The following is a 55337-nucleotide window of genomic DNA, read 5'->3' on the forward strand; positions in this document are numbered from 1 at the left end:
ATAGTATTTGTTATCATATATGATAACAAATACTATTTAGACCGTTAATATATAAGTTAACAAAAACACTACCTGCTCTGTCATAATTGGAATCATGGGAAAAGCAGGTCAAGCACTGAGACAAATATTAGATTCTTACAACATCAGCCAAAGCCAACTGGCTACAGGGTTGGGTGTTGAACGTCCGATTGTCTTCCGTTGGTTTCACGAAAAAACCGACCCCACAGCTGAAACCGTTGCAGAGATAGTCAAAGCCTTACACAACATCAATTCATCTGCTGCCAGAGACTTTGTGCAAGCATACTTGGGCAGTCTCACCCATACCCCACAAACAGCTTCAACTCAAGAACTACCCCAGTCAGAACGGGTTAATATCGGGGTTTTAGCTCAATTTTTTAATAATACTACTAACTCTTACAAATACCTATTTTTTTTATCACTTTTAGATATTCTGAAACGAAGACATTTTGAGACTTTATCGCCGATTAGTTTTGAAGAAATTATTATCGAGATGCTGGCAAATGCTTGGTATCCCCATACTTACTTTAAACTGTCTTTTGGAACGCAAGACCAGATTGCTAATAAATTAGATTCTCTGGAATTAGAAATCACCGAACCAATCTTAAATTTTCGAGATACAGATAAAAAGCTATTAAGGAAAATAATTCAATCTCAAAATCTTGAGGACATTATTACTTTTATCGCTAAATACGTTCCATTTCGCCTGATTCGTCCATTTTTCGCTGGAGAAACTAGAGGTTTACTCGATGCTAAAGTTAATCAAACGATTATTAATCTTGCCAACAATCAATTTGAAAAAACAAAGCCTATCTACTGCTTTAATTCCCAATCTTTAAAAGACTGTAGCGCAATTTTATTACATCAAGACTGGGTAGAATATATTGCGGAAAACTATTCAATTGTCAGAGGCTGGGTATCCTGGGAATGGCTGGGTTATATGCAAAAATGCAACCCCAGTGTACCTGCCGTTGCTAATAAACTATTTCCCCCACAACAACGAGAATCCCTAGCTAATCAAACTAAATTCTGGAAGCTTGTTTTAGAGCATACAGAGGTTCGCTGTATTTACTCTAACCTCGTTTTAACTACAGATAATATATCTCTCGACCATTATTTACCTTGGTCTTTTGTTGCCCATGACCTACTTTGGAATTTAGTTCCTACAACTTCATCTGTTAATTCCAGCAAGTCCAATAATATTCCATCCGTCGATAAATACTTTCATAAGTTTATTGAATTTCAACATGTGGGTTTAGTAATTAATAAAAATAACATGAAAGAAAAAGATTGGAATAAATATATTGAACCTTATTTAGCAGATTTAAAAATCACAGATAAAAATAACTTACTCGATTTAGATATTTTGAGAATTGCTTATCAAAGTACAGTTTTACCTTTAGTCTCTTTAGCTATTAATCAAGGGTTTACTGGAGATTGGTTATATTAATGCGTTAGTTCTCAGAAAAGGACATCGCCTAAATCCCATTTTATTTGGTGGTGGGCATCATATCTGGCGATCGCTCTTAATAATCCTGAGTCGGAGCGCTTGCGTTGGGAACAAACCAGGATGAGAAGATTTTGGCTGTATGTAGAGACTTCGCTCGTAAGGTTGTCAAGACTATCTTCATCACAAAACTTAACCATTTTAGATGTCATTCCACACGTCAAGCACCATACCATACCATACCCTATAAAAAACGCTGATTTTATGAATTCCCCCCCTATAGCACTAATTCACCCACTACCAAAATCCTCAACTCCGTCACCCGCCTCAAAGCCACATCATTGGTCAAAAAGGCATCACAGCCGGACGTTAAAGCCGCCGCAACCTGCAAGGCATCGGGTAACTGAAGGTTATAATGCACCCGAATTCTTGCAGCTTCTCGCGCAATAGCAGCATCAATCTCCACAAAAACCACTTCATCCTGCTGTAACACATCGACAAAAGCCCGCTCTAAATCCACTAATCCCAGACGTATAGCACCCACCAAACACTCTGATAACGTTATTGGCGATGCTACTGCGGTAATATCAACTTCCAACCGCTCAAAAATTGGATCGACGAAATCTACAAACTGTGGATTTCGTTCCACAAAATAAATTACAGGTGCTGTATCGAGAAATAAACGAGAAACTCCTGCTAATGCGTCACTAATTCTCATTACTCTCCTCGCAACAACCCTTCTCGATGCTCGTCACCTTCCCTTCGAGTCCGCGAAACCCATTCCTGAGCATCCTCACCTAATAGCGGATAGGGTGCCATCCCCTTCAAATCGCTCCACTTTCGTTGTGGCTGCAATTGAGTGACGTGCTTCTTCACCCGATCGACTAAATGCCCCATCACCGTCAATTGCTCTTCTGGAGTCAGTTGCTCAATCTCGATTAAAATTTTTTGAAGTGATGGACTCATCAACTTAACCCTCATCAACTGCTGTAGCTCAACCTCCTGTAGATTTTAGCGTCTTCACCCGATTCCAGCGCTTGAGTTGTAAAACTTCACACCAAATCTTCCAACAGCGCCGTAATTTTTCCCTGCGCCTTGGTTCTGTTATCGTCATAAATCATCAAAGTATTCAAACTCGCATGGCGGCTCAACTTTTGCACGCTACGCACATCCCCATCACTCGCATCGAGTGCCGCCGTTACCGACGAATGCCTGATTCTATGGGGACTAATAGTTTTAGAAATCCCAGCATTCTCGGCAATCTCCACCACAATCTTGCGAATACCATCCCCCGTCAACCGATGCCCGTAGCGCGGACGCAACGAAGTAAATAATGGTTGCTTGCTATCCAACTCCTTACGTACTAACAACCAATCTTGGAGAGCATTGCAAGTCTTATGATGTAGGTCGATATTCTCCTTTTGGGTTCCCCTTCCCTTTCCCAAAATACTCAAAGTACCCGCCTCCAAATCCAAATCCTCAATATTGCATTGGGAAATTTCCTCTCTTCTTAAGGCATTAGCCCACAAAAGTCGCAACAGCGCATAATCGCGCTTTCCCTTCAACGTCTCCCTATCCGGTATTGCCAACATCTTCTTAAACGCCTCCGGTCCGATACCCGTTGTATCGCGGTACGGCTTCACCTTCTCACACTTGATATTTGCCAGCGTCCAATCGCACTTACCCACCTGATAGGCATAATTAACCAACGCCTTAATAGCCGCCAAGCGTCTATTGACCGTCGCCTCCTTCAAACCCTTATCAACCAACTGTGACTTATAACGCAACACCAAAGTCACAGCCGAAAACCTATCCATCTGCAAAAACTGCGCCACCAACACCGGAGTCGGCTCCTGAGCGCACACCATCATAAAAAAATTCTTTAAATCCTTGGCATACTCGTGGCGGGTGCTTTTATTGCGCTTGCCCAGCAATAACTCCTGCAACAAATCGCGTTCGAGAGCGATCGCAAAAGGATTAACCCGCGATATAGAACCATCATCATCGCTTGGCGACATATAAGTATCGAAAACTTTTCTTTTCGATAATTAGCCTACCATGTCTTACGTACAATACGGCGAAACTCTCAATTCATCTGGGATACGGGGTACTCCCCATCAATCGAGCAATCCTTCAATTCCTGATATGCTGATATCAATGCTATCTACTTGATAGCGCGATTCATTGCTAGCAATTGCGATATCACTATGACTCACACTCAAGATGAAAGCAAGCCCAGTCAGATGCTGCGTGTACCCACTCCCTTAATTGATGCAGTGAAGGAATTATCTCGGTTGCATCGACAAGGACTTACCCATGAGGTACTTTCTGGGTTGGATAATTTGATCAAAACCTTGGAATTTGGCAATGGTAGTCCCCATGATGGAGCGTATCAAACCATATCGGAAATTTGCTCTCGCTTGGATAATTTAGAATCCCAACTGTCGGGTTCTTCAAATAGCGACGAAATACCATCAACTAAACGTATATATGATTTGGGTGCGGCTCTTTTAGAAGTACGTTATACTTTGGAAGAATAAAGATGAGAAGGCTGTCAGAGTAGTATTTTGAGCAAATAATCAGGTATTGGTGACGGGCTTTCCAAGCAAGCATCTATTGGGAGATAATTGAGACATATGAAAGCATCTACCTCAAAAGAAGACATGTTTTTCTCGGAAGCACGAGAGCTATTTGAAGAAATGGTGAACTGGTTAAGTGAGGATAGTGTTTGCGGTTTAGAGCATGGAGAATTAGAGAACAAACTCCTGGATAACGGAAACGAACTATTAAGAAGACTGTTACAAGGCTATTTAAACAGACGTAGTAATGATGAAATAGAGGGGGAGTGTTTGGGGAGTGACTTAGCTAAAAGAACCCACAAAAAAAGATTTTCCCGGACACTGACAACAATATTTGGCACAGTGACAGTCAAGCGAATTGGCTACGGAGGAAGAAAAACCACTTCTCTGAATCCATTGGATGCGGAATTAAACCTACCAGAATCTAAGTATTCCCACGGAATTAGGCAACGAATAGCAGTGGAGGCGGCACGTTCGGGTTTTGGCGAGACAACAGAAATAATCAAGAAAGCGATGCCAGTTGAGATAGGTAAGCGTCAAGTAGAAGACTTGGCTCGCCATAGTGCTTGCGATTTTGATGATTTCTATAGCGAACAACAAGCACAGTCAAGGGAACTGGAGGAAACCGGAGAAATTGTGGTAATCAGTGCAGACGGAAAGGGTGTTGTTATGCGTACAGAAGATTTACGTGCTGAGACTCAAAAAAGGGCGCTTGCTTCAAACAAAAAGTTAAATAAACGATTGACCAAGGGAGAAAAACGTAACTCAAAGCGAATGGCTACGGTGGCTTCAGTTTATACTATTAACCCATTTGTCCGTACTGCTCAACAAATCGTAAACCCAGAAGAAGAAGATAAAAAAAATCTCAAACGACCTCGACCACAAGGTAAGCGTGTTTGGGCAAGCCTAGTTAAAGAGCCTGAACAAGTCCTAAAAGAGGCATTTGATGAAGCATTACACCGCGACCCCAATCACCAAAAGCACTTTTGTGCCCTAGTAGATGGTAATAAGACACAATTGTCACTGTTGAATAAATTCGCTCGTCAACACAATCTCAAGTTAACCATCGTCCTAGACATTATTCATGTGATTGAGTATTTGTGGAAAGCTGCGTTTGCCTTCTATGAGAATACCAGTAAAGAGGCAGAAGCTTGGGTAAGCAAACGTTTGCTGCTTATCCTAGAAGGCAAGTCGAGCCAGGTTGCTGCTGGTATGCGTCGCAGCGCCACTCTACGCAAACTTACTCCATCAGAACGAAAATCAGTCGATGCCTGTGCCAGATATTTGCTTAATAACAGTGCTTACCTTAAATACGATGATTACTTGAAAGCTGGGCTGCCGATTGCGACTGGAGTCATTGAGGGGGCTTGTCGTCACCTCATTAAAGATCGAATGGATATTACAGGTGCTCGCTGGAGCCTTGAAGGTGCGGAAGCTGTTTTACGACTTCGTTCCCTTTACATTAGTGGTGATTGGGATGAGTATTGGCGCTTCCATTTAAAACAGGAGCATCAACGCAATCACTCTTGCTTCTATAAAGACGGCATTCCTTTAATGAAGCGAGTAATTCAAGCTCGCTGTTCTACTACTGCTCCCACGGTCGCAATGCCTATCTAAATGTCATTCTTTGTCTCTCTAAAAGAGCCGCACCCATATGATTTAGAGCAAAAAATCAATGCGATAAATAATCGGTTGACTCAATTTGCCGAGGCAATTATGCAGCTTCAAAGTAATATTAATAATCAACCAAGACGAGGTAAATCATACAACAGTAATTCCTATTATCAAGGGCAACCTGTTAAGTTTCAGCCCATTACAGAAGAAAGTTTAGCTTCAAGGTTAGGGGTAACTCCAGAAACTATTCGTAAGGAAAGAGAGAGTCAACCCGCACCACTTTTTTTTGCATGGTCTAAGCGCAAAGATACTTCTGGTATTGGATGGGAATTTAACGAGAAAACAGGATTGTATCATCCAATTACTTGAACCCGACATTTAATAAAGCTATGCCATGCGGAGTATCCCAATAGGCAAGATTTCACTCTTTGATTGCTTTACCGTTAAAATAATAGATGTTGGTTTATAGGTGAAAAGCATGACGGAAACCAAGTCTACCCGTGTTGTTCGTAGGGGGAGAATATTTCCTGAAATTCAATGGACGGAAGAACAAAAAGCTCAATGGGAAACCGAAGGAGAGAATTTATACCAGCGCTGCAAGCCTATATTTGATAAAGTTAAATCAGAATTAATTGAAACACACTACAACTGGTATATGACGGTTGAACCGGATAGTGGTGAGTATTTTGTCGATAGAGATTTAGAAGTTGTTTGGCTGCGTTGCCGCGAAAAACACCCTGGTAAAATACACCATACTTTCCGAATTAATGAAACTGGGGCTTGCGGCACAATATGACTGTTTCCGGTTTTTTTGGTGATGAGGATGCACTACTTTTTGAAATTAATTTGATAGCGTTGGATGGATTGGAATTACCAGTTGATGCAATGTTAGATACAGGTTTTTCCGGTTGGCTGACAATTGATAAACAAGATTTAGATGCACTTGGTTGGACTTATATTGACCAACAAATTATGCGAACTGCACGCGGGGATGTAAGATCGGTTCCACGGTGCAGTCGTCAAGTATTCAATATATACTAGTCTCTGTCCCAAGGCTTCGATTGAACCGTGACGTTGCGTTTCTATCTTCATCAATCCCTGCGTGCAACATAGAAGCCTCTAAAGCATAGCCTTGGTATTCTTCATTGCGATCTATAAAATCGCGCTTGAAAGCCCAGTCCCAGAATTTATCATCGGCTTCAACCATACGCAATTGCTCAAGCCATAAATTGGCAAAATCATCAACTAAAATAATGGTAAACCCTAGCCAAAAAGGATAAGGCGCATATGCCAGCAGAAAGCGTTACCCTTCAAATACCAGAAATTATTTACACCAGACTAGTAAACACAGCAAAAGCAACCCATCGCCCTCTAGAAGAAGTAATACTCCGTGTATTACAAATAGGCAGTCCGCCTGCATGGGATGATGTACCATCTGAATTTCAAGCAGAAGTTGCAGCACTCGATAAATTAGACGATGATAGCTTGTGGCAAATAGCCCGTGGGAGCAAAACGACCCAAGACATGGAGCAATACAACCAGTTACTTGAAGGCAATTCTAACAATTCTTTAACCCAAGAAGAGCGCTTAGAATTAATGGCACTACGGCATGAAATGGACGTTTTTATGTTGTGTAAAGCTCAAGCCGCGGTATTACTCCGTTGGCGAGGTCACAATATACAAACTCGGTAATTAATAGTGTCTACATATATTTCTGAAAGCTTAAAAAATCAAATTATTTCAGCAGACTCATCACGCTGTTGTTATTGCTTAACCACAGAAGCCAACAGTGGTATACCGATGACATATGACCATATTCAACCTGTTTCTAAAAATGGAGAAAATAGCTTTAACAATCTTTGTTTAGCTTGTCGTACATGCAATGAATTTAAAGGTGACGCTACAGATGCTGTTGACCCCTTATCTGGAGAAGCAGTAAGCCTTTTTAATCCTCGCACACAAACATGGTCTGAGCATTTTTCTTGGAGTATTGATGGCACAAGGGTAGAGGGTTTAACAGCGATTGGTAGAGCCACAATCGCACGTTTAAGAATGAATAATCCTGTTATAATTGTTGCCCGTGGGCGTTGGGTAATCAGCGGGTGGCACCCACCTGATGATTAATATTTAAACTTATTACCTAATATAATCAAGACCAAATTTTGGCTAAATCCTGTGGGGATAATCCATTGAGTGGTGCGGTTGCCTGCGTCTAATGCCACTACTTGTCGCTTTAAGAAGCGATCGGGATTTGGTTGGGTGGAAACCATGATGATAAAAAATGAGCAACAATATCAAAATGCTAAAGAATGGTTACAGCAATTTGAACAGTCTGTAGCTGATTTTGATAGTAATAAAAATTTGCAAGTAGACCCCAAGCGTTGGCAATTACATCGAGATTCGTATCAGAGTCAAGTTGATGAGCTAAAAGCAGAAATAGTCGAATATGAAAGGTTGATTAATTGTGATAATAATCAATCAATAACAGTAAAAGTTGAAAGTTTAAATAAGCTTCCAGAGGCTTTGATTAAAGCTAGAATAGCTTCAAAAATAAGCCTTTATGAACTTGCTGAAATTTTAGGAATTGACGAGCAAAGAGTTAAGGAATACGAGAATACAGATTATCAATGTACTAGTTTTATAGAGATTTTGGAAGTTGCTACCGCTTTGGGTGTGGACTTTGAAAATGCTGTTTTAAAAGTTGATTTTGAGGAGATAGAAGCGGTTAAAAGAACTGCGAAGAAATGGTATAAATCATTTAGGGATGTTGAAACTAAAGTTTCGTAATTTAGGAACTAGAAACTTTATAAAAATGATTTTGGGAAAGTCAAGAATAATACTGCGTACTAACGTCGATCCAACCAATTAGTTAAATCAGCCATCGAACTAAAATCTAGTAATGCTTCACCCAATGCATCCAACTCTTCAACTGATAACCCGCTTAGACATTCAAGCAGGGTGTCGTCAATATTACCCACACGGCGATTGAGAAGGCGCGTAACTAATGATAATGCGTGTTCTTTTTTACCTATTTCAATACCGCTACGTTCAACAGAAGTAACATATTTCATCGCCCGTCTTTCCTCCAGTTGTTTGACTTCTTGTTTAAACAATGGTGCAAAAGTCATAAATGCTCGATTTGGAAATAATCAGGGAATTCCAGAAACCCTAAAACTTGACCTAATTCGTAGAGGTGCAATCTTTGAAGATACACCAGGCGATCGCGCTGATTAAGGTAAGCTACTTAGTCACTGCTGTAAAAAATACTACAGACTAATGTTGCTCCAACCAATTAGTTAAATCAGTCATCGAACTAAAATCTAGTAATGCTTCACCCAATGCATCCAATTCTTCAACTGATAACCCGCGTAGATGTTCAAGCAGGGTGTCGTCAATATTACCTACGCGGCGATTGAGTTGCCGCGTAACTATTGATAATGCGTGTTCTTTTTTACCTATTTCAATACCGCTACGTTCAACAGAAGTAACGTACTTCATCCTCGTCTTTCCTCCAATTGTCTAACTTCTTGCTTAAACTAATAAAATAAATAGATTACACAATACAAATAATATATAGCAGATTTGATGTTTATGAGTTACAGCACCCAATTCAAATTGTAGAGTTTAAAATCAATCTTGCAATTGGTGTACCTAACGTACCTCAAAAGCACTATATCTTTTGACCAGTGGTTTTCTATTTATCTTGTAGTCTTATTTGTATCAAAATACAATGGTCTTCGCGCCACAGCGCGATGGCTAACTGAAATCCTGTAGTGAAAATAACAAAATATATTCTTATTTATTTCAGTGTATTTATATAATAGTTAATAATAAATCTAAATTTATAGGTATTTAAATTGCGTCACCTACGCCGTCGCCTGCTTACATTAAAAGTCGCCTGTCGCATGGTGTCACTTATACTGTCGCTTCAGCTATGACGTTGCTATGACAGAAGTTTGAAACATATTTGTCACCTATTACTCTCTGGTTCAATAGGGCTATTTTTAGGATATTTTTAGGGTTTTATGTCGCTGGATAAGGTGACAGGCGACGGGGAAATAATATTAGTAAATGGTAAATATACCATCAACTAGCTTTCCTATATTTGCATTTTCAATCTCTTGCATAATTGCTTTCATCTCCGAGGCATTTGGTCTAATTTTATTGAACCTAAAGTTACGATAAGCGTCACGAACTTTGATGCTAATAAGATTTTGTTGTTTCATATATTTGATAAATGCTTGTGCTTGTTCGCTGAGATTAGAGAGATTATTTTTATCTGATGAATGATTAGTATCTGATGATTGATGCTTATCGAATAATTGATTATCGTCTTCTAAATGATTGTTTTTTGAGGATTGATAATTATCTTCTATAGGATTAGGATTCGATGATTGATGGTTATTTTCTAAAGGGTTAATATTTGATGAATTATGGTTATCTTGTGCTGAGTTAGTATTTGGTGATTGATGATTATCTCGTGTCGAGTTGTTATTTGATGATTGATTAGAATCGTTGGGCTGCTTTGGTGCATCTTGAGATAGCAAATCATTTAATCTTTGTACCGCAGCTTTCCACAAATTATTTGGCAATTCTTCGGCAGGTATATCATCATCCTGGTATTTTTCTTGATGTTGCTTTTTCATTTCTATTTCCGCGTTAGCAGTTATTGCTATGGCTCCGTAAAGTTTGGCTGGATTTAACCACTCAGGAATAGTTATTTGAAAGTCGGGTAATACTTTACCCTCTGCGTCTTTGTAACCAATTAATTCCCCTTTATAAAGAGGTGTCATGTCATTAGTCGAGCGCAGTTTAATTTCAATCGTCCCCGTTTTTTTCGCATCGCTAAAACCGCTCGAACCACCCGTGCCCGCGTTAGTGTTGCTGTGGGTGATTAATATCATTGCGTCGTGGGCTTTGCGGGGGTTGCCGATTACTCCCTGCATCAATTTGGGGGCAGTTTTGGCACAGGGTTCTTGTTCGCTATAGGTGGTTAATTCGTCAATAATTATTGACTCCCAAGCGTCTTTTTCTGTACGTGTTTTCCACCGCTCAAAAATAGCTTGTATACCCTCATTAATATTTTCCCAATCCTGTTCCCCACCGTAGATTCGTGCTTGGAGTTTTTCTAGAAATACCCATTTTTCCGCCGTGTTTTGGTGTGCGTGGGGGTCTAACACCATCGCTGGCTTGATTCCCCAGCAAATAAAGCGTAACAGTGCCAAAGCTGCGGTAAAGCTGGTTTTACCACTGCCCATGTCCCCAGAAACGATAACAGGTTTGAATTTCAGGGCTTCGAGCCAGCCATTTTCGTGTTCTTTGATGAGTTTGAGATAGCGATCGCGGAAAATTTGCACCTGGTTTTGTACCTGATTTTGGGTGTTATCCCCATCACCAGCCGATACTTTGTTTTTGGGGTCATTTATCTCGTCGAGCGATTGTCCCGGCAATGCTTTAGTTTGTAGGGATTCGGTGAGCATTTGTGCCTGTCGTTCCGCCGATTCTCGAATTTCGGTATATTCAGCTTCGGTGATATCTCCGGCAAACAGGGCATCTCCAAAAGCTCTACCTGCGTTTACCCGTGCTTGAACTTGCCCGTAATCTAGCCAAGCTTCAAGATTTAAGCGCTGTTGGATAATGCCTTTTGCCCAGAATTCGTTAATTTTGGTGCGGAATAGGGGAATTGCGATCGCTAGTTTACGTACTCTGTCGTTAGCAATAACGGAAACATACCCGAAACACGTCGCAGCACCAAAACCTAGAAGTGCCTTGTAAGGGTTGTAAGGTGCATCGTTGACTGTTTTGAGGTAAGGTTTGCCGTAACCGTCTTTCTCGGCGATTTCTTGGGGTAGTTTTGGTAATTTACCCTTTCTATATTCGGGATTGGTGGGTAAAGTCTCGCCGTTTGCTTCTACTGCCCAGGTAGGGACTAGGTAGTAGTTCGATTTATCGTTTTGAAGCTGGTTTAACGCTTCGGATGGGGTGGGAACATGGTATTTGGGCTTGATGGGTTTGGGGGTCAGCCAACCTATCTTTTTTGCTTGCTGCCAGTCTGTTAGTTGTTTTTTATATTCTTGGTCTAGCCTAAAAGCTTCGTCTCGGTGCTTTTGGATGTGGCTGCGTAATTCAAAGGGTGTGGGTTGATATGAGTATTCATAGTATCTGATGTCAGTACCGTAGAAGGAGGCGGCGAGGAGTAGAGTACCGATGCCCATACAACTAAGGTTGATTAGGTTTTGGCGCGATTGTTGGGGGCTGGGCAGTACCACATCGATTACATCTTGTTCGAGTTGGAATTGTTTGTTTTGTGACATGATTGCTTCCTGCTTGACCAAACAATTTGCAGTTTTAATTGGGAATTAGCATCACGACTTCCTGCGTTTGAGTAAGAAAACCAGGATTGCCGTGATTGCGATCGCAATGCCGTAACCCATGTAATCAGGTGTTTTTTGTTGTATTGGGTTTGTAAATTCTCTCTGGGTGCTGTAGTAACGTTCGGTTCCAGCTTTGGCTCTGTCTTCTGCTTGCCAGTGGGGATGTAGGGCAAAGTAGCCGATGCTGGCAATGGTTGATACACGACTTACTGATTTCCAGAAGTCCGGGTTAAATTCTAGGCTGAAACCTTTTTCTGAGATGGCAATGCTGAATTGTTCAAAGGCTGCGATCGCAGCTGTCATGACTGCGACGCTGTAGCCAATGGTACATACCATCGCGGGGATGGCGATAATCCTGGCTATGGCGAAACTACCCGCCATGATTGAGGCAACAGCAAAGGTACTGGAAGTGACGGCAAGGGTGTTGGCGTTTTTGAAAAGGATATCTAGAAAGCCTTCAACCCGTGCGTTGTCTTTGGGGGTTATTTCGGTGAAAGTTGGCTGTGTATCGCTCCCCGATTCTTGTTGTTGAACCGGGGATGGTTGCTGTTGCTGTTGTTGGAATAATTGCAGCAGGATGTCGTCAAATTGTGGGTTCTGCATAGCGGTAAGCTCCGCGTGAAATTTGCAGCCGTCGAACTCAAAACCTTAGTATTTTCTGGACAGTTTTGGGGTTATTTCTATAAAATTGCCTAATCATAAGGGTTACAGCCTATTTGCAACTAATGTGATTTATTTGCAGTTAATGTGGTTTGTTTGCAAATAATCTGCTTCCATTCGCAGTTAATGTGGTTTCGCCTATTACTTTGTTTGCAGTTTGAACCGTCTATGTTTGCGTCTCGCGGCAAATATAGGGGAAATCTCAATTCAACCAAGGGTTTGTTTTTAAAGCGATCGCATTAGGCGACCAAAGAAGTTACCGACACCTCGGAAGAAACCACCGATTGCACCTGTGATACCGGACAGGTTAAACCTGCCACTACCGTTAACACCACCAATTGAACCAGGTACGGTGCGTTGGGGAATGGCTCCCAGATTGGCTTGGCTGCCGTCGCGTTGGATTGCGGTAAGTCTGGCGGCTTCGTATTCTCGATCCGCTTGGGTTTGCATTGCAGCTAGTTTTTGCTGTGCGCGATCGCCCATTTTGGTGAGTTTATCGCGGTAGGCGATATTCCCCAGCCGCAGGTTTACTTGATGTTGGGCTGTTAACAGGTTGATTTGTTGGGCGTGTTTGACATCAACTTCGGTTAAATCGTTGGCTATTTTCTGCTTTTGCTGTTCGAGAAAGTTCATCCACTGTTTGTTTAAAACCAGTGCCTGTCCTTTCATTTGGACTATTTGACCCCCGTTTTTCGCCGCCGATTTCAGCAGGTACAGCACCGCTTGGTTGATGTCCTTTGTGCCGTCGTAGATTGTTGCGGCTTGTTTGAGGACGGGTTTGATGTTTTTACGGGCTTTGGCAGTGATATTGGCGTAGTCGGCTAGGTAGGTTGTCGCCTCTTCATCGCCCATCATGGCTTTAATAATCACATCGGTGTCTAGCCCAAAGATGGTTTGAGAGGCGCGGGACACGTCGGGTGCAGCTACGTGAATTTTGATGCGCGGTTGTTGGTTGTTGGTCATGGCGGTTTTCTCGTGAGTTGATATGTGGGAGTGTCCGATTAAGAGTGTCCGAGTTGGGGAGTGAGAGGATACCCCATCGGTTTTCCAAAGGGCTGGTATTGTACTTTGGGGGAAATATTGCTCTCCAATTGCTTTAATTCCCTCACTCCCTCTCGGACACTCCCCTGGGGGTCGAATACTGCCTTAAAAATTCAAAAGCACTTCTGAATAAATCAAATAAGCTCGTCCAGATTAAATTCATCTGAGAATTGTTCGTTTATCTCTGCATCGAGGGAGAGGGCATTTATTTCAGTGTCAGGGATATTTTCAGTATCAAAGATGCATTCAATACTAAGGGTGTCGCCAGAAAAATCCGTCAATTTCCACGATGTATTTTCCCCTATTTCCCCGCAGCCTTCATTAGACGAGTTTTCTGGTTCATCCCATGCACCCGATAAAGTTAAACAGTCAAAAATCCGCTCTGCTTTTTCACGGACTGGTTCGTTATCAATCGAACTAAGTGCGTCTTTGTTGCCCTGTGCCAAGCTCCAGATGATTTCTGGCGACACATCCCCTGAGAGATTGGGTAATAGTTGACCGTGGGCTAATGGAAAAGGGGTATCGTCAATTGTGGTGAAAAAGTCGTAAGGGTTGGTTTCTTGTTCTGCCCACTCCCCACCATCGTTGTGGTAGAGAGAAAATTCTGTAATGCCCTCGCACAGCAAACTTTGGGCAAAGCTCTCTACATCAGTTTCGTCATCAAAGTGATATGTACGTAGGTCGGATAGTTCGGGGTGATTGTTGACCTTGATACGCCAGTCAGGATTATTGGTTGTCATGCGATAATTTCCTTGTTGTCTATTCGTTTTATTGCGGCGGTAGATAACCCCGTTTTTGGGTTTTGGAGCGATGTCTTCGGCTGCTTTACGTCTACGCTCAATCTTGGCGGAGGAGGCAAAGGACGTTCAGCTTGCGGAAGATATCGCTTCTGTATTTAAAGTTGTCAGTACAAATTCTTGGAGCATGGGCATATTTACAATCCACAAATCGGTTTATCAAAAGTAAAATCGGTTTCTGGGTCGGTTTCTAAGATAGATGTCGGGACAACCTGCGATACAGGTTTAGAGCGGACACCTGTTGTTTCGTATGGAGATGGCAGTACCTCCCAGGTTTCTTCTAGATGTCTGCCGTAGCGGGAGAACATCACGTTAATTAACTCGGTCAAAGTTGCCAGTCTGGTGACTTTTAGTAACCGCTCCCCCTGCTCCAATGCAGCATCCCTAAGTACAATCCGCGCTTGGCTCATAGCAGCATCCCCTGAATCGAAATGGTCTGGGGACTGGGTGCAACTTTAAATCGTCCGTTGGTGGACTCCTGAATTGGTTTCGCCAGGGGAGCAGAGCCGCCAATAATCAACACTTCCCCTATTTCCGAGAAGTATTGTCCCCATTTTGTCCGCAGTTTGCCCCGAATCTCAGAAAGCCATGCATCTCTGCACTTTTCAAATAAATGGGCAAAGCTGATACCACTGGTGCCAATAACGAAACTGCCTGATGCGATCGCGTCCATAATCAAGCCCAAATTCTGGCTAAATCCAGTAGTTGGTAGCAGGGCAGCGTCAATTTTTTCGGCGAGAGCATAAGTACCGGGAACAATCGCATCGGCTTGACGGTTGAGGGAGCCGTTGGGGGAATACAGCCGTCCGATACCTGTACCCCCACCCAGGTCGAGTATCCCGTTTACAGATTTAGGACTTTTAAACAGCCCACTTCTAACGGCATAGCGGTAAGCAGCGCGGGTTTCGTCCACTGGTTCGACGTGGCGAACGCTGGTATAAAGGCGCTGACCATTACGGATAAACTCGTAAACACCCTCAAGTTCTTTGAGCAATGCGAAGTTTTCGGTGTGGCGGGTATCTGGGAGGGCAATACGCAGACATTCGATTACCACGGTATTTTGACCGGGCATTGCCTCTAAAGCTGCATAGATGAAGTGTTTGGCAAGTTCGACTTTGTTAACTTCAAATGCTGGAGTGCCTTTTTGTACTTGGGCTTCTGTACCGATAGCAAAGCGGGAAGTAGTGTCACCATCTTTTATCACCTCGATTTGAACGGATTCATCATCGATTTCTGGGGTGTCTTCCCAAGGTTCTAGATGCTTGATGACTGAGGGAATGGTCATTACTTGCCCTGTGGGGGTAATCCATTGAGTGGTGCGGTTGCCTGCGTCTAGTGCTGCTACTTGTCGCTTTAAGAGGTGGTCGGGATTTGGCGTGACGTGATACATCGGTGTGACTGTCATATATTTGTTGGGAGTAAAAATTGGCTGAAATATAAGCTGCACAAAGATTTGACATGGTTGCAATCAGTTGCAGCTATGCCGAAGGGAAGACGCGGTGGAGTTGAATGTTTGAATTTTTAAAGATTTTGCAGACTTGGTGCGTCTTGTCTGTTAGTATAGTACCACATGGTACAGGTAGTGCAAGTGGAACTTTAAGCATTGGTTGTCTAGGTGGCACAATCAGTAGAAGTTTATTTATTTGAAATGTCTACTGATAAAGCTAACGACGTATTTATCCGAGTTTTTTTAAGCTCGGAAATGAGAACCCGCTTTAAAGTCGCTTGCGCTAAAAGTGAAGTCGCCATGAGTGAAAAAGCTAGAGAACTAATTGAGGAATGGACTATAAGCCAAGAAGTTCAAAGCCAAAACTCCTCACAAAGTGAAGACAAAGGGGATAAATGAGTCTTGCTGAAATAAATCCGTTAAATTTGCCTTCTCTGCCACTAAACGAGCGATCGCATCTCCCCGACTGCCCAGCTATCTACTTTGTTATGCAAGGCGAAGATATTTTATACATCGGTAAAACTATCAACCTTGTGCAACGATGGGTAGACCATCACAAGTGGAACCAATTAATAGCACTCGGTACTCCTGTCACAATTGCTTGGCTTGAATGTAGTGATAAAAATTTACTCACTCAAGTTGAAACAGCCTTAATAAGACAGTTTGCACCCAAACTAAATGGGTATGTGACCGATAAGAAAAAAGACCCAAACTACGGTTTCTTAAGGGGGTTAGTACCGCAAAACCTACTTAAAAAATTCAAAATTTATTGCGTAGAGAATGGCATTGACAATAGTCAAGGCTTGGAGAACCTATTAAGAGAATACTTTGAGTGGAAAGACCAGCAAACGAAATCCTCTAAAACTCAAAACACCAAGGAGGAGAACTGAAAAATAGCATCGATCCGCTTACTTTGCCATCACTACCATTGAGAGAACGATCGCGCATAACCGGGGAGTACGAAAACTCTGTTTGGCGGGAATTAAATCTCGACATCGCGGTGCGTCACGTCATTGGAGGAAATCTGACCGAGTGGGCGGAAAATTTGGGACTGGTTGATTTTATTAGCCAAGCTTTTACCGAAGCTGGCATTTTGTAGAAGTAGCTTAGTTAAAGATTATGTCAGATCGAGATAGTCCAGCTAATTTCAAACAAACAACTATCGAATTGATAGAAGAGTTTCTCATCAAGAGAATTACTCAAATAGCACCAGATTATCTTAAAAGAGAAATCATTTTAAGTGATGGTCTTTTAAAGGGGGAGCCAAATTTTTTAGAACAGTTTTTTCAAATCCCCGATGGATTTTGGGATATGGGCTACTCATGGTTCCAACATCATAAATCTATGAATTGGACGGGTCAAGAATTGCATGATTTTTTAGTAAATGAAATGCGCCCGTCTATGGATTTATTTCAAGATGTGGAATCGGATAAGCTTTTCATTTTAGCTGCGAGAAAACCTAGAGAAGAAAAGCCTAAATCTGGAAGAAAAAAATCTCCTAGTCGAAACAAATTTGAAAATACCGTTCCGTTCGTCGAGCCTTACGAATATATGCAGAGTCTTATTGACTCTATGCATGAGGTTTGCGCCCTGAGAGTTGCAGCTGAGTTAATCCAAAGTATGAACTTGGATAACCTCAGTTTATCAACTCTACAAAATCTATTAGAAGTTACGTCAAAATTAGCTCCAAATACTGAAGAAGCACTTCCTGAAATTACAGGTTTCCCAACACCAGTCCCTCTAAGGGCAGGGCTAGAATCTCACTATCGACGCGATAAATGGAAAAAAGATACCAACAACTATGCTGTTTTTGAATCTACTAGTAAAAGCAACCCCAGAAACCGAGTCGAAGTCTACATAGGTGGAGAAAAAGATGGCGATATTTTAGCATGGGAAGCTGCCCTACAAGTAATTGATTTAATGGGGATTGATGCAGCAAAGCTTCAGTTAGTTTTTGCATCTTATGCTTTTAATTCCAGCCTCAACAATCAAATCAAATTTACATTAAAAGGTACGGAAGTAATTAAGCAAATAGGATGGGATAAAAAGCATCGTTTAACTGTACCTGAAAAACTAGCAAAACTTGCTAGCATCACCTTTCATTTAGGGCGAATGTTGATGGAATGTACCTGGGTTGAAGGCAAGCCAAAAGGTGACAAAGTTGATGTCAGTGTTAGCATTTCTCCCCTATGGGTCATTGAGGTCGATGCTAGAGGACAGAAGAATATATTCACAGGAAAAGTTGATAATCCTGAAGAGGTTTATATCAATGTAAGTCCTGGTCCTTGGGCAGAAAAATGGCTAAACAGGATGGGCATGAAAGCAGGTATTGCACTGCATCAATTTGGGTGGTTAGCCACAGAAATCCTAAAAATTGACCCCTACCACGATGAATTGGCGCTAAAACTAGCAATCCATCTCACAATGATTAGCCGCATCAAATTACAAAACAAAAATCAATACGAACATAAAGTTGGCAGTTTGTTAGAAGCTGTGGAACTGGAAGCCCGAATTGATAAAGCACATCAAGATTTCCGGGAATCCTACAACCTCAAACAAAGATGGGATAGCGCCTTGGCTTTATTAATGAGCATGAATTGGCAGGTCATCTTTGACGATACCAGCTATCCCAAATGGATCAGACCCAACAGCAAAGCCAAAAAACCTTCTAACTGGAGGAAAGAAAAAATCATCGACCGACTGTGGAAAGCCAGACTCACAATTATGCCACCAGACCCCATTCCCGCGCTTCTATCACGCAGAACTGAACCATTATTAAAACTCAGCCCAGTCTCACGTACTACCACCAAATCATTAGCACCACTGACAGTTTCACAGGTGCGTACTGCCCGTGAAGTCAAAGGATGGAGCCAAAGGGAATTGGCTACGTGCTTGGGAGTATCGCAAAAGTTGGTATCCATGATTGAACGCGGCGATCGCACTATTACTCCCAAATTGGAAGCTAAATTGAGAAAAGTATTGGAAATTCCAGACTAGGCAAGGCTTTTAAGATGAAAGCGCCTCTTGGACGCTTTCGGGGAATGCCCACAATTATGCGATCGCACGCTCCCGCAACGAATGAAAGCAACGATTTTTCTCAACCGCGTAGATAGCTGATTTTCGGTACTCAAAATTGAGAACAAGCAATTGCAATCTTGTACTCAAATAATTTACCTCGAAACTAGCCTCAAAGCCTTACTGCATAAGAATTTAAGCATGAGTACAAAAATCCCCCATCGGGCGATAAAAACATCCCATCAAACGGACACATGAAACTTCATAAAACCTCATGAAAATTCACAAAAACACCGATTTTCTCTCATAATTACCCCCCAAAAAATAGGCTTTTGTACTCAACAAAAAAAACATCAAAATTGGCACTTAAAGCTTTGCCACATAAGGATTTAAGCGTGAGAACAAAAAAACCCCATCGGGCGATAAAACCGCCCCATCGCCGGATAACACATTTTTGAAAGCCTTGTCTTATAAGAATTTCAGCCTCTCATTTTTCTCTAATTATCTTTAATGGGAACGCAAACGCCCCATTACAAAAAATGCTTTACTTTTAGTGACCAAAAATACCTTTCTTAGAGTCCTGAAAATGAATCGATATCTAAAACAAAATCTGAAACAAAAATTTCTTTCTAGCAGCGAAAAGTTTGTAGGGACAGTTCCCGTCTACAAAATCTTTCAAGACAGGCTTCCAGCCAATACAGCCTTATTACAGCCATTACTAGCCGATATTCCCCGACAACAGCCCGTGCAATCAGCCAATACAGCCTTATTACAGCTAATCAAAATTCCCTTATTACAGCCATTACAGCCAGCCAATGTTCCCTTATTAAAAAAAGCTGGTTAGTTGCTCGTCTCTTTCTCTAGAAGTCGCCATCTACAAAGAGGCAAGAAGCGAAAGAAATACAGAACCTTTTACTTAGCTAGTCGCTCGCTGTATGGTTTGTCGCCAAACAAACCTTACTTGACTCTCAAAAAATCTCAAGATATCAAGTCTCAAAAACTTTCAAGCGAAGCCCTAACAAGCAGTTGCTCTAAGAAACTAACCAACAACAAAATCACCATTACGTTAACAAATTTTGAGAGTTATTAAAGGTTCCGTAGTAATTTCTTTTCACTTCTAGAGAAAGTTATGGGTTGCTAATCGGCTCCAATCAACAGGAGACCGACAATGCCAGATATCTGTGCCATCTACCCAGACAAGGGAGAGAGTGTCTCGTTAAACGAACATACCCCTTGCCAACTACCCAACGACCTCACAGAAGCCGAATACCACGAACTAGCGGTACTCAGCGCCATCCACCCCGCCATCATCGCGGCAAGCTTTCTCCACATCTCAGGAGAAGAAGTTTACTCCTACCTGTTCTCCCTAAACGTCCCCCGCAAAAACGCGGGGAGGGTGACGGACGGCTTTTTAAGGCAGTACCAGCACGCCGAACTTGGCGGACTGTGGATTAGTGGGTTAGACCCCCTTAATAACTGGCAGCCGATGGAATGGGGACGCTTTAAACCCAGCGTTCCCCGCATTGACCCATCCAAAGGCAAACCCGTCAAATACGAATCGCCACCCAAAACACCCAACCGTGTCACCTACTTCGATATCCCGGATTGCATTTGGGATTTAGTCGCTTCTAGATACAACATCAAGCGCTACCATTCATCCCTAGCGCTGCGGCTGCAAGACAAATATCCCCTTGAGAGTTGGGGAGAAGGGGAGTGGGAGACAAGGGGCATTGGAGAAAATCTGACTTTTTCCCACAAATCCAATCAAGAAAATTTTTTAGGAAAACCTAACCCTCCCTCTCTCTCCCTCTCTCCCGTCTTCTGGGAATGGGTACAAAAACACCCGGAAATCCCCATAATTCTGTGTGAAGGGGAGAAAAAAGCCGCCTGTTTGTTAAGTTTGGGATTTGTTGCGATCGCACTCCCTGGAATTTGGAACGGACGGGTGGGGAAAAAGGACTTTGACGAACGGTTGCACCCGGATTTGCTGCCTATGGCACAACCGGGACGGGAATTTATCATCCTGTTCGACTACGAAGAAAAACCCAGAACCCGGTGGAATGTCTTCCAAGCCACCCTACGCACGGGAAGGGCAATAGAGGCGGCTGGAAGCGTCTGCAAGGTGGCTCAACTTCCCGGAATGGAGAAAGGGGTCGATGACTTCGTTGTTGCCCGTAATGAGGTTTATAGAGCCGATATTTTCCAAGCTCAGAAATCTCAAGCCCAGAAAAAAGATAGCGATCGCTATTGGCTCGACCAAAACAATTCGCAGTACCCCTTTGGAGAAGCAAGCTACGCAATTCGTGGTTCGCAATTAACTGCGAATTGTACTGACACTCCTGGGAAGGTGGAGGATGGCAACACCCTCCTAACCGCCATCATCGACGATGCTAAAAATTTGGCTGATTACCGCAATTCCTTCTTCCAAAAGCAGCGAGGATTATCGCGTAAATACAACGCAGATATTACGGTAAATGTCAAGTATTTGACCCAAGTTCTTGGTTTTGAAAATCTTGATGGGGAATTCCTAGAATTTGTCGATTTTGAAGAGGCATGGGAAGGCAAGTCGGGACAATTCCCGCAGCGTCCAAGGGATAAAAATGCTCCCGATTTCCCTAACTCCCAGTACCCAAGGGACAAAAATGCTCCCGGTTCCCCTAACTCCCAGTATCCAAGGGACAAAAATGCTCCCGGTTCCCCTAACTCCCAGTATCCAAGGGACAAAAATGCTCCCGATTCTCCCAACCATGAACCCCACAGTCGCAAGCACCAAGACAAACATCGAAGGAGACATAAACCTGGCGAAACTGCCCCAGAGAATCGTCAAGACGGTGCGTTGCGTTCAAAAAACAAGCTACTAATACCCCAATCGGGATTAGTAGCCTTGTGGAGCGATATGGGCACTGCTAAAACCGAATTTATGCGACAGTGGCGACTGCAAAATCCTGATGTCAAATTCCTCAATAACGGGCATAGGGTAAATTTACTCAAAAACCTCGCCAATCGTCTGCAAACCGCTATTTATTCCGAACTCAAGCAGGGAGATTTGACAAAGGTAGCAGCTTTGAGTATTACCATCGACAGTCTCCACAAGCTCAATACCCAATACTTAACCTACGGTTGTGTATTTATTGACGAGGCTTGCCAATACCTAACCCACCTCCTATTCAGTTCAACCTGCAAGGAGTACCGGAGAGACATTTTAGAGGTACTGGAATACGTCGTGTATAACGCCAAACTGGTAGTTATCGCCGATGCCCACATGGATGACATTACCTTGGACTTTTTCCGAGCAATGCGTCCAGAGGGGGAAGTACCTTTTATCGTCAAAAACAATTGGAAAAATGGCGATCGCAATGTTTATTGGTATGAGGGGAATAATCCTTCTGCCATCGTTGCCAAAATCTCGGCTGCAATAATGGCTGGGAAGAAAATTATGGTGGTTTCCGATTCCAAGAATTTTGTTAAAAAATGCGAAAAACTCTTCAATAAACAGGGAATTTCTCTTGGTGAGGTAGTCTCTAATGAAAATTCTGCGACGACAAAAGTACAGGACAGCCAGAAATTAAATTGCGATGAATCGACAGGAGAAATAAACAATAATCTATTACCCAACGAAAACACTGCTAAAACAAGAAATCTCGATACTCATCAAAATAATCATGATAAATTGAGGGAGAGCATAAACAATAATCTATCTGATAATAAATCGATAGGAGAGACGAAAAATAATTCGCCATTAACTTCAGAATTAATTTCAGAAAATAGCGAATTACCAGCCAATCTACGTGTTTGGTCAATACACTCCGACAATTCTGGTAGTAAAGAAAACATTGCATTTATCAAAGACATCACCAACGAAGTCAAAAATGTTGATGTCCTCCTGGCATCCCCCAGCTTGGGAACAGGTGTGGATATTCCCGAATACCACTTCGATGAAGTGTTTGGAGTCTTCCTTGGTGCATCCCAAACCGCAACCGAATGTTGTCAGCAACTATACCGCTATCGTCCCAACGTACCCATCCACGTTTGGGTAGCACCACGACCACCCTTTGGTTACAAAGAAACCAACCCCACCAAAATTCGCGAAGACTTACTCGCAAAAAATTCCCTGTCTGCATTCCTGATGAAAATTGAGCGCGAGACAGGTAAGCGGGGTGTGGAGAAGGAATGGGCATTCGATGCCTACTGTAAGCTACAGGCTGCCCGTAACCAATCCTTAAATAACCTGCGGGCTGATTTGCGAGATTTGCTGACCGATATGGGTAACAAAATTATCCCAGTTTGTGAGGAAGACTCAATTGAGGAAATGAAGAAACTCATCGAAGCTGGTAGGAAATTAGATGAAGCACACTATGCTGCGGTTGCTGGGGCTGAGGATATTACCTTACAGCAATATCGCACCCTCAAAGCCAGGGATTATCTCCAACCCCAACAGGTTTTCCAATGCGAAAAATTCCGCATCAAGGATGCCTACGGAGTTAAGGAAGTTACCCCCGAATTGGTCAAAAAAGATCATAACGGGGTATTGATTAAAGCGATCGCAGCTCTCGAAGGTTTACTTGCCGATTCGGAGGGGACAATTCTAGAACCTTTGACGGGGAAACAGTACCCAGTGCCACCAAGTATCGTCACGGAGAGAGACCACCAGGAGCGATCGCGTTTGCCCCTATGCTTCGATTGGAAAAACCATTCGGTTACTTGGTTGACAAGACACATACTCGGCTTAACCTCCATCCTACGGCGATTGGTGAATGGGGAGGAAATTACCGCTGCTGACCCGGAATTGGTACGAATGTATGAAATTTCCCTCAAATGTGCCAGCCAAATCAAGTCAATTTTAGGGTTTACCATCCACGAAAAATGCGGTGGACCAAAGTGGTTGTTATCGACATTGCTGGAACAACTGGGGCTGAAAGTCAGCAGTAGCAAACAGGGTGCTAGGGGCAAACAGGTTTTACATTTCTCCCTGGCAGAAGAAGAATGGGAATTTGCTAGCCAGGTAATTAAGCATCGGCAAAACAAACGTGCCTTGAAAGAAGAGCGTACCCGTCAAGCTGCCGAGGAAGCTGCCCGAAATCAGGCTGGAAAGTATAACCAGTATGGAATCGACCCACCTCCTGACCTCGTATCGACCCCCCCCCCTAATGCTATAGGGAAACCCCCATTGGGAGGGGTAGATACTACCGAAAATAATGGGGTGGATTCTGCCAAAAATAGTCGGATAGATTCTTCTAAAGGGAATAATTCCTCAAACCCAAGCGGTAATTCCCCATCTATAGATGAAATCGGTGGAGATTTGGAACCTCACGATGGGGACAGCACCCCAATTCAAACCAGCCTGCAAATGTTGAGGGATGCCATTGTCGGGGGTGTGGAAGCGGTGAAAGCAACTATTTCTCGTTGGAGTTGCGATCGACGTTGGTGTGCGGTGCTGTTACTTGAGGAAGTAGCGGCTACCGAGTTACGTAGGTTGGAGCAAATGATACCTGGCTTTTATGCGTGCTTGAGTTGATCCGCCGAGGTTCATCTAATTTTTACGAGAAATATTCATCTCAGCCGGTTGAGCGATCGACGCGGTAATGTTGGGATTGTCAATTAATATTTATTTTCCTTTTGGCTAATTGATTAAACCTCGTCCATCATGAAAAGTGGAGTTTTGTCATTGCGTAGCTTGCGTCTTCGTAAGGTAGACGCGGAGCGGCTTGTCGCAGACTAGCATAAGCCCGTAGGGTTGGCTACGCCTACTCACAATCTGGAGTTCTGGAGTTACAAACTACGGTTCTCAAAATAGACGAGGTTTAATTATTTAATTTGATAGTTATTTGATTTTTGACAAAAGTATAAGACCCGATGATTCAAAATGCTTCAATCTGTTTTTCTTTACTTTTTTCAGACTGTATTATTTAGGGGTTTGAGTGATTAGCATTGCAAACCACATTACGTAAGCATTTAAGTGGTATGAGCATATTAAAATTTTTACTGAATTTTTACTCAGCTTCACATTATTAACATTCATTTAGCATGGTAGAGCGGTTATCACTAAGAAATACAGCATCTTCGTGTATCAGTACATTGACCTACAAAATATTATTCTGCCTACGTTTTTAAATCTATTCTCTCCGTGAGATAGAAAAATTTCAGTAATCTACCGTAGTTAGAATATGCATCTACCAGAAAACTCAAATTTAAATGCAGCCGACTATCAAAGCTGGCTTTGTCCGAATCTGAAAATTCACTGGCAAATACTTCCTATATTTGACTCTGAACAAGTATACTTACAAGCACTTAAGACAGAGCAAAAGCTGATATTTTCTGCAACTGAAGGCTATGCCTTAAAGTATTTTGATGGAACATTGACTGTCAAACAGGTTCAGGAAAAGTGTCAGCAAGAATTTGGGGAAGAAATTCATCCTACGTTCATATTACAGCTATTAGACAAATTGGTAGATTTGAAAGTATTGGCAATTCCCAAGAGGAATGAAATACAAAACTCAACTACCGATTCACAAACCACTCCAACTATCAAATTATATCGACTAAAATCTACTGTGCAGTGGATATGGCACACAGATGGATATTGGTTATTACGGCTGCAAAATATAGACAGTATAGCTTATATGCAAGTCAGTAATTATGATAAAAACCTGATTGTACAGTTAAGCAAGCTGCCAGTAGAAACCATTGTAGATAAATATAAAATCAACCCTCTGTACGTGCAAGAGCTTTTGCAGAATTTAGCAGTTAAGGGAATGCTGGAAGGGTTTGAGGCACAAAAACCGAAGAAGAAATTTAGCATCTTACAATTACTGTTTTTCAAGTTTCGTCTCTTTAATCCTGATGAATGGCTAAATCGCAATATTAATAAAATCAGATTTCTTTTTACCACAGAATTTTGTTTGTTGCTCTGCATGTTTCTAGGCTTTACTACCGTAATTGCTGTTTCTAAACAAGAGAAAATTTATAACTTTGGGCAGGAGTTATGGAGTAGTCAAGCTTCTAGTTTAATACTTCCTTTTGTACTGCTGATGATGTTGGTGGTGTCTATTCATGAACTAGGTCATGCTTTCACATTAAAGCATTACAAAGGTGTGGTTTTAGACATAGGACTAATGTTTATCTGCCTGTTGCCAGGAGCATACACTAATACCACCGATGCTTATGGCTTAGTTAAACGCAGACAACGCACTTTCGTAATGGCAGCAGGGGTAATTTGTCAAGTAGTTATTTGGGGAATTGCGTTGTGTTTATGGAGCATATCAACGCCAGGAAATTGGTTTTATACAGCTACTTATTTATTAATGGTAGCAGCCCAATTTACTTTAGCCCTGAATCTCAACCCCCTGAATAAATTTGATGGCTATTATTTGGTGGAAGCAATGACGGGAATTAACCATTTACGTCAAAGATCATTTGCGTATTATGCTCAACTATGGCGCAGAGAACCTAGTTTAGAACGCACTGAGGATATCGGAATTCTCGCAGTTTATGCTCCTGCTTGTTTACTCTATATCACCTGGCTTTTGGTTAACTTGTTTTTCTGGATTTGGCATTTATATCCGCCATATTTTCCTGGAAAATAGTTGGATTAAATTTTGAAACTCATTATTAATATTCAAGTGAAAATCATGAAAGTTTCTAACCGAAAGACTGCTAGAACTGTTTTGTTGGCAAGTGCATTGGGAATAATATCTCTGAATTCTATATTAGTAGATGCCAAGTCTTCGCTAGCAAGTAGTCATTCTTATAATCCTTGTACTAAACCTGCATCTGTTCCTGAACCTTATCCTTTTGTGGGTATATTAGCTTTTGGTATGTTATGTGGAGGCTATTTACTCAAGCAGCGACTGAGAAAAAAGGGTGATTGCTTGAATAATAATGGTTTGCTACCAATCACTGATTTTTCCATCTCAAATAATCCACAATCTCGACAAACACCATTTATCGGCTCAGTTGAACCAAGTGAAGAAAATTTTCCTCATCGTTCTCCGTATGGTGAGTTGCAATTAATTGACCCTACTGAAATCATTTAATACAATTTTAAATATACCCAACAGTTAGAAAATTTATAAAGAAAATTTATAAATCGCAAGCCACATATTACCCTGCGGAAACCGTAAGGTTCTATTGGCTTGCCTATACAAGCAAAATCCACCTCCGTGGACTAATAAAAAGATACAGGTAAAGGGTGCATTTATGGGTTTTTTGGGATTTGGTAGTCAGAAGGGTCAAAAAGCTAAAAAATCAAAGAAGTCAAAACCGAGAGAAGTATGGCAGGGCAAAAGTTTTCCTCTTGATGAGAATATTAGCCCTAGTGTTTTGATTGGTGGTGTTGAGCATTCGACTGACCCATCTTTAGTTGATTTACATACTCTTTCATCAATGGAAATCGATTCGAGTCATACTAGCTTAATTCATACTCCAGAGACAAATACTTTAGAGTTACTGAATCCCCAAATTTCCTTATCAGATCATCATGCTTCTGTATTAGATAATCAATTTAGTTATGTGCTTGTTGAGCCTAGTTCTCCGGATTTGCCATTATTTCATAATTTACCAGTATCTACCAATTCAGTTATTGAAAATACACCAACGCTGTACAGTCAAGATGCTTGTCCAGCAGAATCTGTAGGAATTTACAATGGTGAGAGTCCTTCAGGCAAGGAATTACCAGGAGTTACCACTTTTCTTGGAGCTAAAGCGCCAATTGTACCGCTAACCAATGTGGATACAGGTGGTAACAACTTGGAAAATGCTACATCAATAGTGCGTTCTAGCATCGTAGATGTAATTGATCAAGTTAGCAAGATTGACCCTACAGATATTTTTAGAGCTAATATTAATGACTTAAAAAATGCCGATATTTCTGTGTTGTCAGGTGAGATATCGGTCAATTATCTCATGCCATCTGGACAATTTTTAGGAAGTCAGGTTTTTTCTAAAGGTAACTATACTTTACAACTACCTGTTGGAGTTACTGGTGATGTAATTGTCAAAATTGATAACAAAGGTGATACGCCAGGAACCTATAGTTTGAATGGGTTTGAGAGTAAAGCTGCTGAACCTTTCAATATTGATTTGGAATTTGAAGGTGGGTTGACTAGTTCGCAACAAGAAATCATTCGGGCTGCTGCTAAAAGCGTTGAAGCAATTATTACTAAAGGCTTACCTACCGCCATTGTTGACGGGAAACTTATCGATGATGTCAACTTTAAAATTTCTGCTACCAATTTAGATGGTGCTGGTGGTACAGCAGCGCAGACGAAAATTGATTTTATGCGCTTTGGGACAATGCTACCTGCTCAGTCTATCACTCAGTTTGATGCGGCTGACATTGCCGACCTAGAACGTTCTGGGGAGTTGTTTAGTGTAGTTGAACACGAACTGTTGCACGGGTTAGGTTTTGGTAATCTTTGGGAAGCTAAGGGTTTAGTTGATTACGCTGGTACACCGTTGGCTCAATATAACGGTAAGGATGCGGTGAAAGCCTTTAACGAATTGGGCGGTTTGACAGATAATATTGCCCTGGAAAATGAGGGGAATGGTTCAGCAGGTTTGCATTGGAATGAAAATGTCTTCCAAGATGAGGTGATGACCGCTGATTATAACAATGGTAAAGGTGGAAATGCGCCGATTAGTGCTGTCACCATTGCATCTTTAGCTGATTTGGGGTACGAAGTAAATTTGAATCGGGCTACTCCTGATTTTGGGTTATTTGGCGGTCAGAAGTTTAATCAAGAAGATTTGAGTCCTGAGCAAATTGAGGCTTTCCGGCAATTGGCTGAAACTTCTTTTGGTAATCCAGATGAGGAGTTTATCTATGCCACTATGCCAGAGGTTGACCCGGATACAGTAGCACCGGAAATTTGGGCGCACGCAGAGCGATTCTGGAAGAATGGTGAGTATTATGATTGGGAGGAAATTGTTATTGGTGATTGGTGGGCAGGTCACACAATTAGTGACTACGCAGACAAGTATATGACACATCCTAGTAAGGATAATCGTTCTGCTGTGGTAAAGGCAAACGATCGGGCGTATTGGGCATTTATTTCAAATAAAAATGGTTTTTCCGATCCTCACTGGATTGTTAAAGGTAATACAGCTAAAGTCCCTATTTGGCATCCTAACTATGAATGGGAGCAGGAACAAGAACGGCTACGTCGGGAAGCGGAGTTAAGGCAACGGCAAGAAGAAGAAGCACGGATTCGGCGAGAACAGGAAGAGGCATTTGCGCGGGAACAGGAGCGAGTTCGCCAAGAAGCGGAAGCACGGCAACGGGAAGCGGAAGCTAAAAAGCAGCAACTTGAAGAACAGGAACGGCGTTTGCGTGAAGAAATGGAGCGCCGTCGGCAAGAAGAAGAACGTCTTAAAGAAGAAGCACGACTGCGCGAACTCGAACGTCAAGCAGAAATTACTCGGCAGCAAGGTAAAGGTGGCTTAGATTGGTTCATTGCCAAGCCGTTACCGGAATTTGGTCCAGTTGATCCATTTGAGACTCGCTTGACAGGAGAGACGGTTGGGAACCTTGTCCCCGATGATTACTACAGGTTTACTTTGTCGCGCAATGGTCGAATCACAGCTGAGTTGAAGCAACTGCTGGCAGATGCTGATTTGGTGCTGTATGACGTTCGGAATCGTCCGATTTCATACTCAATGCGGGATGGCATCACCGATGAGCAGTTGATTGCTGATTTGATTCCGGGAACTTATATGTTGCGGGTTAATAGTCCGAAGGGCGTAACGACGGATTATGAACTAATTGTTAAATTTAAACACTTACTATCTCAGTCAGAGAAAGGACCTCCAGCAGGGTGGCGTGTTGGTGGTGGTAATAGTGGTAATGGTAATAGCGGTAGTAGTGGTGGCGCTGGTGGTAGCCGTGGTGTTACCTTTGCTGACCCCAGAATTAAGCGGATTTATGACACCGCGTTGAACAATTTTGTAATTCCTGAACGAGCCAAAGCTAATACTCGAACTCAGCAGCTTGGACGAGAGAAGCAAAGTTATGAGCAGGAGTTACAGCAACTGCTCAACCAAATGAATGGTGAGCAAAGGGCAAAGGTTCATCGTGCATTAGATGGTATTCGAGATGAGCGACGTGCTTGGGTTGATTCTGTTGCTAACCCCATTAAAAATGGCATAGATAGTACGGCTGATTGGATTATCAATCAAATTGAAAGTAACATTCCCGGTCAAGCTTATAATATTCCCTGGCTTGGAGACCAATTAAGGTCTGCTAAAGATTCTTTTAAAGGAGCAGTTAATGGTGCTAGGAGTTGGTTAAAAGGAAAAGTTGATTGGGTGCAAACTGGAGTTAAAGATGCAATTTGGCAGTTCACTGAAGTTCTCAAGAATGCTTACAGAACTGGTGCTGAAATTAATGGTGCCATTGAAACAGCAGCCCAACAATTGAAGCAAACAATTGATAATTTAGTTGGAAATATCAATAATTGGGTTGGCGAATTTAAAGGAAAAGTTCTTGATTCTGTTCAATGGCTACGGAATGTTGGAGTCAATATTCCAGAAGTTAAGATATTCGGCAACACAATTACCAGTGGGTTCAAATGGAATTTCTACGATAGTGTTGTTGAACCTTTGGCAAATAATCTAGCTAATGGTATTAAGAGTTCAGTCACCTCTGTCGGTGATTTTGCCAAAGGAACTGTTGATTGGATTAAACCCCGCGCTCAAAGTGCTGTTGCAGCGGTTGTTGATGCCATTTTTGGTGATAAGACAGGGACGCTTTACAACAAGATTCATGGTGTTGAGCAGCAGATAGAGGCGACTAAGACAGGTTTGGAGAGAGCGATCGCTAGTGCTGGACAAAGAATTCTTAGCATAGCTCGACAGATTGAAGCATTTTTGACCGATCCAGAAGAAAGAAAGCGCGTTTTAGATGCTCTTTTCCGTCGTGATTATCAAACTGCTGAAGAAGCTTATAATTTTGCTAAGGAAGAACTTATTAAAGTTCGTGAACAAATTGTAGAAGAAGCAAAACAGGCATTTGAAAAAGCGAAGAAAGCTTTTGCTGATTTAGTCCGAAGTACACTAGATTCATTACTTCCTGGTAATACTGAGAAATCTATCAATCTGAATGGTGGTATAGGTATTGAGGCAGATGCAATCATCGCAGGAGGAACTTTAAAGGGAAGCACAGAGTATCAACTTTCACGAGAGTTTGATGAAAACGGTAAACCATTCTATTTCACAAGCATCAAGCCTTCTGTTGGTCTTGAAATTGGTAAAGGATTAGGTTCACCTATTGAAGGTGTTCTTAGCACGAGCATCCAAACTGGTAATATAAAAGCTTCTGGTCAGCTTATTAATGTTAAAGCTGAAGCAGGAGTTAGTGTACAGCCAAACTTGGGTGTTGAGGTTAAGTACAAATTTGATCGTGACAGCGATGAGGATATGGCAAGGCTTGGAGTATTTACCTTTAAAGAGTTACCAACTCCCTTCGATAATGTTGATCTAATACTCCAATCTGTAATTTTGCAAAATATTTACTCTGTTGAACCTTCTTTAAGCGGAACTTTTCTCGCAGAAGCAATAAGTCCCTGGGTAAAGGGAGAAATTAGTTATACTCCATCACTTAAAGGCGGAATTAAGAAAAATGAATTTGGTGGTTTCAATCAAACTGCAACTGTAGAAGCTGGCTTAGATGTTCAAGGTGGATTTAGTAGTGGTGCTGCTCTGAGTCTTGCATTTGGGTTGAACACTGAAGGCAAAGTAAGCTTTTCTTTAGAAAGTTTTCAGGGGACGTTGCAGGAAATATCTATGGTTGCTGAAATTCCTTCATTTGCGGCTAGTCAATTGGAATTTTTGGCTGGTAAATCTTTGCAGAGTAAGGTTAATGAAATCAATTCAACAATTGCTTCCAAAGGTCAAGCCATTAGTACAGTTAAAATTGAAGCGAAGATAGATAATATCTCTCAACTTATTGACTCAGGTTCAAAGATTGTTCAAGACATAGTTCAGCTGACACAAGTTGAGAACCTTGGAGAATTCACAGGTGATTTAGTGAAAAGCTTGGCTACCATTTTCTCGTTTTTCACAAACTTCCGAAATTCTACTGAAGTGGCAACTAAGGCAATTGCAGAGCAAATTATTACCATAGAAGGAGAGGGAAAAGTTTTTCTAGGTGGGCAATTTAATGCTTCTCTCGGAAGCACTGAAAGTTTTAAATTGTAGTAATTTACACATTTTTAAGATTACGTGCGGTGCTATCAGACTTCTCTCAAATCCTATAAGATATTTAATCCCGCCACTTCTTTATCCTGATGGTAGTAGTGCGATCACATCAATAACTCTCATTAACACAGCATTTCAACATGATAGAATCACATCAAACTCACCTCGATTCCCCTAAAATCCCCGCAGATCAACTAAACTCATCAGCCGAAGTGCGGTTTATCTACACCGATACCCTCAAAAACCTCTTCCAAAAAAACAACCACATTCTCATCGCCCCTTCTCAACAAACCCCTAACCCGGAAACTTTCCTTAATACCCTTAAAGCCCACCCCAAAATCTACCAAGCCTCCATGTCGCGCCAAATAGCTGCCGACTTACCCGCCAATATCGAACTCAAAGACGAACCCAAAGACTGGTTTATCAAAACTGCCGACTTTGGCGACGACTACGACAGAGTTCTGCAACACCGCGATGGCGAATATACCCAACTCCTGGAAGACATCGCCCGTTACCATGAAATATTCCAACAAGGCTATGATAAAATCATCCTCTTACGTCCCCCTACTTACACTGGCTACGACATCCAACTAACAGCCGCAATGCAATGTTTAGGCTACACCAAAGAGCAATTTCAATTTATCATCGTCCAGCCCATTAAACTTTATGCTTTCCACAAAGCTAACCAGAAAATACATCCTATTCCCGATCTAGCCACAGAGGAACTAATTTCAGCTATTGGGATGGATGCGCTACGCTGGTATAGCCTCTGCACTCCCCTGACTAGTATCGCCCCTATTAACATCAGCACAGCAGGACAAGCAAACGATAGCCTCCATCGCGTTCAATCTGCCCATTACCGTTGTTGTCAACTGCTACAACAAGCCAAGCAAGAAACAGGAACGGAGGTTCGTCCACCTTTACCAATAGCTGAAAAATTAGATAGCTTGCTCCAAGTCGTTCCCAAAATCCTGGAACAAAGTGCCGATGAAATTGCCCCTCATTTACTTACTCAGCATTTAGAAGCTATTAGTGAAACCTGCCATCAATGGCTAGATTCTCTAAGCCTAACACCACCAGATTCCACTCTGTTATTAACTACCAAGCAAACAATTTTTGATTTGCTAGTTAACATCTTAGATATTACCGCTCCAGAACCAAGTAATTGAGGATATGCTTTTCATCTGTGGTATATCAATACAGGGGTTTAGCATAGCTAAACCCCTGTATTTTTGGCTCAGAATGTTTAAGTGATTGTTTTTCTCCACAATGTGCTAACCTATATCGTCATCAGAATTTTAAATCAAACAATAGCCCCATCCCCAAAATAAACAGCACTAATTTACCCATCTCCAGTTATCTTTAATGGTAACTGGGCAGGCAAACAAACTTATGAGCCGAATTATCGCAGTCTTCAACCAGGCGGGAGGTGTTGCCAAAACCACCATTACCCAGAACCTGGGCTACCAGCTAACACAACTGGGTCATCGCGTTCTGCTCATCGACATCGACCCCCAAGCCAGCTTAACTATATTTATGGGCTTGGTTCCGAGAGAATTAGAGCAAACCGTCCACAATGCCATTGTGGAAGAACAACCCCTGCCAATTCATGAGGGAATTCACGGTATGGATTTAGCCCCAGCCAATATTTCCCTCAGCACGGCAGAAATGCAATTGGTAAGTGCTTCCATGCGGGATTTCCGTCTCAAAGAAGCCATCGAACCAATTGAATCAGATTACGATTTTATCTTGATAGATTGCCCTCCCAGCTTAGGGTTGCTTTCTTACATCTCCCTTGTAGCTGCCACCCACGTTCTCGTGCCATTGGAAACCCATTTCAAAGCCTTTGAGGGCACAGGGGAACTATTAAAAACCGTGGCTACAGTCCGCAACAAACCCAACCGCAAACTGCAAATAGCCGGGTTTGTGCCGACAAAATACGATGCCCGCAACTCCCAGGACACTCGCACCCTCGCAGCCATCACCGAACAACTAGCCAGCGCCGGAACAGTCTTTCCCCCGATTCCCCGCTCCACAGCTTTTGTTGATGCTTCGGAAGAGCGAATGCCCCTAGCGGTGTACGAACCCAAGCATCCATCCGTTGAAATCCTCAAAAAAATAGCCGTTAGCATAGAATCCTTAACATGAGACGCACAAAAGCCAGTCAACCCCTCAAAAGCAAAATTCAAGTTCCTTGGGACACCACAGGCATCAAAAATGCCGATTCTTCCCAGACCATCCCATTAGACCAGATTCATCTGCCACCAACCCAACCTCGTCGTTATTTCGACTCAGAGGCATTAAAGCAGCTAACCGAATCCATCAGACAGCATGGTATCCTCCAACCCCTATTGGTACGCCTCATAGGTGGGGAAAAACACGAATTAGTTGCAGGAGAACGTCGCTATCGTGCCGCCAAGGAAATTGGATTAAAAGAAGTCCCCGTCGTCATCAGAGAATTAGACGACAACGCCGCTTTTCAACTGGCACTGATAGAGAACTTATTGCGAGAAGACCTTAACCCAGTCGATGAAACGGAAGGTATCCTGCAACTACTAGCTCTCAAACTCAATCGCAGCATTAACGAAATCCCGCCATTACTGCGCCGCTTGCAACACGACCGCAAAGCAGCAAGCAAGTCTTCCAATAACGTTATTGGAAAACAGAAATTACCTTCTGAAGACTCTTCCAATAATGTTATTGGAAAGAATAAGGAAGGGGAATTAGACGCGGACAATAATGTTATTGAAAAGGTTAGTGATGGAGAAAAGGAAGCTTCCAATAACGTTATTGGAAAAAACGAAACCGATAACTTTGAGGCTGATAATGGCATTATTTCCGAAGATGAAACCGATAAATTGGATGCCGACAATAACGTTATTGGAAAACAGAAAATAGAAGGAGAAGATTCTGATAATAATGTTATTGCCAAAGAGAGAGATGGGAAATTCAAGGCTTCCAATAACGTTATTGGAAAAGTTGGAAACGTTACGCAGCCAGACTCAAAGCCAGAAAATCCAGAACTAAAAATAGTTGAAGAAGTGTTTGAAGGCTTGGGCTTAATGACCTGGGAATCCTTTGCTAATAACCGCTTGCCCTTGTTAAACCTCCCTGAAGACATCCTTGAGGCACTACGAAAAGGTTCTATTGAATATACCAAGGCTAGAGCGATCGCCACTATTCAAGATACTTCGGAGCGCGTTGCCTTTTTAGAACAAGCCATTAACCAAAACTGGTCTTTAAGCGAAATCAAGCAATATATCAGCGATAATAAAACCCCAAATTCCACCCAAAAAACAGAGTCGAACGACTACAAAGAGCGTTTTACTGTGGCGACTACCAAGCTGAGAAAATCACCGATTTGGTCAGACCCCAAGAAACGCAAACAGGTAGAAAAATTGCTTATCCAATTGGAGGCTCTGACAAACGAAGGGTAAGCGGGACTATAAGCAGATACAGTTTTATTGTCTTATTACTAGAACAAAGAAGCTTTAACTCTGGGTGTCCTGGTCGTTTATTTTTATGTGAAGCTTGGGAATTACTCTTCGTTATCTATGTCAAAGCTTCATAATAAATAGAGGAACGTATTTGATTTTCTTCTCCCTCTCCATAAAAAAACAGGAGTAACAGGATGAATGTTCACAAAGTAGAAGCTGTTTTAGCTGAAGATGGAACTTTAATACTGCGGGACTTACCTTTTCATGCAGGGGATACTGTGGAGGTGATTATTCTCGAAGGAAAAGTTCCACAGCAGACTGTTGCATCACCTAATCAACCAGAAACAGACCTTTATCCCCTGCGTGGTAAAGTAGTTCGTTATGAAGACCCCACTTCCCCAGTCGCTTTGGAAGATTGGGAAGTTTTGCAATGATTGTACTTGACAGCAACATTATTGACAACTATATATAAATGTTAAAAATTTCGTAGAAAACTGTTTATTACTCTGGGATATTGCCGACAAACGAGAAAAAAGATTAAGTTAGGGGAGAGTGCCAGTTAGTACAGTAGTTCCCCTTTTAATCCCATGCTAGAGTTGGAAAAATTTACCCAGATAATACAAGCCTGGTTAGCGTATATCAGGTTAGAAGAACTGACTCAAGCCGAGGTTGAGCGGGGGTCGGATGTTTACCCAAAAGTTGTAGACAAGGGAGTGCAGCTTGTTGGGAACAAGCTAATGTTGGATGGCGAAGTATTTAAACAATTCCAGCAACAGCAACAAGCAGCAGCCAAGAGAGGAAAACCCAATGATTTTCAAATGGCGATCGCATTCCCGCAAATTTATCTAATTCAGGGAAAGGGGAAGGAACAAAAGCTGAAATATCTACCTCTCTTCACGGTTGATATTTCGCCAATTTTCAAAGGCAATTATCGGAAAACTGGCTGGGACTTGACCGAATATGAGTTTCAGCCAGTTGTCGTTAATTTGATGCGGCTGTATGGGCTAGAGGAAGAGCAAGCCGAATCATTGATAGTCGCGTCGGGAATATTGAAATTTTTAGAAGACACTTTTAAAGGACGATTTGCAACCCTGCGGGATTTTATTGACTTGGTAGACTTACCAGACGGGAGATATAAAACTTTTCGCCAACCTTATTTACTGCGCTGCGACTTTACTCCCTATAATGCCCTGCTCAAACTCGACCTGCAAGGAATCCAACAGCAAATTCAAGAAACACCCCATCCTTGCAACTGGCTAACAGAGACTCACCCCGCAATGCAATACCTTTTTGGAAAACCGCGTAGTTTACCACCGCAGGTATCGCCCCAACACGAAATAATGTTTTTGGGAGCTTTTCCTTCCCATACTCCCGATGAATATCAAGCATCTGTCCTCAAACACACACAAGAGAATTTACTGACAGCCGTTTGTGGACCACCGGGAACTGGAAAAACAGAAGTGTTTCTGCACCTGGTAGCACAGCAAGTAGTTAATCGGGCATTACGACTTGTTCGCGGGGAGGAAGATGGGAATAATTTAATCCTCTTTGCTAGCACCAACAATAGTGCTATTCAAAAATTCCTTTCTCGACTGACAGATAAATTTTCTACTGAATCTCCGCACGAAATTCCCATCAAACTTTCTACAGAGCTTTCTACGGAACTTCCAACTGAATTTTCTACCGAACAGTTTTATCTTCCTGGTGGAAACCAAAGCATTATCCGTCGAGAAACCCTACCAAAACTGCAATCAAGGCAAGACTGGCTGCGAAATACCGAATTTAACCCAGATTCTTGGGAACAAGCCAAACTCAAATTTATAAGGGCAGAAAACGAAATTCAACAATTAATAGAGCAAAACCGATTTAATAAAAGCCAAAAAGCTGTCGATGCAGAAAAGCGATCGCAACTCGATATAGAAATCCAATCCCTCAATAACGATATTGCGGCAAATAATTCCGAGTTACAAGCGCTAACAGAGGAGCGATCGCGTTTGGGAGATTACGCAAACTTTCCCATATCCGCTTACCAGCAAATAAAAGAGGGATTATCCCAAGCAGAACGGGAACTACCAAAAGAATCCGACTCCATCGCCAAACGTGCCTATAACTTGATTAATTTTACAACCGACAAGCTAGTTTTCAAGCGTCTAGCAAATCGGACAAATGCTGCTGTTTTAAACACCTTGGCTTCCTCTCATCCCTTTCAAATTCCCCTTGACCGCTTGAGCTTAACCACAGTCCAGATGGAGGTTCAGCAAAAACTGGATTGCTTACAACAATGGCAAAATTTAAATCAGGAAGTCACTAATATTCAAACCAAACTAACAGCATTAAACAAGCAATTAGAATTAAAACTTTTCAGTTATCAACAAATCCAAAAACAAATTCAAAATCAACTTGACAATTACCCCCAAGATCATTGGTACAGTAGTTTTTACCGCGACCACCACCCATTGCAACTATCACTATTCCAACATGCCTGGGCATTTCTTCATCAAGAAGTTCTTCGACGCAAAGATAGCGTTATTCGAGCATTAGAAACCTATGGCAGCATCTTGACGGGGGACGGGGATGCATTGCTCAAACTGGAAACTGACGCGGATGCCATCTACCGCGACTTAAGCTTAATTTTCCCCGTCATTAGCTCCAGTCTGCAATCAATACGTAACATGCTGCCAATCCTCCAACCCAATAGCGTCAAGCTAGCACTGGTGGATGAAGCAGGTACAACACTCGTACATCAATTATTTCCCTTGCTAGTGCGATCGCAACGGGCAGTAGTGGCTGGCGACCCCCAACAAATTGAGCCAATTGTCAACCTTTGCGACGATACCATCAAACAATATTTCAAAACCGCCTTTCTGGATATGGGCATGGCAAACGAAGACTACTATCGTTATGCCCCCACTGCGAAATACACAGCCACCGCTTACCATCGCGCTGCTGGTGCTAGTGGCACAGAATCAGACTTAGGCAACGGCATTATCCTCAGAAATCACTACCGTTGTACCCCACCCATTATCCAGTTTTGCAGTCCCAACTATCCCGGTGGTTTGCAAATCCTTTCCAATTACGATGAAACTACAACAGTTAAACACCTGCTGGCTTACCACGTTGAGGGAAGCCACTTAAACCACACCAATCCCGAAGAAATCGATGCCGTAGAAACTGCGATCGCATCTTTACTTCAACAGGGCTATGACCTTGGCGCTACCGATAAATCGAAGACAATTGGAGTGATGTCCCCATTTTCGCAGCAAGCCAATGCCCTGAGATATCGACTCACGAATCGTTGGCGAAACTTTTCTTGGGATGATATTGGCACAGTTCACACCTTCCAGGGGGGAGAAAAAGCAGTCATTATTTTATCTGCTTACCAGTGCCATAAAGAGCATAGTTTCTGGTTCCTTAACCGCAAGCCTAATCTGCTAAATACCGCCGTTAGTAGGGCAAGGGAATTGTTTGTTTTAGTAGGTAATCTCAGGGAACTAGAATTAGCAGGTGGTGAAACCAAGCGGTTAGTCGAACATATTCGGCAACATGGGGAAATGCAAAGTGCTTCGCGAACGACTTAAGTTTGTAGGACTTACGCACTGTACAAACGAATCATCCTGTGTATCAACGTAAATACTTCGTTCCAGGCTTTTAAAAATCACCTTTTGTTGTGAGCGATCGCTTAGTGGGCAACAGAAAAACAAGCTTTAAGCGCTGAAAGCCATACCTCCTATTTTGATTTTTCTGTCAATGCGTAAGTCCTAGTTTGAATGAATTTGTTTCAATATTTGCGATCGCCTATGACGAAATGAAGCTCATCCCCTACGATGTGCATTTGCATTATCTATCGTGAGGCTTTACTTTCTATGGTGGTTGCTGTTGCTTATGCTACTACCTACGGCTGGACAAAGCCTACCGACAATATAATATTAGCCCTACAGTCAACCTAGCAACTGGGAAAAATCGGGCGGCAAAGCGGAGGGATTGGCGCTGCCATGATTAAATATTTTGCCTTATGAAGAATCTTTGGGGCAGTGCCAATCCCCGCCCGATTTAGCGAAGCGTTTTCCAGTTGCGGAAAACTCGTGTATGTCAACAGTAGAAACCAAAATAGTGAGGCTTGAAAATCTCCTATTATTCCCTTTATACAAATTACCCGTAAGTATCGCTTAGTATTGGGAAGCTTTTAAAGCCAAGATTCTAACAGCAAGGCTTGTACCATCTGTATTCTCTGAAAATCGCTATCACCTGAAACAACAGTGAGATTATAGTACAGAGCAGTCGATGCTATCCACAAATCGTTATCGCTAAAACCTAAATCTTGAACTGTAAAATTTCTGCGCTTTGCTTTATCTTTGGGACCGAAATGTTCGATAATTTCCCCTTTGAGGCTACCGTAAACATCGGCAACCCCTCCATTAATGGGATAAAGGTCTATGGTTTGTAGAAAAGCTCTGACAAAGCGAAGATTTGCCTCTTGTTGAGAGGACTTTTGCACCATGTAAAGGAGTTCGCCTTGCACAATAACACTAGTTGCAACCCCGATGCCGATGTGTTCTTGTAACCGACGAACGACGTTTGTTTCTCCAAAAATAATGCGGCTACAATGATTGGTGTCTATGAGATACATTGCTAAAATTCTGCCTGAGAACGGGTTTCGTAAACAAGCTGCAAGCACTCTTCAAAGTCATTCCCTTGCCAAGTTCCCGCAAATTTTAACAAATCTTCTGCTTTTGAACCTCTAAGAATTGGTGTTGCTTCCTTTATTTCAGTTTTACTTTCTGGTGTTAGAGAGTGACTATCCCCATCAGCAATATCATCTTTTGTTGAAGAATCGCGGGGTGCTTCCTCAGACCTTGTTTTTGTCTTGAGAAAACGTAAAAAGTCTAGCGTTTCAGCTAGGACAATATCTGGAGAGGATTCAATTTCTTGGAGAAGTTGTTTTTTTATATCCATGCCAATTGATGCCGTTATTCGAGTTAGGCTAATAGTAGTCTCATCCATCTTAAATATACTTGAGTTTTATGGACTTTGCTCAGTCAGCAAAACCCGACCGTAGCGATATTACGGTAACATTTTAGAACATTTTTCTCCCCAAGTTATTGATAGGTTCCTCTGGGCGCGTTAAGTACAAATTGACACCGAATAATATACCTCACACTTACTAGAGTCTCGCCTATACAACGCTCTAATCAGTAAATATTTAAAGTCCTTTTCATTACTGGGTATTTTCTTGGGTCAAAATTCAAGAACGCTACCTCAGTCTTAAGAGTTGTTGTGAGGGTTATTTTTCTCTGCTGTTTCCAACCACTTTTTACCCATCTCAATGGGGATGCCTAGTGGTGGACAAAGCATTTTAATTAGTTCGATTCCACCTACTAAAATCGTATCTCTAATGCGCGAATTTGTTTTGACTTCTTCGTTAAATTTATTGACTAGTAGTAATTGCTTTTCGTATTCAGTGGTAGTTGGATTGGTTTGGGCAAGTTGATTCAATAAATCTTGAATTTCTTTTGCTGCGTCTGCAAGGCTTTGTTTTTGTTCTGGTGCGTAATTGTGTTGAATTCCAATTGCGTGACCTTGTATTGTAACAGGCGCTGCGTTAACGCTGCCAACAGGTGCATTAAAATTAAGAGTATTTGGGTTGTTTGAAGTTTCTGACATGCTTTAATTCCTTTTATTGAGTTTGTTCATTATTTTGAATTCCAACTTGATTCCCTTGATTATTTACAACCCCAGTGTTTACATTGCCAACAGGTGCATTAAAAATGTGAGTGATTGATTGAGAGCTTTGTAAATCTGTTTGACTGGACTCCTCAATTCGTGGGGAATGGAAAATTTCATAGTTATAAAATTTACAGCGTTCTTGAATTAAGTTTAGAGCCTCGGCGACTCGCCAAATAACACTATATTGTGGGTCATTGAAAGTATTTTGTAATGGTGAAATAGCCTTTTCATTCCCTACTATTCCTAATGCTTCAACTACTGACTCGCGAATATACCAATCTTCATCTTTTAGTGCTTCTATTAAAATGGGGACTACTGCATCACTTTCAATTTTTAATAGCGCATTAACTGCTCCGTTTCTAACAGCAATATTTTCACCATTTATCAAAGCCTCACGGAGCGTAGGTATTGCTTTTTCACTACCAATCTCTCCTAAAGCTCTTATAATAGCTATACAAACTATAAAAGGAAATTCAAACAACTGTTCAGCCTTATATGCTTGGCTTAATTCATCAATAGCTGACTCACTACCGATTTCACCCAGTGTTCTAGCAGCATCAAACCGAATATACCAGTCTTCATTTTTTAAATCTTGAAGTATTGGAACTAATAATTCTTCGTCATGAGTTCTTTTATATTCGTAAACAATGTTTCCAGGCTTATAATTTTCTTTATTTACGATTTGATTAGATTGACGAAAATCAATTACTGGTATACCATCATCTCCCAAATAAAAACTGGCTCCTGCATAACCACGAATTTCTAATTGATGTCCCTCGTATTCTTGTCTTTCATTGCGGATACCTTGAAGCGATATACTCGATAACCAATCTTTGCATCCTTGAAGATTTTTCAGTTGTTTAATAAAACTTGTTGTCTTCTCTTTAAAGTTACTATTCACCTCTTCGGCTAATCTCGCTACCAACTTCAAATCTACATCCAACGCCAATTGTAATACTCTTCGCGCTTGTGTTTCATCATCCAGTAAAGCTAATGTTAACGCAAGAGGTTCTGTCCATTTGAGAAGATTCAAATAATCCCGTTTTAATTTTTCATTGCTCAATTTTGGCAAAAGTCTTAGTAAATATTCCGCCGCATAATATTCTTGAAATAGTTGATGATGGAACTGTATTTGTTCTCCATCAACCGTTTGAATTAAATAATGTTTTAATAAATCTTGCAGCCAATCTTTGGCTTTTTCCCCAGGAGAGTTTATCCTATTTTTCAGCGACTCTTCCAAAATATCTTCTGCTTGCATTCGAGAAATGACTAACCGTAAGTCTGTTATTTTTTCTCCTTGCATCATAGCGAACGCTAGATGTTGCAATAACTCTGGCTTCCATTGACGCAGTTTGTCTGTAACCGCAACTTGCCCTTTTAATTTATCAAATTCTTTATCAAAATACCGAAATAAACCACCCCGACTGTTGGGAATTTGCTTTTCTTTATCAAAAACATCGCAAAGCATCTTTAAAATAAGCGGTGTTTCTCCTAATTCTCGCAGTTTATCACCCAACTGCTGTAACATCTTCTCCCCTTGTTTGGGTAAATATGCTCTGACAAACTGGCACATTTGTTTTTCTGTTAGGGGTTGCATAGACAACTGCTTTTTAATCCCTAAATCGCCCCCAATTGCCAAATTCCTTGTAGTAAATATCATCGGAGTTTGGGGAAAATCTGAGCGAAATTCTGCTACCATTCGCCGCGACTCATCAGATGGTAGCTCGTTTAAACCATCAAGTAGCAATAACAACTTGCCATCAAATAAGAGGTCTTCAATTTCGCGTTCGTCTAATCGCAGTCTATTTTGCCGAAAAACCTTTTGGATGAGTTTTATAACTGAAGCTGTTTCTGGTAGCCAAGAACGTAATTCGACCAATACGGGAATAATACCAGCGGACCATCCTTCCTCGCTCGCACAATTCTTGCTCGCCTCCTCCCACAACAGACGTTGCAGTGCCGTTGATTTCCCCGAACCAGGCTTACCTACCAATAATATATGCTCACTCGCATATTTACGGATAGCTTCTAGCACTGGTAAGCGTTCGTTTTTCTCTTGTTTGTTCCCAGATGGCGTTTGTTCATCTTGTTTAGACGGTATTAATTGTGCCATCAATGGCATATTAACTTCTGCTTTGCCTAGCGTATCTGTCAGCGTGTACAAATTCGACCAGCGTTCATATGTCTGGAGGATACTTTCAAGATACGTTTTGTAATCAGGAGTTACAGCCATGCGCTTCTGTGAGAACTTGGTAGAAGTTATTGGTAGAAGTTACTATTTCTTATTTTACGTATTTATATTGATGACATCAGGAGAAAATTAATTACACTGTACTTACTTGATTTGTCATTTTGGAAAAACAATATTGCCTCTGTATTTTTTCGTTCGTATAAATATCTTGGAAGCGTTCTCGATCTAGTGTGACTGTGTTCATAGTTCATATTTCTCCCAAGAACTCCGTAATAATTTGGGCTACCCGTTCTCTTATAGTAGCGTTGAGGATTTCCATAGCCGAATGTCGCCGGGTTTCAGGGTACTTTTACCCCACCCGATTTAACGTAGGGGTTCAAGCAAACAATTGATTAACGCTCCAATCCCCGACTTTTTTTCTTTTCCCCCTCCGCAGCCCTTACCAAATTCTGTCGCTGATACTCCAGCAATTCCGTATTCCAATCAGCCGCTTTTGATTGCTTGATAACCGTTTGCGGTAATAATTCCTTAATAGCCTTCGCCCTATTACGTCCCCCATCATCGTTATCGCAGGCAACAGTAATAGCAGGAATATCCTTGAGAAAATCCAACGGCAAACTCTTGAGACTATCCACCGCCAAAAACATCATCCGCGTTTGAGGCACACCCGAACTTACCGCCAAAGATAAGGCACAACAGGAAATAGCATCGATGGGGGATTTACAAATAATAACCTTTTCAACCTCATCCGTTGCTTTCCCCCCAAAGTGGAAATAAAACCATCCCTCGGTTCGCTTCGTACCCGACACATATCCCATAAAGGAATTATCTTCTCCCCGCGTCCCTCGTAAAAATGCTCCGGTGGTAGTTTCGTAATCTCCCGATGTCGCACCCATAGAAAGCGATGATTCTGCACCTGTATTAGCAGTTCGCTTCGCACCGTCATTATTAAACGTAGATGTAGCACAATAGGGAAGCTCGCGCATAGTAAAAACAGCGTTTTGTTGCTCGTCGGCATAAAGCCATCCCTTGGAATGAAGACCATCGACAAAATTCTCCGGTAATCCCCTTGCCTTAATCAAATAATTCTTAACATGCAGCCACTTCGGGCTATCTTCCAAGGGAGGTACAAATTGCGGTACGGGTTCGGTAGCCACAATTTTAGACGCTTGCTCTTCCACCTTTGCCCTGGAAGCACGCAACATTCCCTCGGAACCAAAGCGATCGCACAACCAAGCCAAGGACGAACGAAAATTACACCCCGCAACATGCATTACCAAATCAATCGCCCCACCACCACCTTTTTCTGCTGTAAAGTCGTACCATTTAGAACCATTAATATTGATAACTTGTCCCAACCCCTTCCAACGGTTGTCTCCTTTATCTGCCTTATCTAACCCCAAATGCCAAGCCACATCTTCTAGGGGCAAATCCCTCAATTGGTCAGCTTGCTGTTTCCAGTAAAAGTTCTCAGACTCCAATTCCTCAACATGGTTTTCTAACTGTTGTCGTAATTTTTCAGATGCGATCGCGCTCCTTGATGCTCGTTTTTCTAACCCAATCATCCTGCTTCTATCTGCCAGTTGGTGATTGATGGTTTGAATTGCCGGGTCTTTTTTGATGCGTTCAAATAGTTGCTGTGCCGTCTCCCCCTGTTTTGGAGCCAAGCGCTCTAACTCCAACGTCAAAGGCTCCTTATTTACTGCCTCATAATATTCCTTCACTTTGGTATGCGTGGCTTGTGAACCCTTTACCCCACGTTCGATACCCAAAGGAGCGAGTGCCTTAGCATAAGAATCTTGAAACTTAGATAATTTAATACTGGCTTGTCGTCCATCTCCCCCAAACATCGCTTTGTGGCTCAATTGTTTGGTTTTGTCGTTGAGGGGAACTATATAAGCGTGGATGTGGGGAGTAGATTCATCCAAATGTAATTCAGCGCGAACGCATTTATCACCAAAATTATCTTGCAACCATTTTTTAGAAGCATTCGCAAAATTCCACATTAATGAATCATTCCATTCCCCAGCATGAGATGGGTTATGGGGACGAAAATATTCTGGGGATGCGCTCAAAAATATTTCGCTGCACAGCACCGCATCTTTACGCGGCTTATGTTTAGTATTGTCAGCAATTTTGGCTAAAACAATTTTTTCTAATTCGGGGTCATCGTTATCGCCAATCAGCCGAATATTTTCTTTATAAGGGTCAGCATTTGGTGTATCTTGGAGACGGGCAGTATGTTTTTCGCTGCCGCCCACACTACCCAAACTTTTTAATTTCCCAACGCGCATAATTGCTTTTGCGGTCATTGAAAAACCCCCCACCAATAAATTAGGAATATGCCCCGCAGGGCGAACTTACTTCCATGTCTAGAGCGATAGCGATAGATGCCGCAGGCACCCCGCAGGGGCATGGAAGTGAAGTGAGTTCACTTCGATTATAACGAAGCTGCCCGAAATTGCTTTTGCGGTAGGCGGAGCGCGTGGTCTTACGTGTTCTTAGGGGAAATATTTTGGGGTATGGAAGGAGTATTGCAATCCAAATACGATCAATTAATTTGGCTTTATCGTGACATTTATTTTAATTTGTTTAAACCTGATAAACTTCCCGAATTCAATTATTTTTTTTAAAGTCTATCAACTCTAAATAACGTTAAGGGATAAGAGTCTTCTAAAAAAAAATAAATAATCCAAATTTTAAACTAGACGTATTTCTTTTATTCCCCCTGAACCTTCATAATTGATTATCTTTTTTGTGGAGTTCTCTAATAACTTTTTAATCAAAAGGGTTGTTACTTTTCTCGGAAGATTTTAGTTTTTACATAATGATTGAGTCTCTATTAATCGCTTATTATACAGCTTCATTTGTAAGCGTGGAGCCAAAACTAAAACAATAAAACTTCTTCGTTAGAATATACTGAAATGAGTTGGTATTAAACATATTCTCCTGGTCGTCGGAGAAGCATAAATGGGTTTGCATCCAAAACGGTGTATCCTGGATGCTGTATTTGTGCATCTGAAACAGCTGCAATCCACCCCGGATGGTCATTTTGCCATAGGGGATGGCGTAAAATTAAAATTGCTTGACGTTTTGGATTTTGATGCACGTAACCTGTAAGTGTTTTAAATGGCGTTGGGGAACCGTAACCTAAACGTTGGAGTGTTTTCGGAACTGCACCTTGCACTAAACTCAACCAAGGATTGGAAAAATGGGCACCCCAGGGAGAACTCAAGTCAACCATAGATGTTGTATTAGATACCAAGCGTGCCATATCGAGGGCAAGTCGCCAATCCAGCAAACCGTGGTATGCAAGGTTTTGATAATCGCGCAGACACAAATTGCAGGAAGTATCGCAATTACCAGCATGTCCCTTGGGATTTAGCCAAACGCTGGCAATACTATTGGAAATATTCGGATCTGCCTGTGCTATGAGTTGCTGAAATATATGGGGTTGGGCGAGATAATTGCAGTATCCCGCACCATTTTCTAATTGGTCGCAGAGGAATGCTTGACCAATGTTTATGCCATTTTGCTCCAACGAACGAAAACCTGCTTGTAACTCCAAAGCATCAACATCTAGGAACGAAGCAGCAGCAACACGCAACCAAAATGCAAACGAATACCAAGCTGCACGACCGACGACGGTGGTAGGGTTGGCAAATATACCAGCAGGCCAGTGTTCGAGATTCACCAGTAAGATATCGGTTCTGCGGCGAGATAATAATGCAATTCGGTGCTTGTTTCCGGAAGTAGTTATGTTATTGCTATTTTCTGGAGAAACCGCATAGGCTCCAGGTTTAGACTGTCCAAAAACACTTGCCTGCTGAAAGTCAAAGCCCCCTTTACCACCGTTATCGTTAATAGAGATAATATCGTCGTTAAATACGTATACTGAAGCATTAAGTATGTTTTGAGGTACACCAACGTTAGCATCAACACTTAACGATGGTCGTGTCGAGCGTGGTTGCCATTCAAACCTTCCATCGAAATCTTGCGGTTGCAAGTCTGTAAAAAATCCCTTCGGCTCCCGTGCATCAAGGCAACGTAGTTCTTGTGTATGACATACAGGGCATAATTCTTTTTGTTCTTGGCAGCCAGTTATGCGTTGATTTGGTTGATATGGGTATATGATTGCTTGACAGTTTCCGCAAATGGCAAGTGCATGGTTATCACCAGGAAGTGCGGGTACAAATCCTGACTGTGAGACTACCTGACCACCTTGGGGGTGTAACTCAACTACCCCTATTGCTGTATGAACTGCTTTATCTTTGACTGTTTGCGAATTAGGTGCAAATTGACCGATGGCTACATCAAGGTTGCGATCTACAACTCCAGTTTCTGGGGGCCATTGTTTGCCTTGGAACGGCCACCGGGTATAAAGTAAACGTACTCGCGTTGGGAAGCCAAACATCGGTAATAAACCGGCATTTGCTAACCGTTCGCTGAGTTTATCTTGGGTGTATGTAGGATCATTTACAACATTTTGTATATCTGATATTAGTTGATGGCGTAGGTAATGCAACATAGTCGCATTGGTAGTTTTGGGCAATTGTGTTTGTTGCTGCAAGATGTTTAAAATTGATAAAATCTCCTGCTGATTTCCTTGATTATTCAACCAAGCTGTGATTTCTGCCTTGTAATGCGTCCAATCAGCAACACTGCCAAATTCACCATGTACATTATCAGTCCCCTTATTGTTAAAATTAACACCGTTTGCTAGCAAATTTTGCTTTGCTGTTGGGAATGCCTGCCTTAATATTTCTTTAATTAAAACCCGTTTGAAAATGGGTTCACTTGTCATATCAACGTAGGGCGGTGGTGGTGGGTCGCCAGTTATACTTTCCGTGCGTTGAAAATAGAAATCGTCATGACTGCGACCGCGACAGAAGGTTACAGCCAAGGAAACACCTGCTCCCCGGCGACCAGCACGTCCTACTCTTTGTTGATAGTTAAAGCGACGTGGTGGCATATTTGCCATCATCACCGCCAGTAGCGAGCCAATATCAACCCCTGCTTCCATGGTTGTGGTGACGCTGAGTAAGTCGATTCCTTGAACACGGGGGTTCTCCTTCTCTATGAAAATATCTTGAAACCAGCGCTGACGCTTCATTCGTTCGGCTTTGTCAGTTTGTCCCGTTAATTCCTCGGCGTTCATCCGAAACGGCGAACCTGATTCTTCGGAAAGATAAGTATAGTAATCGAAATCACTAGTTGGTTGTCCTGGAACAAGTTGAATTGAAGGAATTTTGGGGTTATCAAAACGGCGATCGCTATTACATTCGGGGCAGATACCTGCTGCGGGCTGGAGAAAGAAGGCATTACACTGGGGACATCGGTATCCCGAACGCGAACCATTAATTGAGTTTGGTGGTGGAACGAGGTAAAGATTGTCTGGGTCGAGGACAAATCCCTTAGCGCTGGGTATAGCTACTTTTGACTGGATTAACTGTTGCTCTACTTCTTTTATTGCTAAACCAGTCCGAGTAATATAACGTTGTAAATAAGCCTGCAAAGTATCAGTACCAGGGGGCAAATAGCGGGAATAACGATGTAGTTTACGAATACCAAGTTGTCGGATAATTGCTTCAGATGCTTCTATAAGCTTTTGTGACGGGGTACCTTGTGGTTGATAACTTACCCATCCTTTTCCAAGTCCTTCAAGCGTCCGTGCAATATGTTGAAACAATGCATACATCAACTCATCCGTTAGCATATCTTCCAACCGAGAAATATGGTTGGTCTGTTGGGTTGTAGCGTTAACAATTTGGGTGACTAAACTACCTGTCCAGTCATAGCATTTATACCAAGGTTGCCATTGTTGACTTTTGCTTTGTCCAATACTGTAGTTTAAAGCTCGAAAATCACTACCACCAGGACAAATTCCGTATAAAAGTAAGGCATCACGAATTGTTCGCCGCAGATTTAATAGAGGAATACGTTCGGGATACCGTTGAATTAAATCAAGCCATTGGTTGCGGACTTGTTGATTACTTGCAGGTAAATCCATTACCCAGAAAAGCGCTTCGTTAACCAATGTCGGATTTTCATTAACAAATTGGTCGCGTCGTATTTGGTTTAAATTTTGTTCTTGTGGTGTTTGTAGTGCAGCGACAACTGCATGAAGTTTTGGATTTTCTCTTTGCAATTTTAGTAAACTACCTGTGTTACTAGCACAAGTAAGTCTTAAGAAGGCTTCTAGATTTTCCCAATACCCTTGAAACGATTCAATCAGCAAACGCCGCACCATGTCACGGTAATGGTCACGTTCCATCCCTGCTGCCAATTTCGCAGCATCCTGCCGACTATCGGAAAATATGACTAGTTTGCGTGACGATCGACTTGTTGGTGTAGCAGGTGCAGGCATTTCTCTAAGTAACCCACTCGCCAGCACTTGGCAGGCTTTTTGAAAACCCGTGCGGTGAATACGCAGCGGCGTAGGGAACTGGTCGCGTTTGCTGTAGTCAGAATCACATCGGGGACATTTTGTCGGTAAAGCACGTTGTTCATCTGCGCTGCTACCTTCAACTTTGTACACCCATCCTGGTACTTCATCTGCGTTTGGTGGAGCCACACCTTCTAAAAGTAAGCCTGTTGCCTTGTTTAATTTTGCTTGCACCCACTTACGTTTTATCCCATCAAGTGTCCACTCTAAGTCTTGTGGTTTGGTATTCCAAGCTGGTGTGTCGTGGGGTAATGCCCAAAATAAACGGTAGTTTCCGTAACGTTGATTGAGAACTATCAGGTCGGGAATACCTTCAAGTTCGGGTTGATCTGGTGTCAAAATTTCTACACTTTTCGTGCCAAGTTTACGGGTTGTTTTGTAGCCTCCAAGAAAAACTTCACCGCATACCTCGCACACCACTAAATCAAGGACGCGGGAACCACAGGAGCAGGTTAAGCTATGGGTAGCGTGGATAGCACCAATGGTTGGACGGTTTGTGTTCTGCCTTGCGGTTTGGTTAACTGAGTGGTCGGTACAGTCAGGATTGCTACACGCCCACAAGCTTTGCAAGTTATGGAAGAATAAATGTCCCCTTACTGGTAGCGGAGAACGTCCATTTTTCTGCTTAGACATTCCCAATGCTAAAAGTACCCCCCGCATGGCATCAGATACAAAGCTGCTACCTTTAGCACCGGGGAATAACTGATGATCTAAAGCTTGGACATTTGTTGCACGCACGCTACCATTAACCACTTGACATGCATCCCGTAATGCGTCATCGGCACCAATTTGGGCTAAGGCTTCACCGAGTTGTTCTTCCTCTGAAATTCCTGTTACTGGAGTGATTAACTGCTTTGCCAAATTAGACATTGCACTTTTAGATAAGTTAATATCCGGAGGAGCCATTGGTTTAAATAGATCTGCTTGCACAGAATTCGCAAACTGGGCGAATGCCTTTTGATGGGAGATAAGTTGAGATTTTGCTCCAGGAGTAGGTGGTATTTGCTGTCCGGTGATAAACGTAAAATTATTACGCCCAAAAAACTCCTGCAAAAAGTCCATTCCCTGGCGATTTTGTTCGAGACTCGCAGTTGTTGTTAATATCCGCAGTTGAGATGAGTTAGGCGTTAGTCCCAAACGGGAATATAGCAAGCGTAAAATATAGGCTATCTCTGTCCCTGGTGTACCGCGATAGCTGTGAAGTTCGTCGATAATTAGGAAAAACTGGTTTTCAGAGTCACTTGCAAGCCAATCCTGCGTTGCAGCGAAAATATTATCCTCGATATTCCGCATCATCATGATGTTTAGCATCGAGTAGTTAGTAATTAATATATCCGGTGGACATTCTTGCATGTCCCAACGCGATCGCATTTCACCACCATCGACGCGCGGGAAGTAATAATTTAATTCAGGGTCGTTTAATTTTTGAATTTCTGTCCATTGTTTTTCCCGTTCTATCAATTCCTGTCGTAATCGTTGAACGCTATCTTGCTTTTCTTCCCCGGAAACTGCTGTTTGTCCTGTGTAACGTCCAAATGTAATTCGATTACCACCCCGTGAAGTATCCAACCATTGATGAACTTGCGGTGTATCGAGTCCTTTACGCAGCCGTCGTAATTGGTCTTCAACTAAGGCATTGAGCGGGTATAGAATTAACGCCCGCACGGCTTTTGGTCGAGGCGTGTGTGCCCACTGCGATACTCGGTTGCCATTACCATTCCACCAGTGTTGTTGGGCTGGTGTTTGCGGACAAGTAGCCCACTTGGAGGATTCTTTGGCTAACTGTGCCAATAGCGGTAATAAAAAACACTCCGTTTTACCCGAACCTGTGCCCGTGGTAACAACAATATCCTTTTGGTTTACTAGTAGCTCATGTAAACTTTCCCATTGGTGTTGGTAAAGCGGGATACCTGGGTCAAAAATCATTTGTCCCAAATTTGCCAAATCACCATATTCAGGAGGTAACTTAGTCACAGCAGTAGGTAAATCCATCCCTGATGAGGGATAGGTGGGAACTGGCTCCACTAAGGGTGGCTGACTCAAAATACCTGGTTGTTCGAGAATGCGATCGCGTTCATCAGCTAACGTACGATAACGTAGCGGAAATGCACTTTTTATATATTGCTGATAAATACGCTTAAGTCTTTGATATGCCCCAACCAAGTCATGCATAAGTAAATTCCCTGGCACAGATTAGATTTAATTTAGCACTAAGCAAAACTAGCATCTCTAGTTCGATATTGGTGTATACTAACCATGAATCTACATAAGTAGGGAGTTTACCAGATGCCAGAACTAATGCACGTTCATAGATTTCTGGGAATCGTTGTGATGCAAGTATTGCCAATTGTTTGTTGCTTAAATCGTAATTAAATATACATTTATGTTCCATTTGCTGCAATGCGAGGAACCGCAACCCATACCAGTCACCTTGCAGCCAGAGGTTACTTTCTCGATCGTGGAACAAAGTGCGAAGTGGTTTATCAGCGCGGATATTCAAGTTATACATCCGATACATTCCCGACTCGCTAGGGAAATCACAAGCAACAAAATCGTTATTATCGAATCTTTCCCACTCATAACAAGTTGTGACAATACCCTGTAAATCCCTAAGATTCTGCTTCCATGTATTAATATTGGGTAATATATTGACTAATTTTTTTGATACTTCACCAACATTTATGAGAGAAAACTCAGTACCGATAGTTTTGAGTAAAGCGCAGATATTAACCGATTGATCAACTTGAATATAAATACAAGGAGGAGCATCTCCTCGTGGTTGGTTAATAGATTTTAAATTTGTATATTTTTGCAGATATTTGATTAAATTGATACTTCTTTGCCCGCAAATAATAAACTCTTGTAAATCTGAATTGATAGAAATTTGAACCATTGCTGTCGGTGCGATTGACCATCGCTTTCCATCTGCTGAAACTTCAAGATGCCCCAGTAATTTCAGACGACGTAAAACTCTTTTCGATTCTTTAATTTCTAGTTGATTGCAAGTTTTATCAAATAATTCCCAAGTCCCAGAACGAATTGCTGACAACCAGTAAATTAGGTGTTCATGTCGATGGGAAGAAATATCAATATTTTGAGGAGACGAGTTTGTTTGTTGTGAAACTGTAAAATTAAATGGATGTTCAATAATAATTTTGGGCAGGGGCTGATAGGGAATGGGGTTAGTATAGTCATGAACATCATGAGAGATACCAACCATCGACTTTATTTCTTCATATTTAAAGCTATTTAGACCTTTTACTGCTTCCGTTTGAAAAAATGGTAATTTTAATAACTTTGAATCCATAACTTTCTGAGGTATTTGCCCTGCTTGGGGGCTTTCAATAGCCAGAAAAAAATAAAAATCACCTCTTGGTTTCACACCCTTTTCCAAGCGCAAAAGAGGTATATATTGGCTAAGATTTTCTTCATGAATTTTTTGAGTAATCAACTTTATCAGTTCTTGAGGATTTTTCCGATATTTATACCCTCGATACCAGCGAACTTGCACCATGATACATTTTGCCTAAATTTAGATAGATTTTGAAAATGGATTAATTATGCTCCCACATATATTATTCCCAGAATCTATAGGCGTAATTTCACAACATTGAGGTTTTTCTAGAGTCAGACTGATCCAATCAACTATTTTGATAAACCTTTGAGTTGACTCACTCCCACATGTTGCAGTGACAAGATAATCTCCCGGATTAGGAAATTTTATTTGAATTGGATTATTTATACTTTGCGATTTATCTAGTATGAGGAAATCATCTCTTAAGCTAGTTACTTGTAATTGAACTGTAGGATAAAAGCCAAAAACTGTAATTTGAGGAGCATGATCTTGTAGCCATGCGTTTTGTTGGGCAACCCGCAACCCACCAGAAAAACTTATAGATAAAGAAATGCTTGGTTGTAATGCGTCCTTGAGTGCTTGATTTTGAATAAAGACTCCATCCCATGCTTGCGAGAGAATCATACATTGATGAAGTTCTACCCAGTTGGAATTTTCAAATGGTTCAACTTTTTCATTCCAGTCAATTAATTTCTCATCTTGCAGGCGTTGAATATCTACTAAAAGTTCTTTTTTACATAGTAGGATAAACTGAGTACCAAGTGATGGTTGTCCCCAAGTAGCATAGGTTCCAGCATCTGGATTATCAGGGTCGGGGATTAATATCCAAAAATCCCGTGCAGGTAAAATCAACGATTTAATTTCCTTTGGCTGAACAATTGGATATTCCTTCCCATTTTTTAAATCACTCGCACCTAGTTGAAAGTCTAAAGGTAAATACCATCCCGGACGATCATTACTTAAATAATGACTTTTATCCCCATCTTGTAATTCTAATGTTGCCCATTCTTGTCCCCGCACTTGTTTTGGATAGAGATAGTAACTGACCGAACCCCAAAAAGCGTCTTCATCACGATATAGTCCCGCAAAAATATGACCATTCCAACTAGATATTCTGTCGTTTAATACATTTGGTCTTCCCTGGGCTTGCCATTGTTGATAAACTTCATGAATTATGTCAGCGATCGCTCCATAGCGTTCTTTATAATTAGTGAGTAATTCTTTGAGATGCTTCGGTAATCGCTCTGCTTCACGTCTAACTTGGGAGAATAAATCCATCGCATCCCACTGTGTTTGCCATTGCTTTTCGTTAAACAGCACTAACAGCCTATCTTTATCTGTACGACGTAATAGGGATTGGGTAATTGGGTAATTAATATAAGTCATTGACCCACCATTTCCTTGTTGTGCTGAAGGTATAAATCCATTTTCCATCAGCCAACGATTCCATTCTTTCCACAAAGGTTCTTCAGCTTCAGAACCGGAATTCATCCCTGCTGGACGACCCCAACCTTTTAAATTCAGCATTTCTCGCAATCGCTTGAAGTAATTACGCTCTGAAGTTTCTTCTTCCTCTGCCATTTGATTGGCAGCTAAAACCATTACTGCTAAAAATGCAATTCCTTTGGGTAATCCATTTACATTATGGCCTCGTAATCTATTGAGGTTTACTTGCTCATTAATCACAACCTCTGTTTTTACAGCTTGCAGAAAGTTATTTGCCCAACTACCCAAGATATTTTCTTGCTTGAAGAATCTGCAACCAATATTTTCGAGTGTTTCCTTGTCCACGCTAAGATAGACTCTTACACCACATGGGAAACCACTGGTAAAGTAAGATATTAGCGCTTTGTTCCAATCGCCGTAGCTTGCCATTTTTGTATCTTGGATAGTGTGCTTAATCTCTGTATGAACTTAGCTTGCCCAAGAAAATGGATATATTAATCACAACTATCGCAATGAAATGGTTGACGCATGATTTCGCCATCTATAGTTGCTATAA

At 41.9% G+C, this 55337-nt stretch carries 44 protein-coding genes; 23 read left to right on the forward strand and 21 right to left on the reverse strand.

Annotation, left to right across the window (positions count from 1 at the left end):
- The first annotated feature begins 94 nt into the window (after window positions 1-94).
- Window positions 95-1468, forward strand: coding sequence for an HNH endonuclease domain-containing protein (locus CAL6303_RS28055; RefSeq protein ID WP_015201113.1), 1374 nt, complete (start codon window positions 95-97; stop codon window positions 1466-1468).
- A gap of 11 nt (window positions 1469-1479) precedes the next feature.
- Here CAL6303_RS28055 and CAL6303_RS30090 read toward each other — a convergent pair whose 3' ends face one another.
- The 4 genes from CAL6303_RS30090 to CAL6303_RS28070 all read right to left on the reverse strand — a co-directional run bounded on the left by CAL6303_RS30090 (window position 1480) and on the right by CAL6303_RS28070 (window position 3483).
- A complete protein-coding gene (locus CAL6303_RS30090) occupies window positions 1480-1665 on the reverse strand; it encodes a hypothetical protein (RefSeq protein WP_144051171.1) in 186 nt (61 codons plus the stop codon).
- Window positions 1666-1742: 77 nt separating this feature from the next.
- Window positions 1743-2183, reverse strand: coding sequence for a type II toxin-antitoxin system VapC family toxin (locus CAL6303_RS28060; RefSeq protein WP_015201114.1), 441 nt, complete (start codon window positions 2181-2183; stop codon window positions 1743-1745).
- Complete coding sequence (locus CAL6303_RS28065; RefSeq protein WP_015201115.1) at window positions 2183-2431, reverse strand: hypothetical protein; 249 nt, start codon at window positions 2429-2431, stop codon at window positions 2183-2185. The genes CAL6303_RS28060 and CAL6303_RS28065 overlap by 1 nt, the downstream gene beginning before the upstream one ends.
- Before the next feature lie 86 nt (window positions 2432-2517).
- Entirely contained in the window at window positions 2518-3483 is a 966-nt protein-coding gene (locus CAL6303_RS28070; RefSeq protein WP_015201116.1) for a tyrosine-type recombinase/integrase, read from the reverse strand.
- Window positions 3484-3672: 189 nt separating this feature from the next.
- On the opposite strand from CAL6303_RS28070, the gene CAL6303_RS28075 reads away from it, so the two are divergent.
- From CAL6303_RS28075 to CAL6303_RS28110, 7 genes are all read left to right on the forward strand, one after another.
- On the forward strand, window positions 3673-4005 hold the full coding sequence (locus CAL6303_RS28075) for a hypothetical protein (protein WP_015201117.1): 333 nt from the start codon (window positions 3673-3675) through the stop codon (window positions 4003-4005).
- A gap of 96 nt (window positions 4006-4101) precedes the next feature.
- Complete coding sequence (locus CAL6303_RS28080) at window positions 4102-5661, forward strand: ISKra4-like element ISCasp3 family transposase (protein ID WP_015201118.1); 1560 nt, start codon at window positions 4102-4104, stop codon at window positions 5659-5661.
- Window positions 5662-6027: a hypothetical protein gene (locus CAL6303_RS28085; protein WP_015201119.1), complete on the forward strand. Its 366-nt coding sequence runs from the start codon at window positions 5662-5664 to the stop codon at window positions 6025-6027. It abuts the gene before it with no gap.
- 109 nt (window positions 6028-6136) lie between these two features.
- On the forward strand, window positions 6137-6454 hold the full coding sequence (locus CAL6303_RS28090; protein ID WP_015201120.1) for a hypothetical protein: 318 nt from the start codon (window positions 6137-6139) through the stop codon (window positions 6452-6454).
- Entirely contained in the window at window positions 6451-6699 is a 249-nt protein-coding gene (locus CAL6303_RS28095; protein ID WP_015201121.1) for a hypothetical protein, read from the forward strand. The genes CAL6303_RS28090 and CAL6303_RS28095 overlap by 4 nt, the downstream gene beginning before the upstream one ends.
- Window positions 6700-6945: 246 nt before the next feature.
- Entirely contained in the window at window positions 6946-7350 is a 405-nt protein-coding gene (locus tag CAL6303_RS28105) for a hypothetical protein (RefSeq protein ID WP_015201123.1), read from the forward strand.
- A gap of 6 nt (window positions 7351-7356) precedes the next feature.
- The gene (locus CAL6303_RS28110; protein WP_015201124.1) at window positions 7357-7782 is read left to right on the forward strand and encodes an HNH endonuclease; all 426 of its coding nucleotides are present in this window, start codon (window positions 7357-7359) and stop codon (window positions 7780-7782) included.
- Here the strand turns inward: CAL6303_RS28110 and CAL6303_RS30575 are convergent.
- Window positions 7779-7928, reverse strand: a complete 150-nt coding sequence (locus CAL6303_RS30575) for a hypothetical protein (protein WP_015201125.1) — start codon at window positions 7926-7928, stop codon at window positions 7779-7781. The genes CAL6303_RS28110 and CAL6303_RS30575 overlap by 4 nt on opposite strands.
- A 1-nt stretch (window position 7929) precedes the next feature.
- Between CAL6303_RS30575 and CAL6303_RS28115 the strand changes: the two genes are divergently transcribed.
- On the forward strand, window positions 7930-8445 hold the full coding sequence (locus tag CAL6303_RS28115) for a helix-turn-helix domain-containing protein (protein WP_015201126.1): 516 nt from the start codon (window positions 7930-7932) through the stop codon (window positions 8443-8445).
- A gap of 59 nt (window positions 8446-8504) precedes the next feature.
- Here the strand turns inward: CAL6303_RS28115 and CAL6303_RS28120 are convergent, their stop codons facing one another.
- From CAL6303_RS28120 to CAL6303_RS28155, 8 genes are all read right to left on the reverse strand, one after another.
- Window positions 8505-8786, reverse strand: coding sequence for a DUF4351 domain-containing protein (locus tag CAL6303_RS28120; RefSeq protein ID WP_041741280.1), 282 nt, complete (start codon window positions 8784-8786; stop codon window positions 8505-8507).
- Between the two features lie 145 nt (window positions 8787-8931).
- Entirely contained in the window at window positions 8932-9156 is a 225-nt protein-coding gene (locus CAL6303_RS28125; protein WP_041741282.1) for a DUF4351 domain-containing protein, read from the reverse strand.
- A 566-nt stretch (window positions 9157-9722) separates the two neighbouring features.
- Complete coding sequence (locus CAL6303_RS28130; RefSeq protein ID WP_015201127.1) at window positions 9723-11972, reverse strand: DEAD/DEAH box helicase family protein; 2250 nt, start codon at window positions 11970-11972, stop codon at window positions 9723-9725.
- A 51-nt stretch (window positions 11973-12023) separates the two neighbouring features.
- Window positions 12024-12635, reverse strand: coding sequence for a hypothetical protein (locus tag CAL6303_RS28135; protein ID WP_015201128.1), 612 nt, complete (start codon window positions 12633-12635; stop codon window positions 12024-12026).
- Window positions 12636-12917: 282 nt separating this feature from the next.
- A complete protein-coding gene (locus tag CAL6303_RS28140; RefSeq protein ID WP_015201129.1) occupies window positions 12918-13655 on the reverse strand; it encodes a hypothetical protein in 738 nt (245 codons plus the stop codon).
- Window positions 13656-13867: 212 nt separating this feature from the next.
- On the reverse strand, window positions 13868-14473 hold the full coding sequence (locus tag CAL6303_RS28780) for a hypothetical protein (RefSeq protein WP_015201130.1): 606 nt from the start codon (window positions 14471-14473) through the stop codon (window positions 13868-13870).
- Between the two features lie 194 nt (window positions 14474-14667).
- The gene (locus CAL6303_RS28150; RefSeq protein WP_015201131.1) at window positions 14668-14940 is read right to left on the reverse strand and encodes a hypothetical protein; all 273 of its coding nucleotides are present in this window, start codon (window positions 14938-14940) and stop codon (window positions 14668-14670) included.
- Window positions 14937-15935 (reverse strand): ParM/StbA family protein, encoded by a 999-nt coding sequence (locus CAL6303_RS28155; RefSeq protein ID WP_015201132.1) that lies wholly within the window; start codon window positions 15933-15935, stop codon window positions 14937-14939. Before CAL6303_RS28155 ends, CAL6303_RS28150 begins: the two co-directional genes overlap by 4 nt.
- A 210-nt stretch (window positions 15936-16145) precedes the next feature.
- Between CAL6303_RS28155 and CAL6303_RS28160 the strand changes: the two genes are divergently transcribed.
- From CAL6303_RS28160 to CAL6303_RS28225, 14 genes are all read left to right on the forward strand, one after another.
- Complete coding sequence (locus CAL6303_RS28160) at window positions 16146-16376, forward strand: hypothetical protein (protein WP_015201133.1); 231 nt, start codon at window positions 16146-16148, stop codon at window positions 16374-16376.
- Complete coding sequence (locus CAL6303_RS28165; RefSeq protein WP_015201134.1) at window positions 16373-16867, forward strand: GIY-YIG nuclease family protein; 495 nt, start codon at window positions 16373-16375, stop codon at window positions 16865-16867. Before CAL6303_RS28160 ends, CAL6303_RS28165 begins: the two co-directional genes overlap by 4 nt.
- A 23-nt stretch (window positions 16868-16890) precedes the next feature.
- Complete coding sequence (locus CAL6303_RS28170; protein ID WP_041741284.1) at window positions 16891-17076, forward strand: hypothetical protein; 186 nt, start codon at window positions 16891-16893, stop codon at window positions 17074-17076.
- Window positions 17077-17096: 20 nt separating this feature from the next.
- Window positions 17097-18974 carry a helix-turn-helix domain-containing protein gene (locus tag CAL6303_RS28175; RefSeq protein WP_015201135.1) on the forward strand — a complete coding sequence of 626 codons (1878 nt, stop codon included), beginning with the start codon at window positions 17097-17099 and terminating at the stop codon, window positions 18972-18974.
- Window positions 18975-19578: 604 nt separating this feature from the next.
- A complete protein-coding gene (locus CAL6303_RS28180) occupies window positions 19579-19836 on the forward strand; it encodes a hypothetical protein (RefSeq protein WP_015201136.1) in 258 nt (85 codons plus the stop codon).
- 324 nt (window positions 19837-20160) lie between these two features.
- Window positions 20161-24507: a DUF3854 domain-containing protein gene (locus CAL6303_RS31320; RefSeq protein ID WP_015201137.1), complete on the forward strand. Its 4347-nt coding sequence runs from the start codon at window positions 20161-20163 to the stop codon at window positions 24505-24507.
- Between the two features lie 649 nt (window positions 24508-25156).
- Window positions 25157-26575, forward strand: coding sequence for a site-2 protease family protein (locus CAL6303_RS28190; RefSeq protein WP_015201138.1), 1419 nt, complete (start codon window positions 25157-25159; stop codon window positions 26573-26575).
- A 45-nt stretch (window positions 26576-26620) separates the two neighbouring features.
- The gene (locus CAL6303_RS28195) at window positions 26621-27025 is read left to right on the forward strand and encodes a hypothetical protein (protein ID WP_015201139.1); all 405 of its coding nucleotides are present in this window, start codon (window positions 26621-26623) and stop codon (window positions 27023-27025) included.
- A 163-nt stretch (window positions 27026-27188) separates the two neighbouring features.
- Window positions 27189-32183 (forward strand): hypothetical protein, encoded by a 4995-nt coding sequence (locus CAL6303_RS28200; protein ID WP_015201140.1) that lies wholly within the window; start codon window positions 27189-27191, stop codon window positions 32181-32183.
- A gap of 140 nt (window positions 32184-32323) precedes the next feature.
- Window positions 32324-33352: a DALR anticodon-binding domain-containing protein gene (locus CAL6303_RS28205; protein ID WP_041741286.1), complete on the forward strand. Its 1029-nt coding sequence runs from the start codon at window positions 32324-32326 to the stop codon at window positions 33350-33352.
- A 223-nt stretch (window positions 33353-33575) separates the two neighbouring features.
- Entirely contained in the window at window positions 33576-34331 is a 756-nt protein-coding gene (locus tag CAL6303_RS28210) for a ParA family protein (protein WP_041741288.1), read from the forward strand.
- Entirely contained in the window at window positions 34328-35620 is a 1293-nt protein-coding gene (locus CAL6303_RS31665; protein ID WP_015201142.1) for a ParB/RepB/Spo0J family partition protein, read from the forward strand. Before CAL6303_RS28210 ends, CAL6303_RS31665 begins: the two co-directional genes overlap by 4 nt.
- Window positions 35621-35814: 194 nt before the next feature.
- Window positions 35815-36054, forward strand: a complete 240-nt coding sequence (locus CAL6303_RS28220; protein WP_015201143.1) for a hypothetical protein — start codon at window positions 35815-35817, stop codon at window positions 36052-36054.
- 153 nt (window positions 36055-36207) lie between these two features.
- On the forward strand, window positions 36208-39198 hold the full coding sequence (locus CAL6303_RS28225; RefSeq protein WP_015201144.1) for a DEAD/DEAH box helicase: 2991 nt from the start codon (window positions 36208-36210) through the stop codon (window positions 39196-39198).
- Between the two features lie 605 nt (window positions 39199-39803).
- On the opposite strand, the gene CAL6303_RS28230 is transcribed toward CAL6303_RS28225, so the two are convergent.
- From CAL6303_RS28230 to CAL6303_RS28265, 8 genes are all read right to left on the reverse strand, one after another.
- Window positions 39804-40247, reverse strand: a complete 444-nt coding sequence (locus tag CAL6303_RS28230; RefSeq protein ID WP_015201145.1) for a type II toxin-antitoxin system VapC family toxin — start codon at window positions 40245-40247, stop codon at window positions 39804-39806.
- A 2-nt stretch (window positions 40248-40249) separates the two neighbouring features.
- A complete protein-coding gene (locus CAL6303_RS28235) occupies window positions 40250-40573 on the reverse strand; it encodes a hypothetical protein (RefSeq protein ID WP_041741308.1) in 324 nt (107 codons plus the stop codon).
- Window positions 40574-40882: 309 nt separating this feature from the next.
- Window positions 40883-41281 (reverse strand): hypothetical protein, encoded by a 399-nt coding sequence (locus tag CAL6303_RS28240; RefSeq protein ID WP_015201147.1) that lies wholly within the window; start codon window positions 41279-41281, stop codon window positions 40883-40885.
- Window positions 41282-41294: 13 nt separating this feature from the next.
- Complete coding sequence (locus CAL6303_RS28245) at window positions 41295-43577, reverse strand: HEAT repeat domain-containing protein (RefSeq protein ID WP_015201148.1); 2283 nt, start codon at window positions 43575-43577, stop codon at window positions 41295-41297.
- A gap of 350 nt (window positions 43578-43927) precedes the next feature.
- The gene (mobV, locus tag CAL6303_RS28250) at window positions 43928-45847 is read right to left on the reverse strand and encodes a MobV family relaxase (protein WP_015201149.1); all 1920 of its coding nucleotides are present in this window, start codon (window positions 45845-45847) and stop codon (window positions 43928-43930) included.
- Between the two features lie 623 nt (window positions 45848-46470).
- Complete coding sequence (locus tag CAL6303_RS28255; RefSeq protein ID WP_015201150.1) at window positions 46471-52152, reverse strand: DEAD/DEAH box helicase; 5682 nt, start codon at window positions 52150-52152, stop codon at window positions 46471-46473.
- The gene (locus CAL6303_RS28260; RefSeq protein WP_015201151.1) at window positions 52145-53494 is read right to left on the reverse strand and encodes a hypothetical protein; all 1350 of its coding nucleotides are present in this window, start codon (window positions 53492-53494) and stop codon (window positions 52145-52147) included. The genes CAL6303_RS28255 and CAL6303_RS28260 overlap by 8 nt, the downstream gene beginning before the upstream one ends.
- Before the next feature lie 18 nt (window positions 53495-53512).
- On the reverse strand, window positions 53513-55210 hold the full coding sequence (locus tag CAL6303_RS28265; protein ID WP_015201152.1) for a hypothetical protein: 1698 nt from the start codon (window positions 55208-55210) through the stop codon (window positions 53513-53515).
- Window positions 55211-55337: the final 127 nt, after the last annotated feature.

The organism is Calothrix sp. PCC 6303, assembly GCF_000317435.1.
GTDB lineage: Bacteria > Cyanobacteriota > Cyanobacteriia > Cyanobacteriales > Nostocaceae > PCC-6303.

Bases quoted from the DNA above. Each gene is read 5' to 3' on its own strand.
- CAL6303_RS28055 (WP_015201113.1), top strand. From the start codon at position 95: ATGGGAAAAGCAGGTCAAGCACTGAGACAAATATTAGATTCTTACAAC.
- CAL6303_RS30090 (WP_144051171.1), bottom strand. From the start codon at position 1,665: ATGGTTAAGTTTTGTGATGAAGATAGTCTTGACAACCTTACGAGCGAA.
- CAL6303_RS28060 (WP_015201114.1), bottom strand. From the start codon at position 2,183: ATGAGAATTAGTGACGCATTAGCAGGAGTTTCTCGTTTATTTCTCGAT.
- CAL6303_RS28065 (WP_015201115.1), bottom strand. From the start codon at position 2,431: ATGAGTCCATCACTTCAAAAAATTTTAATCGAGATTGAGCAACTGACT.
- CAL6303_RS28070 (WP_015201116.1), bottom strand. From the start codon at position 3,483: ATGTCGCCAAGCGATGATGATGGTTCTATATCGCGGGTTAATCCTTTT.
- CAL6303_RS28075 (WP_015201117.1), top strand. From the start codon at position 3,673: ATGACTCACACTCAAGATGAAAGCAAGCCCAGTCAGATGCTGCGTGTA.
- CAL6303_RS28080 (WP_015201118.1), top strand. From the start codon at position 4,102: ATGAAAGCATCTACCTCAAAAGAAGACATGTTTTTCTCGGAAGCACGA.
- CAL6303_RS28085 (WP_015201119.1), top strand. From the start codon at position 5,662: ATGTCATTCTTTGTCTCTCTAAAAGAGCCGCACCCATATGATTTAGAG.
- CAL6303_RS28090 (WP_015201120.1), top strand. From the start codon at position 6,137: ATGACGGAAACCAAGTCTACCCGTGTTGTTCGTAGGGGGAGAATATTT.
- CAL6303_RS28095 (WP_015201121.1), top strand. From the start codon at position 6,451: ATGACTGTTTCCGGTTTTTTTGGTGATGAGGATGCACTACTTTTTGAA.
- CAL6303_RS28105 (WP_015201123.1), top strand. From the start codon at position 6,946: ATGCCAGCAGAAAGCGTTACCCTTCAAATACCAGAAATTATTTACACC.
- CAL6303_RS30575 (WP_015201125.1), bottom strand. From the start codon at position 7,928: ATGGTTTCCACCCAACCAAATCCCGATCGCTTCTTAAAGCGACAAGTA.
- CAL6303_RS28115 (WP_015201126.1), top strand. From the start codon at position 7,930: ATGATAAAAAATGAGCAACAATATCAAAATGCTAAAGAATGGTTACAG.
- CAL6303_RS28120 (WP_041741280.1), bottom strand. From the start codon at position 8,786: ATGACTTTTGCACCATTGTTTAAACAAGAAGTCAAACAACTGGAGGAA.
- CAL6303_RS28125 (WP_041741282.1), bottom strand. From the start codon at position 9,156: ATGAAGTACGTTACTTCTGTTGAACGTAGCGGTATTGAAATAGGTAAA.
- CAL6303_RS28130 (WP_015201127.1), bottom strand. From the start codon at position 11,972: ATGTCACAAAACAAACAATTCCAACTCGAACAAGATGTAATCGATGTG.
- CAL6303_RS28135 (WP_015201128.1), bottom strand. From the start codon at position 12,635: ATGCAGAACCCACAATTTGACGACATCCTGCTGCAATTATTCCAACAA.
- CAL6303_RS28140 (WP_015201129.1), bottom strand. From the start codon at position 13,655: ATGACCAACAACCAACAACCGCGCATCAAAATTCACGTAGCTGCACCC.
- CAL6303_RS28780 (WP_015201130.1), bottom strand. From the start codon at position 14,473: ATGACAACCAATAATCCTGACTGGCGTATCAAGGTCAACAATCACCCC.
- CAL6303_RS28150 (WP_015201131.1), bottom strand. From the start codon at position 14,940: ATGAGCCAAGCGCGGATTGTACTTAGGGATGCTGCATTGGAGCAGGGG.
- CAL6303_RS28155 (WP_015201132.1), bottom strand. From the start codon at position 15,935: ATGACAGTCACACCGATGTATCACGTCACGCCAAATCCCGACCACCTC.
- CAL6303_RS28165 (WP_015201134.1), top strand. From the start codon at position 16,373: ATGAGTCTTGCTGAAATAAATCCGTTAAATTTGCCTTCTCTGCCACTA.
- CAL6303_RS28175 (WP_015201135.1), top strand. From the start codon at position 17,097: ATGTCAGATCGAGATAGTCCAGCTAATTTCAAACAAACAACTATCGAA.
- CAL6303_RS28180 (WP_015201136.1), top strand. From the start codon at position 19,579: ATGAATCGATATCTAAAACAAAATCTGAAACAAAAATTTCTTTCTAGC.
- CAL6303_RS31320 (WP_015201137.1), top strand. From the start codon at position 20,161: ATGCCAGATATCTGTGCCATCTACCCAGACAAGGGAGAGAGTGTCTCG.
- CAL6303_RS28190 (WP_015201138.1), top strand. From the start codon at position 25,157: ATGCATCTACCAGAAAACTCAAATTTAAATGCAGCCGACTATCAAAGC.
- CAL6303_RS28195 (WP_015201139.1), top strand. From the start codon at position 26,621: ATGAAAGTTTCTAACCGAAAGACTGCTAGAACTGTTTTGTTGGCAAGT.
- CAL6303_RS28200 (WP_015201140.1), top strand. From the start codon at position 27,189: ATGGGTTTTTTGGGATTTGGTAGTCAGAAGGGTCAAAAAGCTAAAAAA.
- CAL6303_RS28205 (WP_041741286.1), top strand. From the start codon at position 32,324: ATGATAGAATCACATCAAACTCACCTCGATTCCCCTAAAATCCCCGCA.
- CAL6303_RS28210 (WP_041741288.1), top strand. From the start codon at position 33,576: ATGAGCCGAATTATCGCAGTCTTCAACCAGGCGGGAGGTGTTGCCAAA.
- CAL6303_RS31665 (WP_015201142.1), top strand. From the start codon at position 34,328: ATGAGACGCACAAAAGCCAGTCAACCCCTCAAAAGCAAAATTCAAGTT.
- CAL6303_RS28220 (WP_015201143.1), top strand. From the start codon at position 35,815: ATGAATGTTCACAAAGTAGAAGCTGTTTTAGCTGAAGATGGAACTTTA.
- CAL6303_RS28225 (WP_015201144.1), top strand. From the start codon at position 36,208: ATGCTAGAGTTGGAAAAATTTACCCAGATAATACAAGCCTGGTTAGCG.
- CAL6303_RS28230 (WP_015201145.1), bottom strand. From the start codon at position 40,247: ATGTATCTCATAGACACCAATCATTGTAGCCGCATTATTTTTGGAGAA.
- CAL6303_RS28235 (WP_041741308.1), bottom strand. From the start codon at position 40,573: ATGGATATAAAAAAACAACTTCTCCAAGAAATTGAATCCTCTCCAGAT.
- CAL6303_RS28240 (WP_015201147.1), bottom strand. From the start codon at position 41,281: ATGTCAGAAACTTCAAACAACCCAAATACTCTTAATTTTAATGCACCT.
- CAL6303_RS28245 (WP_015201148.1), bottom strand. From the start codon at position 43,577: ATGGCTGTAACTCCTGATTACAAAACGTATCTTGAAAGTATCCTCCAG.
- mobV (WP_015201149.1), bottom strand. From the start codon at position 45,847: ATGACCGCAAAAGCAATTATGCGCGTTGGGAAATTAAAAAGTTTGGGT.
- CAL6303_RS28255 (WP_015201150.1), bottom strand. From the start codon at position 52,152: ATGCATGACTTGGTTGGGGCATATCAAAGACTTAAGCGTATTTATCAG.
- CAL6303_RS28260 (WP_015201151.1), bottom strand. From the start codon at position 53,494: ATGGTGCAAGTTCGCTGGTATCGAGGGTATAAATATCGGAAAAATCCT.
- CAL6303_RS28265 (WP_015201152.1), bottom strand. From the start codon at position 55,210: ATGGCAAGCTACGGCGATTGGAACAAAGCGCTAATATCTTACTTTACC.